This window comes from Alterluteimonas muca, assembly GCF_021191595.1.
Taxonomy (GTDB): domain Bacteria; phylum Pseudomonadota; class Gammaproteobacteria; order Xanthomonadales; family Xanthomonadaceae; genus Luteimonas; species Luteimonas muca.
This window is the reverse complement of sequence record NZ_JAIWPS010000001.1, coordinates 453,726-509,056: the sequence shown is the minus strand read 5'-3', so window position 1 is coordinate 509,056 and position 55,331 is coordinate 453,726. Positions and strand designations below refer to the sequence as shown.

General features: G+C 68.9%; 57 protein-coding genes (1 of these 57 only partly in view). 19 read left to right on the top strand and 38 right to left on the bottom strand.

Translation table 11 applies throughout. The features are described from left to right. Together LDO11_RS02240 and LDO11_RS02235 are read left to right on the top strand one after the other, a co-directional pair. A protein-coding gene (locus LDO11_RS02240) for a DNA-formamidopyrimidine glycosylase family protein (RefSeq protein ID WP_232140166.1) crosses the window boundary here: on the top strand, nt 1-67 show its 3' end. It extends 737 nt beyond the left edge of the window; the window shows 67 of its 804 coding nt (coding positions 738-804); its start codon lies beyond the left edge, outside the window; its stop codon occupies nt 65-67. Next, nucleotides 64-876: a CHAD domain-containing protein gene (locus LDO11_RS02235; RefSeq protein WP_232140165.1), complete on the top strand. Its 813-nt coding sequence runs from the start codon at nt 64-66 to the stop codon at nt 874-876. Before LDO11_RS02240 ends, LDO11_RS02235 begins: the two co-directional genes overlap by 4 nt. Nucleotides 877-909: 33 nt before the next feature. Here the strand turns inward: LDO11_RS02235 and LDO11_RS02230 are convergent, their stop codons facing one another. Next, nucleotides 910-1,767, bottom strand: a complete 858-nt coding sequence (locus LDO11_RS02230) for a serine hydrolase domain-containing protein (protein WP_255683145.1) — start codon at nt 1,765-1,767, stop codon at nt 910-912. 386 nt (nt 1,768-2,153) lie between these two features. Further along, the gene (locus LDO11_RS02225) at nt 2,154-2,771 is read right to left on the bottom strand and encodes a DUF938 domain-containing protein (protein ID WP_232140163.1); all 618 of its coding nucleotides are present in this window, start codon (nt 2,769-2,771) and stop codon (nt 2,154-2,156) included. Between the two features lie 457 nt (nt 2,772-3,228). Here LDO11_RS02225 and LDO11_RS02220 point away from each other — a divergent pair, with 457 nt between their 5' ends. From LDO11_RS02220 to LDO11_RS02210, 3 genes are all read left to right on the top strand, one after another. Beyond that, nucleotides 3,229-5,829, top strand: a complete 2,601-nt coding sequence (locus LDO11_RS02220) for a TonB-dependent receptor (RefSeq protein WP_232140162.1) — start codon at nt 3,229-3,231, stop codon at nt 5,827-5,829. 52 nt (nt 5,830-5,881) lie between these two features. Further along, entirely contained in the window at nt 5,882-7,519 is a 1,638-nt protein-coding gene (locus tag LDO11_RS02215; protein ID WP_232140161.1) for an alkaline phosphatase D family protein, read from the top strand. 199 nt (nt 7,520-7,718) lie between these two features. Further along, entirely contained in the window at nt 7,719-8,204 is a 486-nt protein-coding gene (locus LDO11_RS02210; RefSeq protein ID WP_232140160.1) for a pyridoxamine 5'-phosphate oxidase family protein, read from the top strand. A 52-nt stretch (nt 8,205-8,256) separates the two neighbouring features. Here the strand turns inward: LDO11_RS02210 and LDO11_RS02205 are convergent, their stop codons facing one another. The 5 genes from LDO11_RS02205 to LDO11_RS02185 form a co-directional block, all read right to left on the bottom strand. Then, nucleotides 8,257-8,868, bottom strand: coding sequence for a DUF6151 family protein (locus tag LDO11_RS02205; RefSeq protein WP_232140159.1), 612 nt, complete (start codon nt 8,866-8,868; stop codon nt 8,257-8,259). Nucleotides 8,869-8,880: 12 nt separating this feature from the next. Next, the gene (locus LDO11_RS02200) at nt 8,881-9,507 is read right to left on the bottom strand and encodes a DUF1989 domain-containing protein (protein ID WP_129135714.1); all 627 of its coding nucleotides are present in this window, start codon (nt 9,505-9,507) and stop codon (nt 8,881-8,883) included. Then, complete coding sequence (gntA, locus tag LDO11_RS02195; protein ID WP_232140158.1) at nt 9,504-10,187, bottom strand: guanitoxin biosynthesis heme-dependent pre-guanitoxin N-hydroxylase GntA; 684 nt, start codon at nt 10,185-10,187, stop codon at nt 9,504-9,506. The genes LDO11_RS02200 and gntA overlap by 4 nt, the downstream gene beginning before the upstream one ends. A 221-nt stretch (nt 10,188-10,408) precedes the next feature. After that, nucleotides 10,409-10,939 carry a hypothetical protein gene (locus LDO11_RS02190; protein ID WP_232140157.1) on the bottom strand — a complete coding sequence of 177 codons (531 nt, stop codon included), beginning with the start codon at nt 10,937-10,939 and terminating at the stop codon, nt 10,409-10,411. Between the two features lie 60 nt (nt 10,940-10,999). Continuing rightward, entirely contained in the window at nt 11,000-11,935 is a 936-nt protein-coding gene (locus LDO11_RS02185; RefSeq protein ID WP_232140156.1) for a pseudouridine synthase, read from the bottom strand. A 95-nt stretch (nt 11,936-12,030) separates the two neighbouring features. Between LDO11_RS02185 and LDO11_RS02180 the strand changes: the two genes are divergently transcribed. The 5 genes from LDO11_RS02180 (at nt 12,031) to rlmF (ending at nt 17,573) form a co-directional block, all read left to right on the top strand. Beyond that, on the top strand, nt 12,031-12,411 hold the full coding sequence (locus LDO11_RS02180; protein ID WP_232140155.1) for a YajD family HNH nuclease: 381 nt from the start codon (nt 12,031-12,033) through the stop codon (nt 12,409-12,411). A gap of 348 nt (nt 12,412-12,759) precedes the next feature. Further along, on the top strand, nt 12,760-14,409 hold the full coding sequence (locus tag LDO11_RS02175; protein ID WP_232140154.1) for a sodium:solute symporter family protein: 1,650 nt from the start codon (nt 12,760-12,762) through the stop codon (nt 14,407-14,409). Further along, on the top strand, nt 14,406-14,537 hold the full coding sequence (locus LDO11_RS02170; RefSeq protein WP_232140152.1) for a putative transporter small subunit: 132 nt from the start codon (nt 14,406-14,408) through the stop codon (nt 14,535-14,537). The genes LDO11_RS02175 and LDO11_RS02170 overlap by 4 nt, the downstream gene beginning before the upstream one ends. 1,208 nt (nt 14,538-15,745) lie before the next feature. Next, nucleotides 15,746-16,600 carry a PA4780 family RIO1-like protein kinase gene (locus LDO11_RS02165; protein WP_232140150.1) on the top strand — a complete coding sequence of 285 codons (855 nt, stop codon included), beginning with the start codon at nt 15,746-15,748 and terminating at the stop codon, nt 16,598-16,600. Nucleotides 16,601-16,607: 7 nt separating this feature from the next. Next, nucleotides 16,608-17,573: a 23S rRNA (adenine(1618)-N(6))-methyltransferase RlmF gene (rlmF, locus tag LDO11_RS02160; protein ID WP_232140148.1), complete on the top strand. Its 966-nt coding sequence runs from the start codon at nt 16,608-16,610 to the stop codon at nt 17,571-17,573. Between the two features lie 9 nt (nt 17,574-17,582). On the opposite strand, the gene LDO11_RS02155 is transcribed toward rlmF, so the two are convergent. Then, nucleotides 17,583-18,020, bottom strand: a complete 438-nt coding sequence (locus LDO11_RS02155) for an HhH-GDP family DNA glycosylase (protein WP_232140146.1) — start codon at nt 18,018-18,020, stop codon at nt 17,583-17,585. A 93-nt stretch (nt 18,021-18,113) separates the two neighbouring features. On the opposite strand from LDO11_RS02155, the gene trmY reads away from it, so the two are divergent. Next, the gene (trmY, locus tag LDO11_RS02150) at nt 18,114-18,707 is read left to right on the top strand and encodes a tRNA (pseudouridine(54)-N(1))-methyltransferase TrmY (RefSeq protein ID WP_129135705.1); all 594 of its coding nucleotides are present in this window, start codon (nt 18,114-18,116) and stop codon (nt 18,705-18,707) included. A 9-nt stretch (nt 18,708-18,716) separates the two neighbouring features. On the opposite strand, the gene LDO11_RS02145 is transcribed toward trmY, so the two are convergent. After that, nucleotides 18,717-19,199: a YehS family protein gene (locus LDO11_RS02145; RefSeq protein ID WP_232140143.1), complete on the bottom strand. Its 483-nt coding sequence runs from the start codon at nt 19,197-19,199 to the stop codon at nt 18,717-18,719. 71 nt (nt 19,200-19,270) lie between these two features. Between LDO11_RS02145 and LDO11_RS02140 the strand changes: the two genes are divergently transcribed. Next, a complete protein-coding gene (locus LDO11_RS02140) occupies nt 19,271-21,154 on the top strand; it encodes a glycerophosphodiester phosphodiesterase (protein ID WP_232140141.1) in 1,884 nt (627 codons plus the stop codon). A 37-nt stretch (nt 21,155-21,191) separates the two neighbouring features. Here the strand turns inward: LDO11_RS02140 and LDO11_RS02135 are convergent, their stop codons facing one another. Beyond that, nucleotides 21,192-21,503 carry an ASCH domain-containing protein gene (locus LDO11_RS02135; RefSeq protein WP_129135702.1) on the bottom strand — a complete coding sequence of 104 codons (312 nt, stop codon included), beginning with the start codon at nt 21,501-21,503 and terminating at the stop codon, nt 21,192-21,194. A gap of 89 nt (nt 21,504-21,592) precedes the next feature. On the opposite strand from LDO11_RS02135, the gene LDO11_RS02130 reads away from it, so the two are divergent. Then, nucleotides 21,593-22,315: an rRNA pseudouridine synthase gene (locus tag LDO11_RS02130; RefSeq protein WP_232140139.1), complete on the top strand. Its 723-nt coding sequence runs from the start codon at nt 21,593-21,595 to the stop codon at nt 22,313-22,315. A gap of 78 nt (nt 22,316-22,393) precedes the next feature. Here the strand turns inward: LDO11_RS02130 and LDO11_RS02125 are convergent, their stop codons facing one another. Further along, nucleotides 22,394-23,497 carry an alkene reductase gene (locus LDO11_RS02125; protein ID WP_232140136.1) on the bottom strand — a complete coding sequence of 368 codons (1,104 nt, stop codon included), beginning with the start codon at nt 23,495-23,497 and terminating at the stop codon, nt 22,394-22,396. A 222-nt stretch (nt 23,498-23,719) separates the two neighbouring features. On the opposite strand from LDO11_RS02125, the gene LDO11_RS02120 reads away from it, so the two are divergent. Continuing rightward, nucleotides 23,720-24,031 carry an HPF/RaiA family ribosome-associated protein gene (locus LDO11_RS02120; protein WP_129135699.1) on the top strand — a complete coding sequence of 104 codons (312 nt, stop codon included), beginning with the start codon at nt 23,720-23,722 and terminating at the stop codon, nt 24,029-24,031. Nucleotides 24,032-24,093: 62 nt separating this feature from the next. Here the strand turns inward: LDO11_RS02120 and LDO11_RS02115 are convergent, their stop codons facing one another. The 9 genes from LDO11_RS02115 to LDO11_RS02075 all read right to left on the bottom strand — a co-directional run bounded on the left by LDO11_RS02115 (nt 24,094) and on the right by LDO11_RS02075 (nt 33,439). Continuing rightward, nucleotides 24,094-24,855, bottom strand: a complete 762-nt coding sequence (locus LDO11_RS02115) for a hypothetical protein (protein ID WP_232140133.1) — start codon at nt 24,853-24,855, stop codon at nt 24,094-24,096. Between the two features lie 45 nt (nt 24,856-24,900). Continuing rightward, on the bottom strand, nt 24,901-25,650 hold the full coding sequence (locus LDO11_RS02110; RefSeq protein ID WP_232140132.1) for a hypothetical protein: 750 nt from the start codon (nt 25,648-25,650) through the stop codon (nt 24,901-24,903). A gap of 154 nt (nt 25,651-25,804) precedes the next feature. Continuing rightward, on the bottom strand, nt 25,805-26,758 hold the full coding sequence (locus tag LDO11_RS02105) for a glutaminase (protein ID WP_232140130.1): 954 nt from the start codon (nt 26,756-26,758) through the stop codon (nt 25,805-25,807). 149 nt (nt 26,759-26,907) lie between these two features. Further along, entirely contained in the window at nt 26,908-27,126 is a 219-nt protein-coding gene (locus tag LDO11_RS02100) for a hypothetical protein (protein WP_129135695.1), read from the bottom strand. Between the two features lies 1 nt (nt 27,127). After that, a complete protein-coding gene (locus tag LDO11_RS02095) occupies nt 27,128-28,768 on the bottom strand; it encodes an L-lactate permease (protein WP_232140128.1) in 1,641 nt (546 codons plus the stop codon). Next, nucleotides 28,765-30,417: a gamma-glutamyltransferase gene (gene ggt / locus LDO11_RS02090; RefSeq protein ID WP_232140126.1), complete on the bottom strand. Its 1,653-nt coding sequence runs from the start codon at nt 30,415-30,417 to the stop codon at nt 28,765-28,767. Before ggt ends, LDO11_RS02095 begins: the two co-directional genes overlap by 4 nt. 30 nt (nt 30,418-30,447) lie before the next feature. After that, nucleotides 30,448-30,669: a hypothetical protein gene (locus LDO11_RS02085; protein ID WP_129135692.1), complete on the bottom strand. Its 222-nt coding sequence runs from the start codon at nt 30,667-30,669 to the stop codon at nt 30,448-30,450. Further along, a complete protein-coding gene (locus tag LDO11_RS02080) occupies nt 30,666-32,315 on the bottom strand; it encodes an L-lactate permease (protein ID WP_129135691.1) in 1,650 nt (549 codons plus the stop codon). The genes LDO11_RS02085 and LDO11_RS02080 overlap by 4 nt, the downstream gene beginning before the upstream one ends. Before the next feature lie 155 nt (nt 32,316-32,470). Next, a complete protein-coding gene (locus tag LDO11_RS02075; RefSeq protein WP_232140124.1) occupies nt 32,471-33,439 on the bottom strand; it encodes a DUF4344 domain-containing metallopeptidase in 969 nt (322 codons plus the stop codon). A 156-nt stretch (nt 33,440-33,595) separates the two neighbouring features. Here LDO11_RS02075 and LDO11_RS02070 point away from each other — a divergent pair, with 156 nt between their 5' ends. Continuing rightward, nucleotides 33,596-34,603 carry an SDR family oxidoreductase gene (locus LDO11_RS02070; RefSeq protein WP_232140122.1) on the top strand — a complete coding sequence of 336 codons (1,008 nt, stop codon included), beginning with the start codon at nt 33,596-33,598 and terminating at the stop codon, nt 34,601-34,603. Between the two features lie 90 nt (nt 34,604-34,693). On the opposite strand, the gene LDO11_RS02065 is transcribed toward LDO11_RS02070, so the two are convergent. From LDO11_RS02065 to LDO11_RS15660, 6 genes are all read right to left on the bottom strand, one after another. Further along, entirely contained in the window at nt 34,694-35,569 is an 876-nt protein-coding gene (locus tag LDO11_RS02065; protein ID WP_232140120.1) for an ABC transporter substrate-binding protein, read from the bottom strand. 126 nt (nt 35,570-35,695) lie between these two features. Then, nucleotides 35,696-37,723: a nitric oxide reductase activation protein NorD gene (locus LDO11_RS02060; protein ID WP_232140118.1), complete on the bottom strand. Its 2,028-nt coding sequence runs from the start codon at nt 37,721-37,723 to the stop codon at nt 35,696-35,698. Nucleotides 37,724-37,735: 12 nt separating this feature from the next. Beyond that, the gene (locus LDO11_RS02055) at nt 37,736-38,536 is read right to left on the bottom strand and encodes a CbbQ/NirQ/NorQ/GpvN family protein (RefSeq protein ID WP_129135687.1); all 801 of its coding nucleotides are present in this window, start codon (nt 38,534-38,536) and stop codon (nt 37,736-37,738) included. A 3-nt stretch (nt 38,537-38,539) separates the two neighbouring features. Then, nucleotides 38,540-39,925 (bottom strand): cbb3-type cytochrome c oxidase subunit I, encoded by a 1,386-nt coding sequence (locus tag LDO11_RS02050; RefSeq protein ID WP_232140116.1) that lies wholly within the window; start codon nt 39,923-39,925, stop codon nt 38,540-38,542. Between the two features lie 39 nt (nt 39,926-39,964). Next, nucleotides 39,965-40,807 (bottom strand): c-type cytochrome, encoded by an 843-nt coding sequence (locus LDO11_RS02045; protein WP_232140114.1) that lies wholly within the window; start codon nt 40,805-40,807, stop codon nt 39,965-39,967. 11 nt (nt 40,808-40,818) lie between these two features. Beyond that, nucleotides 40,819-40,944: a hypothetical protein gene (locus tag LDO11_RS15660; RefSeq protein WP_255683143.1), complete on the bottom strand. Its 126-nt coding sequence runs from the start codon at nt 40,942-40,944 to the stop codon at nt 40,819-40,821. 179 nt (nt 40,945-41,123) lie between these two features. On the opposite strand from LDO11_RS15660, the gene azu reads away from it, so the two are divergent. Beyond that, the gene (gene azu / locus LDO11_RS02040; protein WP_232140113.1) at nt 41,124-41,783 is read left to right on the top strand and encodes an azurin; all 660 of its coding nucleotides are present in this window, start codon (nt 41,124-41,126) and stop codon (nt 41,781-41,783) included. Between the two features lie 100 nt (nt 41,784-41,883). On the opposite strand, the gene LDO11_RS02035 is transcribed toward azu, so the two are convergent. From LDO11_RS02035 to LDO11_RS02005, 7 genes are all read right to left on the bottom strand, one after another. Next, nucleotides 41,884-42,711 carry a VWA domain-containing protein gene (locus LDO11_RS02035; RefSeq protein ID WP_232140111.1) on the bottom strand — a complete coding sequence of 276 codons (828 nt, stop codon included), beginning with the start codon at nt 42,709-42,711 and terminating at the stop codon, nt 41,884-41,886. Between the two features lie 135 nt (nt 42,712-42,846). Next, on the bottom strand, nt 42,847-43,584 hold the full coding sequence (locus tag LDO11_RS02030) for an ABC transporter permease (protein WP_232140108.1): 738 nt from the start codon (nt 43,582-43,584) through the stop codon (nt 42,847-42,849). Beyond that, nucleotides 43,581-44,498, bottom strand: a complete 918-nt coding sequence (locus LDO11_RS02025; protein ID WP_232140106.1) for an ATP-binding cassette domain-containing protein — start codon at nt 44,496-44,498, stop codon at nt 43,581-43,583. Before LDO11_RS02025 ends, LDO11_RS02030 begins: the two co-directional genes overlap by 4 nt. 234 nt (nt 44,499-44,732) lie before the next feature. Next, nucleotides 44,733-45,275, bottom strand: coding sequence for a Spy/CpxP family protein refolding chaperone (locus LDO11_RS02020; protein WP_232140105.1), 543 nt, complete (start codon nt 45,273-45,275; stop codon nt 44,733-44,735). Between the two features lie 48 nt (nt 45,276-45,323). Beyond that, complete coding sequence (locus LDO11_RS02015; protein WP_232140104.1) at nt 45,324-46,097, bottom strand: hypothetical protein; 774 nt, start codon at nt 46,095-46,097, stop codon at nt 45,324-45,326. A gap of 225 nt (nt 46,098-46,322) precedes the next feature. Continuing rightward, entirely contained in the window at nt 46,323-46,577 is a 255-nt protein-coding gene (locus LDO11_RS02010) for a hypothetical protein (RefSeq protein WP_232140103.1), read from the bottom strand. Nucleotides 46,578-46,648: 71 nt separating this feature from the next. After that, a complete protein-coding gene (locus tag LDO11_RS02005) occupies nt 46,649-47,890 on the bottom strand; it encodes a GGDEF domain-containing protein (protein ID WP_232140102.1) in 1,242 nt (413 codons plus the stop codon). 324 nt (nt 47,891-48,214) lie between these two features. On the opposite strand from LDO11_RS02005, the gene LDO11_RS02000 reads away from it, so the two are divergent. Next, nucleotides 48,215-50,038, top strand: coding sequence for a putative bifunctional diguanylate cyclase/phosphodiesterase (locus tag LDO11_RS02000; RefSeq protein WP_232140101.1), 1,824 nt, complete (start codon nt 48,215-48,217; stop codon nt 50,036-50,038). A 128-nt stretch (nt 50,039-50,166) separates the two neighbouring features. Here the strand turns inward: LDO11_RS02000 and LDO11_RS01995 are convergent, their stop codons facing one another. The 4 genes from LDO11_RS01995 to LDO11_RS01980 all read right to left on the bottom strand — a co-directional run bounded on the left by LDO11_RS01995 (nt 50,167) and on the right by LDO11_RS01980 (nt 52,263). Continuing rightward, nucleotides 50,167-50,613, bottom strand: a complete 447-nt coding sequence (locus tag LDO11_RS01995; RefSeq protein ID WP_232140100.1) for a DUF3597 family protein — start codon at nt 50,611-50,613, stop codon at nt 50,167-50,169. Nucleotides 50,614-50,728: 115 nt separating this feature from the next. Further along, the gene (locus LDO11_RS01990; protein WP_232140098.1) at nt 50,729-51,409 is read right to left on the bottom strand and encodes a hypothetical protein; all 681 of its coding nucleotides are present in this window, start codon (nt 51,407-51,409) and stop codon (nt 50,729-50,731) included. Between the two features lie 9 nt (nt 51,410-51,418). Continuing rightward, entirely contained in the window at nt 51,419-51,691 is a 273-nt protein-coding gene (locus LDO11_RS01985; RefSeq protein ID WP_232140096.1) for a hypothetical protein, read from the bottom strand. Nucleotides 51,692-51,792: 101 nt separating this feature from the next. Further along, a complete protein-coding gene (locus LDO11_RS01980; protein WP_232140093.1) occupies nt 51,793-52,263 on the bottom strand; it encodes a hypothetical protein in 471 nt (156 codons plus the stop codon). A gap of 298 nt (nt 52,264-52,561) precedes the next feature. On the opposite strand from LDO11_RS01980, the gene LDO11_RS01975 reads away from it, so the two are divergent. Next, complete coding sequence (locus LDO11_RS01975) at nt 52,562-53,446, top strand: HNH endonuclease (RefSeq protein WP_232140092.1); 885 nt, start codon at nt 52,562-52,564, stop codon at nt 53,444-53,446. A 9-nt stretch (nt 53,447-53,455) separates the two neighbouring features. Here the strand turns inward: LDO11_RS01975 and LDO11_RS01970 are convergent, their stop codons facing one another. After that, complete coding sequence (locus tag LDO11_RS01970; protein ID WP_232140090.1) at nt 53,456-53,824, bottom strand: hypothetical protein; 369 nt, start codon at nt 53,822-53,824, stop codon at nt 53,456-53,458. A 207-nt stretch (nt 53,825-54,031) separates the two neighbouring features. Here LDO11_RS01970 and LDO11_RS01965 point away from each other — a divergent pair, with 207 nt between their 5' ends. Then, nucleotides 54,032-55,300: a serine hydrolase domain-containing protein gene (locus LDO11_RS01965; RefSeq protein WP_435574576.1), complete on the top strand. Its 1,269-nt coding sequence runs from the start codon at nt 54,032-54,034 to the stop codon at nt 55,298-55,300. The last annotated feature ends 31 nt before the right edge of the window (nt 55,301-55,331 follow it).

The following is a 55,331-nucleotide window of genomic DNA, read 5'->3' as shown; positions in this document are numbered from 1 at the left end:
AGCCGTCGCAACCGACGCCGCGCTGCCACCCCCACCTTCCAACCGCCGGGTGCGAAAACAGCCGTGAACGACCTTGCGCCCCCCGCCCCCACCGGCACCGCCGCGCGCGCCCTCGCGCGTGCCCGCGAGGAAGCCGACGCCGTGCTTGCGGCCCTGGTGCCCACCGCGGATGTGCACGGCTCGATCCACGAGGCGCGCAAGGCGATCCGCCGGCTGCGCGCACTGCTGCAGCTGGTGGACCAGCGGCTGGACGTGGGCATCGCCGACCGCATCCTGCAACGCACGGGGGACAGCCTGTCCGCGCTGCGCGATGCCCACGCCACCATCGGCACTGCCGAGCGCTTCGCGCGCCGCGATCACGAGCGCTGGCAGCCGGTCGTGGTGGCGCTGGCGCAGCGCCGCGACGCATTGCTTGCCACGGCACTGGTGCAGGACCCGGGTTTCGAACGGCGACGCAGCTGGGTACGGCGCGCGCTGGCGCGGATCGAGGCGGCGCCCTGGCACAGGCTCAAGGCCGCCGACCTGCGCCGTGCACTGGAACGTGGCCGGCGCCGCGCCGACAAGGCACGCAAGCGCGCGCGCCGCGACGCCGATGCCGATGCGCTGCACCGCTGGCGCCGCCGTGTGCGCAAGTTGCGCATGCAGGTGGAAGCGGTGGCCACGATCAAACCGGCACTGGTCGCCAGCCTGGGTGGCGAGCGGCACGCGGACCAGGCCGAGCGGCTGCACGCGCTGAGCGACCGGCTCGGCCGCCGCCAGGACCTCGACGTATTGCGGACGCTGCTGGAGGGCATGCCCGGCCTGGATGATCGCGACACGCTGCTCGACCAGGTCCGCGAGGCCGAGGACAGGCTGGGCCGCTCACTGGGCGGCTGACCGGTAGGCACCGCACACCGTGCCGCTGCCTCCCTACTCCGCCAATGGCCCGTCGCGCACGGTGGTGATGATCCTGCCCATCAGTTGGTGCAGCGCATCGCGGTGGCCGCTGCGCGCGGATGCTTCGCTGTCGTCGGAGGTCATTGCCACCGTGAGCCGCAGCGACGGCACGATGTAGAGCATCTGCCCGCCGTAGCCCCAGGCGTAGCGCACCGGTTCGCCGGCGATATCGCGCAGGAACCAGCCGTAGCCATAGGCATCACCGGTGAAGCGCGATGCGGTGCGCGGCTGCCACGAGGCCTCGATCCACTCCGGCGGGACCAGTTGCTGCCCGTCCCTGCTGCGGCCGCCATTGCGGTACAGCTCGCCGAAGGCCAGCAGCGAGCGGGTGCTCATCGCCATGTTGTTGCCGCCGAGATGGATGCCCTGCGGGTCACGGTCCCACGCGGTGATCGCGAAGCCGTGCTGTGGGCCCAGCCACTCGCGCGCGAGATCCAGCGTGCTGCGGCCGGTCGCGCCGGCAAGGATCGCCGACAGCAGGTGCGTGGAGCCGGTGGAATACAGCATCGCGCCGCCCGGCTCGTCCACGAACGGCTGCGCCAGCGCCGAACGCACCCAGTTGCGGCTCGATACCCAGCGCCCGTAGTTCGCGCCGGAGGTGCGGCCCAGCCCCGCCTGCATCGACAGCAGGTGCCCGATGGTCACCTGCGCCAGCCGCGGGTCCGGATCGGGCGGCAGGTCGTCGCGCAGCAGGGGCGCGATCGGCTGGTGGGTGCCTTCGAGCACGCCCCTGTCGATGGCGACGCCGACCAGTGCCGACATCACCGACTTCGATGCGGATTTGATGTTGGTCGGCGTGGCCGGTGGAGCCGCGATAACCGCGCTCGGCAATCACGTCGCCCTCGTGCGCGATGGCCACCGCCTTCAGCGGCTCGATCGCGGAGGCCTGGTCCAGCAGCGCATCGAGTGCGGCGCGCACCGCCGCCGGATCCGCTGCGGGCGGGACGGCTGGCATCGCCGCCTGCACAGGCACCTGCGTCCCACCCGCAGGCGACGGCGGATCGGCTCCGTTGCACGCAGCGGATGCACCCGCGGCACACAGCACCGCCACCTGTACGAGCCGCCTCACCAGCGCCGGAACGTGCGACCGCAACCACCCCCTACCGGCCCTGCCTCGCTTCACTGGAACCATGCCGCGTATCCGCCACCCGTTGCCCGCAGGCGGGCCAGCCTAGCGAAACCTGCTGCGTCGGGGCCGTTATCGCGAGCCGCGCCGGTCACACGTGGGCACGTTGCCAGACCAGGCAGCGGTTGTTCGCCGGCATCGCCACGTCAGCCACGAGGTGCAGCCCTTGGCCCGCGGCCAGCGCAGTGCAGTATTCGAAATCGCGGATGCCCGAGCGCGGATCGCGCGTCTTGAGCCACGCGTCGAACTCACGGTTGCTGTCGCTGGTCCAGGTGCCGCCGTAATTGAACGGCCCGTACGCCACCAACGCACCGCCCACCGCGCCCGCGAGCACCCGCCCCGCGCCGCGGAAGAACGCCTCCACGCCATCCGTGCCCATGATGTGCAGCGTGTTGGCGGTGAACACCGCATCGGCACCGGTCGCGGGCCATGGCCATTGCAGTACATCGAGCGCCAGCGGAGGCGGCGTATTGGGCAGGTGCGCGTCGTCGAGCCAGGCGCGGATGCCCGGAAGGTTGTCCGCGACATCCGAAGCCTGCCAGGTCAGCCACGGCATCGCCGCCGCGAAGTGGACGGCGTGCTGGCCGGTACCGCTGCCGATCTCGAGCACGCTCCTGCGGTCCGCGAAGTGTTCTCGCAGGACCGCGAGGATGGGCTCGCTGTTGCGATCGCAGGCGGGCGCATGGGGTTTGGAAGGGTGCTGGTTCATGCGGCTATCGTGCCGCAGCGCGCCCCGCAAGCAAACGACCGTCGCGCCGCGTTTCTCGAGTAAGAGGCACGGCACGCTGTCGTGGAGAACAGGGCACGCAGAACCGTTCGCGAAGATGCATGGCTGTGGCTCGCTTCTCGTCGGGCAACGCGCACTGACGCACCTGTCATCGATGCGCAACCTCATCGACCGATCATTCACCGCATCGCGACACGCCACCCGTCCGACAGCCGGCAATGCGGCTGCGGAGGCTGTCGAGGGTGATGGACCGGAACCCACGGTCCGGCGGTAGGATCCGCACCCTCCGGTCGTCCGTCAGGCACGAGGACCGTGCCTTATGACGTCGACGCATCCGGTGCCCACTGCGCATGCAACGCACCTCACCAGGGCGTGCCATGCGTGCCGTTCCTTCCCGCCAATCCCGTACCTCATCATGCAGAACGTTGTCCGTAGCGGTTTGAGTGTTTCCATTTCGGTGGCCCTGGCCACCGCTTGCCAGTTCGCGGCGGCGGCAGATCCGGCCGTCGACGGCCGCGACAGCGTCTCCACACTGGAGACGGTCCGCGCTGTCGCCACCTACGGCTACCAGCCGGTCGACACCAAGCGCGATATGCCCGTCATCGTCGACTCGGTGTCCAACGACGATATCGAGGCGCCCACCGGCGACAACTCGATCGCCTCGATGCTGGTCCAGGTGCCGGGCGTCGCGTACCAGGGCGACGGCGACGAGCCGCGTTACATCACCATCCGCGGCATCTCTTCCGACCTCAACGTCACCACGCTCGACGGCCTGACGCTGGCCACCACCGGCGAGAACGGCTCGGGCACGCGGCGCGTCAACCTGCAGCTGGTGCCGAGCGACATCGCCGACCGCGTCGACGTGTACAAGGCCTTCACCGCGGAGCAGGATTCGGCCGCCATCGGCGGCGCGATCGACATCGTCACCCGTTCGGCGTTCACCACGCCCAATCCGTATTTCATGGTGGACGGCTACGGCATCTACTCCTCGTTCGAGGGACCGGCCGGCGAGAATTCCGGAGGCGCCACCAAGTCGCACTGGGGCAAGGGCCTGAAGACCGCTTTTGCTCGCCGCTTTGGCGCCGAAGACCAGTTCGGCATGGTGTTCACCGGCCGCTACCAGGACCGCGTGCGCAACTCCAGCAAGAACTGGCCGGACCAGCGCATCTTCTTCAACGAGGACGGCCGCAGCATCGCCGGCCCCGATCCCGAGCTTGGCTGGGACGGCAGGAACGGCCTGGGCAAGTTCGCGTACGGCGACTACAGCAACGTGATCACCAACAAGGGCGCGTCGCTGAAGCTGGAGTGGCAGCCGTCGATGGACGTGTCCACGTTCCTGATGGGCTACGCCTACAACCGTCGCGAATCGTCGACGATGAATTCCTCCGACATCATCGGCGGCGCTGCCGGCATGACCGACCGCACCGACGACACCGGCCGGGTCAAGGTCAACTACGTGCAGTCGGTGGGCCGCTACAACCAGTGGGACCGCACCGCGAGCGGCCTGATCTCGGGCCTGGACTGGGACATCGGCAACCGCTCGGAGCTTTCTCTCCGCGCCGGCTACACCAGGGAGGAGTTCAAGGACGACGAGTACTGGGCGCGGGTGCGGACCGACGGCAACCACGACCTGTACTTCACCTACAGGATGGACGGCCTGCCGCAGATGACCTCGTTCGACGGCGACCCGTTCGCGAGCACCTACCTGCTCAATGGTTCCAACATCAACTACGCGCGCGCCCAGGAGAACGTGCTGGACCTCCGCGCGGACTACGGTTTCAACGTCGCGCCCGGGGCCTTGGGCTTCGGCTTCAAGACCGGACTGAAGTGGACCCGCCTGCGCATCGGCAAGGACGTGGACAGCCTGCGCCACATGACCGGGATGGACTACACGGACTACATGTACGACCCCGAGTACTCGCACCACGGCAGCAACGGCCTGCGCCTGCCCTGGCTCAATTACGCCCGCTACTGGAGCCAGGGTCAGCCGCCGGAGGATGCATCGGCCTCGGCGCACCACAGCCGCATCGCCGACTACGCCTACCGGGAAGAGATCGCCAACGGCTACCTGTCGCTGCATTACACGACCGACTTCACGCACTACATCCTGGGCCTGCGCCGCGACCACGTGTCCTTCGACGGACGCGCGCCACTCATGGTCGACGGCGTGTTGACCGACGACTTCTCGCTGCCGACGGGCGGCTACTCGTACTGGCTGCCGTCGTTGAACGTGGTCCACGACCTCGGCGAGCGCTGGAAGCTGCGCGGCTCCACCAGCCGCACCATCGGCCGGCCCACGCCGGGCAACATCGTGCAGGCAGAGACCCAGACCTGTGGCGAAGGCGTCACCGGTTGCGTGATCTCGCGCGGCAACCCGGACCTGCGCCCGCGGCGCTCGAAGAATTACGACCTCGCGCTGGAGCGCTACTTCGAGGGTGGCGACGCGCTCGCGGCACTGTCGCTGTTCCGCAAGGACATCGAGGACGACATTTTCACCCTGAGCACGGACTGGGAAGAGGACGGGCTGCTCAACCGCATCCGCCAGCCGCTCAACGCCGAGACCTCGAAGATCCAGGGCGTCGAGCTGGCGCTGGTCAACCGCGCCTTCGGTTTCCACCCGAACCTCGCCGCGTCGTTCAACGTCAGCAAGCTCTCCGGTGAGATGCGTTACGCCACCGACAGTGCAACGCGCGAGATCGACCGGATGATCGCGCAGCCGGACTGGATGGCGAACCTCACCCTGACCTACCGCATCCCGGTGATCGACGGCATGGTGCGACTGTCGGCCAACTACCAGGACGACTACCTGACCGGCGTCGGCGCCACGCAGTGGAACGACAAGTTCCAGCGCGCCCGCACCAACGTCGACCTGTCGATGTGGCACAAGGTGGGCGATCGCTGGACCTTCAAGTACGAGATCGACAACCTGCTGGACGAACCACCGGAATGGTTCCACGGCCGCGACGTGGGCGGCACGCTCTCGCAGCGCGATGAGTACGGCCAGGGCGTCTACTTCCACGCCATCTATTCGCTGAACTGATGCCCGGCGCGGCCGACCCGTCGGTTTGGCCGCGCGCATTGAAGGAACCCCGATGACCACTTCCAACAGCCGCCGCCGGCTGCTCCAGCTGCTGGGCGCCGGTACGGTGGCCAGCCTCACCGCACCATTCCTGCGCGCGTTTGCGCAGGACGTACCGCGCAACCTTCTGGCCAACCCGCGCTTCGACGTCGATCCGTTCCAGCTCGGCGTGGCCTCCGGTGAGCCGTCCTCCGACGGCTTCGTCCTCTGGAGCCGTCTGGCGCCCCGCCCCGTGGAGCAGGGCGGCGGCATGGTGATGCGGCCGACCCCGGTACGCTGGGAAATCGCCGACGACGCGGCGTTCCGGCGTGTGCTCCGCAGCGGCGACGTGCTGGCCCGACCCGAGCTTGCCCATTCGGTGCATGTCGAAATCGAAGGCCTCGCCCCCGGCCGGCCGTACTGGTACCGCTTCATGGCCGGCGATGCCGTCAGCCCGATCGGGCGCAGCGCCACGTTGCCGGCCGCAGACGCCCGCGTGGACCGCGTGCGCTTCGCGGTGGCCGGCTGCCAGCATTTCGGCGAAGGTCACTACACGGCCTGGCGCCACATCGCCGAGGAGCCGCTGGACTTCGTCTTCCATTACGGCGACTACATCTATGAGGGCGCCGACAGCGGCCCGGGCGAACGCCGGCTCAACGGACGTCCGTTCACCGACCTGCGACGACATATCGGCGGCGAGATCTATTCGCTGGACGACTACCGCCGCCGCTACGCCCAGTACCGCGGCGATCGCGACCTGCAGGCCGCACACGCGGCGGCACCGTGGTTCGTCAGCTTCGACGACCATGAGATCGACAACAACTGGGCCGCCGATCGCGACCAGGACGGCACGCCGCCGGAGCTGTTCCTGCTGCGTCGCGCGGCCGGCTTCCAGGCCTTCTACGAACACATGCCGCTGCGGCTGCGTTCGCGCCCCGGCGTGGGTGGCCACATGCAGATGTACCGGCGCGCGGCCTGGGGTGACCTGCTGCAGGCCCACTTCCTCGACACGCGCCAGTACCGCAGCGACCAGATCGACGGCGACCGCGACTTCACCCTGGACAGCCCGGGAGCGCTGCAGGCGCGCGATCCGTCGCGGACCATGCTCGGTCCGCAGCAGGAGGCGTGGCTGCACGCCGGGCTGCGGCCGAACGACGGCAAGCGCTGGCATGTACTGGCGCACCAGGTGGGCATGTCAAACCTGGCGATGCGCTTCGGCGACGATCCGGCGATCAAGTACTCCAGCGACCAGTGGTCGGGCTACCTCGCCGCGCGACGCCGCCTGCTCGGCCATATCGACGACGCGGGAATGAAGAACGTCATCAGCGTCTGCGGCGACGCGCACCGGCACTTCACCAGCGACCTGCTGCACGACGGCGATGACCCCCGCGCCAACGGCAGGGTCGTCGCCAGCGAGTTCCTGGCCACGTCGATCACCTCCGGGTCCGACGGCACCGGCCAGGACAACGATTTCCACCGCCATGTCACCGCCCTCAATCCGCACCTGAAGGCGATGACCGACCGCCGCGGGTACGTCTTGTGCGATGTCGACCGCAACCACTGGCGCGGCGAACTCAAAACGCTGGATCGCGTCATGGTGCCGGACCAGCCGGTGCGGACCTTCGCGAGCTTCGTGGTCGAGAACGGGCATCCGGGACTGCAGCCGGCCTGAGCGGCACGGGGTACACGACAGCCCTGCTCCAGGGACTCGAGCGGCCACGGCCGATCGCCATGGTGATGTGCGCTGCGCCGATGCGGACGCTCGCCAGCGGCCAGGCCGGGATCCTCACCCGGGCACCGGCGGCCCCTTGGCGACCCCATCACGGACAGGGCGTGAACCTGCACCTCCACCCTGCCCCATGGAGAGCGCGATGACCGACACCCGGGAGCTCGAAACCAGGTTCTGGAAAGCCCTGGACAAGGACCGCACCGTAATGCTCGGCGCATCCGGCGTCGAGCCGCGGCCGATGACCGCGATGGCCGAGGACCAGCACGCGCCACTGTGGTTCTTCACCTCGATCGATACCGAGCTTGCGCAGTCGCTGGAAGGCACTGGCGCCGGCCACGCAGCCAGCGCTTCGTTCGTGTCGAAGGACCACGACCTGTTCGCCACCATCACCGGCCAGGTGATGATCGACAACGACCGCGCGGTGATCGACCGCCTGTGGAACCCCTTCGTCGCCGCCTGGTACGAGGACGGCAAGGACGATCCCAAGCTGCGCCTGCTGCGCATGGACGCGGCGGAAGCGCACGTATGGCTCAACGAGAACAGCCTGCTGGCGGGCGTGAAAATGCTGCTTGGCGTGGATCCGAAGAAGGACTACGACGACAAGGTCGGCGACGTGCCGCTGCGCTGACGTGTTCGCGGGCGGCCCGGCCGCCCGCGCCCGATCCGGTGGATGACCCGTTTCAGTCCGCCGGGTTCCCCCGGGGTGCCGGCGTGGCCGCCTCGCGCTCGGCTTTGGACACCACCCGCGGCTCGACGACGGGCCGCGGGGTATCCGCGACGAAGAACGGGTTGTCGCGCTGCCGGCCCGGCAGCTTCGCCGCCAGTACGCCGGCCACGATGCGGGCGACGGTCAGCGCCGTGCGCAACCGGCTCCGCGGCACGATACCCGTCGCGGAACCGGTATTCACTGCCGCCTGCGCCGGACCAAGACTGCCGTCCACGACCGATGGATCCGCCGCGACACAGCCCACCAGCACGCCCGTATAGGGCAGGCGCGGATCACGCGGGGTATTGACCAGTGGCGTGTTGCAGCACGCCGAATGCCAGCGCAGCGGCCCGCGCGGGCTGAGCGTCAGGCAGGTGAGCTGCTCACGGCCCGTGGTGACCCGCAGGCCTGCCGGCTGCATCGCCACGATGTCGCTGCCGCCGCGCGCATCCAGCACGTCCTCGCGTGAGAGCAGCCGCGCATAGGCCTGGCAGTCACGGCAGTAGCACACGACACGGGCATAGGCGTCGCGCGGCTCGAGCGTTCCCTGCAACTGCCCGCAGCTGCACTGGAAGGTCATGGTCATTGGGGCTCCTGCTTATCCGCGCGAGCGGCGCTCCAGCACATAGTCGATCGGTTTATAGCTGAAATTGTTGGATTGCCCGGCCGAGCACGCAGTCATCGCAACCACCATCGGCATCTCCGCGCGCAGGCGGATGAAATCGCCCGGCTGGCTCAGGGGCGGCAGCACCGCCACCTCACCGCTCGTACCGTCCACGGTGACGTTCATGAAAATGTTGAACGCCACCGGGATGCGGTCGATGCCGATGCCATACGGCGCGAGCGCGGCCGCCAGGTTTCCTTCGCAACCGGGCCGGCCCTCGGTTTCGCCGTAGATGATCTCGAACATCCGCTTCGAACACGGGGTCAGGGTGAAGTCGTGGCGTCCGCAGGTGTCTTCGAGGATGGTGAACATCGGGCGGCTGCGGTTGGAGTACAGCACGTCGCCGGTGCTGAGCCAGAGCCTGGATGCATAGTCGATCGACCGGCCCGACGAAAGGTACTCCGCGAGGTCCTCGCGTGCGAAGGCGGTGAGGTCGCTGACCTGCTGGCCCATCGGGTCGATGACGATCAGTTCGTCACCGGCGTCCAGCTCCACGGCGTGGCCGGAGCACGGCGGGATCCGCTGCACCTGCGCATCCAGATGCCATCCGGCCGCGGTCATGCCCGGCTCCTCACGCGGAACGGGCAGGTCCAGCCGGCGTCGACGGCGCGTCCGCTGTACTGGCGGGTTTCGGCCGCGGTGCCGAAGTCGGCCAGGTTCGGGTTGATCGACCCCTGAAGCGCGATGTCGCGCGCGCGCGTCGCCGCCTGCATCTTCGGGTAGCGCCCGTCCGCGCGCAGCCGCTCGAACTGGCGGTGCGAATTGAAGACCAGTGCCGGCCAGGCGAAGCGCCGTGCCAGCCGCGAGGCTCCCGGGTGCAGGCCGATCACGAAGAACGGGTGCCCGGCGAGGCTGAGACTGAAACGCGGGTCATTGGGGTCCCGGCTGACATCGGCCGCCCACGGCGTGCCACGGCGGGCGTCGATCTCGTGCAGGCGCTGCAGCTGCGACCACAGCAGTGCCTCGAACCAGCGCTCGTCGGTGTCCGGCGGCCCGTCGAAGAGGGCGACGAAGGAATGGATGGTGCTGTCGCCGGGGTCCATTGCGTCCACGCGCCGGGCGAACGCCGCAAGGCTATGGAGCAGCGCCACATCGTTGCCGCAGTCACCGAGCCGGCCGAACTCGCAGGTCTCGATCGCACCCCGTGCCAGCGCTGCCTTGGAACCGACGCAGGGAAACGTGGGATCGGCCACGAAGTCGAGAAAGCGGGCGGCGATCGTACCCGTCGCTTCGATGGTCACGGGTACCGGAACTGCCGCTGCATGGGCGGTGCCGCGGGTGGCGCGGGGACAGGAGGTCATGCGGGGACTGGCTCTGCTTTCGCCGGAATTGGCATGAGCCCCAGACTAGGCAGGCGGTAGCGACCGCGATGTGTATTCATCAACATGTCCGGGTGCGCAGCGGCGTGGATTCACAGAGATGAGCGCGCCATCACGCCCCTCCCCCGGCGCGGGTCGACGCCTTACAGTGTTCCGGTGACCTCGCCGCCGCGCGCGACTAACAGTTTCCGTGCGCGCTGCTGTTCGTCCTTCGAGCGCGCGTGCACGAGCACGGTGGTCCGATGCGCGTCGATTGCCGACCGCGCGGCGTCGACGTAGCGGTCGTGGTCGGGACGCATCGCGATCAGCCCGCCCAGCATCAGCCCGCCCACGCCACAGAAGGCGATCGTCACCAGCGCTGCGGTCACCGGCGACTGCACGACGAAGGGCACGGCGATCCACATCATGATCGCGAACGCGATGGCGCCGGCGGCAGCGCCGAACAGGCCCATGCGGATGTGGGCCACGACGATGGTGCGCCAGATGCCGCGCCCTTCCGGCTCGAGCTTGATGGCGGCATCGGGCTCGTCCGGGGTGACCACCTTGACCTGCGTGGGATGCAGGGCGAGTGCCTGCACCAGCCCTGCAGCGGCCTCGCGTGCGGCGGCCGCGGTGTCGAACACGGCGGCCAGCTTGCTGTTGGAGACTTCTCCGGTGAGCGGATGATTGGACATGCGGTAGGCCTCTGGTCGCGATGCCGAATCATTTGCGTGCCGACGTCCCGCAGACGTGAATTACCCCATCCACGCGGTGACCGCGTTCATCGTGGCGGCGTGTGCACCGCGCGAAAAGCGCCTGCGCTCACCGCTCAACGGATCGTCGAATTCCAGCGCGTACGCGAACAGCTGCAGCGGCCGCGCATGGTCGTCGCCGCGGTCATCGAGCACGGGATAGAAGCGGTCGCCCACGATCGGTGCGCCAAGTGCGGCCATGTGCACGCGCAGCTGGTGCTTGCGCCCGGTCACCGGCTCCAGGCGATAGCACCACGCATCGCCGCCACGCGCGTGGACGTCGACGCGCGTCTCGCTGTTGGGCACTCCGTCGGCCTCGCGCATGCGGAAGAACGGTTCGCCGCGCTCCAGCCGGCTGCGGTGCACATGCGGAAACCGCAGCGCAGGCAGCGGCGGCGCGAACGCCCGGTACTCCTTGCGGATCCGGCGCTCGCGGAACAGTGCCTGGTAGGCGGCCCGGCTTGCCGGGTCCGCGGAGAACAGCACCAGCCCGGCAGTGTCACGGTCGATACGGTGCAGGGGCACCAACGCGGGATTGCCGAGGCGCAGCACCAGGCGTGTCAGCAGGGTCTCGCGCACGTAGGAACCCGTGGGCGCGACCGGGAGGAAATGTGGCTTGTCCACCACTACCAGGTGCGCATCGGCATGCAGCAGCGTCTCGACGAACGGGATCGCCGGCTCGTCGGGTACCTCGCGGAAGTACTGGACGTCGGCACCGACGCGGTAGGGCGCGGTCACGTCGATACACGCACCATCGGCATCGAGCACGCGGCCGCGCGCGAAACGCTCCCGCCAGGTGTCGCGCCCCACCTGCGGGAACCGCGCGCACAGCGCATCGAGCACGGTCGCCCATGGGCCGGGTGGCAGCTGCAGGCGACTGGCCGGGACTCCGTCGCGGGTCGCCCGGGCGGTCTGGGACCGGATCGATGGTTTCGTCATCCGGCGAGGATATGGCCGGGCTGCCGCATGTGCAGCCTGTGCGGCGTCGCGCCCCCCGGCTTATGCTCGACGCCTGCCCACCACCCGCAACCCCGATGGCCACGCCCCCGCGCCAGCCCGACAACGCCCGCCTCGACCGCATCGTCGCCGAGGCACGCCGTGATGCCGAACAGCGCGCCAGGGGTTACCGCGAACGCGCGCTCGGCATGTATCCGTGGGTCTGCGGCCGCTGCGCGCGCGCGTTCACCCGCGCCAACCTGACCGAGCTCACGGTGCACCACCGCAACAACAACCACGACGACAACCCGCCGGACGGCAGCAACTGGGAACTGCTGTGCGTGTACTGCCACGACAACGAGCACTCGCGCTACAACGACCACACCGGCGTTGCCGCGGGCCGTGCCGAGGATGCAGTGGCCGCCGCGACGACGCAGCCGTTCGCCGCACTGGGTGCCCTGCTCAAGCGCGACGGCTGAGGTCCTGCCGGGCGCCGCGCGCCCGGCCCCGCGCTGCATGAGCCGCAGGAAGCGCCGGGAATTCGGCTGTTCTTCGCTGCGCATGTGTGTTGCTTGCCGCGTTGCCGACATGATGACGGGGTGAAGTCCAGGACCCCGGCTGGTAGACTGCTCCACATCGCCGCGGCCCCATGCGCGAGCGGCCGTCACGGTCGCACCCGGGGTCGCAAGCTTCCGGCGCAGTCGAACTTCGCGGACTTTCCGCCCCGTCGATGCCTTACGAGGACGTGCCGCCTGCACGTCCGGCGTCAGCCGTTCCTGTGCCGTCATCAGCGCCCCCGGGCGCGTGCACGGAGGAACCGCCCGCCTGTGGACGACGTCCCGTTCTACCAATTGCAGACTTCCACCGCCCTGCTGCTGTTGTTCGCGTTCTATGGCGGCACGTTCCTCATGTCCACGCGCATCGGCCGCCGGCACGAGAACGTCGATGGCTACATGAACGCGAACGGCGCCGTGGGCTTCGGCATCTCCGCCGCCAGCATGACCGCGACATGGATCTGGGCGGCCTCGTTCTACGCGGCGGCCACCTCCGGCTACAAGTACGGCATTTCCGGGCCGATCCACTATGGCCTGTGGGGCGCGCTGATGATCCTCTTCATCTATCCCTTCGGGCGCCGCTTCCGCGAAGTCGCCCCGCACGCGCACACCCTTGCCGAGATCATGCATGCGCGCCACGGGCGCGGCAGCCAGATGATCCTGGCCGGCTCCAACATCGTCGGCAGCATCATCAGCCTGATGGCCAACTTCACCGCCGCCGGTGCCCTAGTGGCGATGCTGTCGCCGCTGGACTTCGTGCACGGCGTGCTGATCGCCGGCCTCGGCACGCTCTCCTACTCGCTGTGGTCGGGCTTCCGCGCCTCGGTGATGACCGATGTCGCCCAGGTCGCGGCGATGCTCGGTGCCGCCGCGCTGATCATCCCACTGGTGTTCTTCAATGCCGGCGGCAGCGACGTGATCGCGCAGGGCTGGGAACGGCTGAGCAGCGAGCAGGCGTCGTTCTTCTCGAAGACCGCCTTCCTCGAACAGGGCGCGCCCTACTTCGTGGCAGTGCTGGCCTATGCGATCGGCAACCAGACCATCGCCCAGCGCCTGTTCGCAGTGCGCGAGGACCTGATCAGGCCGACCTTCCTGGCGGCCACCCTCACCTACGGCGCCACCGTGATCGGGCTGGGCATGCTCGGGGTGATCGCGCTGCTGGTGGGCATGGAGCCAAACGGTGGCGACCACAACAACCTGATCCCGCAGATGGCCTCGAGCTATCTCGGCCCGGTGATGATCGGCGTGTTCTTCATCATGGTCATCGGCTCGTTGTCGTCGACCGCGGACTCCGATCTGTCGGCGCTGTCGGCGATCATGATGACCGACGTCTACGGCAAGAACCTCGCGCGCAAGGGGCGCGTCAACCCGGCGACGATGCTGCTGGTCGGGCGCATCACCATGATCGTGGCCACCACCGCGGGGCTGGTCTTCGCCAGCATGCGCGTGGACATCCTCTCTCTGCTGGTATTCGTGGGAGCACTGTGGGGCTCGATCGTGTTCCCGGTGATCGCAAGCTTCTACTGGGGTCGCATCGACAACCGTGCGTTCACCACATCGGTGCTGGTGTCGCTGGTGGTGTTCACCCTGCTGCGCTTCCAGCTGGTGCCATTGGACGGCCTGCTGGTCATCGTGTTCGAGCTGTTCGCCGCCGTCGGTGCCGGCGTGGTGCTCGGGCTCATGGCATTCGGCTTCTGCGGCAGGCGCGTGGGCCTGGCGGTCGGCGCCGTCGCCGCGGTCGGGCTGGCCCCGTTCATGGTCGGCTTCCTGCGCGACTACGTGGTCCTGCTGAGTTCGCTCAATGCCTACGGCATCAGCACCGTGGTGTGCACCCTCATGAGCATGCGCAACCGCGATTCGTTCGACTTCGACCTCATTGGCGAACGCGTGCGTGCGTTCCAGCAACCGGAGACCACCCCATGAACGTGTATCTGATGACCCTCTACGTGCTGCTGTGGCCGCTGCTGGTGGCGATCATGATGGTGGTGATCGGCCGCGGCGTGCTGAAGGACATCCGGCGCGCGCGGCGCACCGGTGAAGACCTGGTCTGAGGGGCCGGTCCGCGCTGGCGTTGTCGTGCCGTTGTGGCACCGCGGGCGCATACTGGGTGGGCCGACTGCGCCGCAGTCCAGCGCCGATGCGCCGAGGAGAGACGAAATGAGCAAGGGCCTCAACCAGAAGAAAGAGCAGAAGAAGAAACCGGCCAAGACCATGAAGGAGAAGAAGGCCGAGAAGCGCGAGAAGACCGCGACCAAGGGCTTCGCCCCGGTCTGACCGCGCTCCAGCGACGCTCGCGAGGCCCGGCATGTCCGGGCCTTTTCTTTGGTCGTCTCCGATCGGGGGATTCCATCCGAGCGTGGAGGCTCGCGTGCGGAAGCTTTGAACCGGACCAGGCCAGAGCCAGAGCCGGAGCCAGGGCTAGAGCCGGAGCCGGAGCCGGAGCCAGGGCGCCGGAGCCGAGCCAGGGCCAGAGCCGGAGCGCGGGCCGGGTGGGGGCGCGGGCGGCCCGCCGCGGCCACAGGGGGATGCCCAGCCGGATATCTCCGCGTCCTGCTCCCACATCCGGCCGCCGGCCATCCGTGGCCGGCTCTGGACATCCCCCTGCGTCCACGGCGGGCCCGAACCGTCGCTGGGTCCGGACGAAGATCGTCAGGACGAGGAACGCACGCGTGGCCGGTTGCAGGCGAGCGCAGCAACCGCTGCTCTTGACCTCGAATGCCAGAGCTGCCGAATGCACGTGCGTGTCAGCGCGCCGGCGACGCCGGCACAACGGCTGTGGATTTTCGTACCGGAGCCGGCGAATGCCCGGGCCCGTCGCGTGCACCGGGGGGTGTGCTCCCAGCCGGCCATGGATGGCCGGCGGCCGGCCGTGGTAGCCGGACGCGGACTCCGGCCGGGGGAGCGCACCCCCCGGTGCGCGCGACGGGCAGCGCCGCCCGGAACGAAGCACCTCACCGCCACCCGCGACCCGGCACCGGAACCCGGCACCCGGGCTTGCGCCGCCGCCGCATGGAGACGAGCGAGGACGAGGCCACGCTGTGCGCCATCGGGCGCACGGCGGGCACGCCGCACTCCAACCGGGTGAATTCCCCTGGTCAGGAGATGAGCCTTTTTCCTGCGCGACTTCTTTGCGCGACGTGCCGTCGGACCGGCGCAACGTGAACTCCCGCCCCACGCACCCGACGCGTTCGAGCGCGCTTTCGGCGACACTGCACGCCCGTCGCGGGGCCCTGCCCGCGCGACCCATCCCCGGGACCCCGTGAAAACTCCTGCAAGCCTGCTGACGCTGATCGAAGAAGGCGTCATCGATGAAGTGGTGCGACCGCTCAAGAGCGGCAAGGAAGCCGCCGTCTACGTTGTCCGCTCCGGCGGCGAGGTGCGTTGCGCCAAGGTCTACAAGGACATGGCGCACCGCAGTTTCCAGAAGCGCGTGCAGTACCAGGAAGGCCGCAAGTCGCGCGGCAGCCGCGAATCGCGTGCCGTCGCCACCGGCAGCCGTTACGGCCGCCGGCAGCAGGAGGCGGAGTGGAAGAACGCCGAGGTCGACGCGCTGTACCAGCTGCGCGCCGCCGGCGTGCGGGTGCCGGAACCGCACGGGTTCTTCCACGGCGTGCTGGTCATGGAGCTCGTCACCGATGCCGCCGGCTTCTCCGCGCCTCGCCTGGGCGAGGTCGAGCTCACCGCGGAGCAGGCGCGCGAGTTCCACGCGGTGCTGGTGCGCCAGGTGGTGCGGATGCTGTGCTGCGGCCTGATCCATGGCGACCTGTCGGCCTACAACGTGCTGGTCGGGCCCGATGGCCCGGTGCTGATCGATTTCCCGCAGGTGGTCAGCGCTGCCGGCAACAACGCCGCGCGCACGATGCTGCTGCGCGACGTCAACAACCTCACCGCCACCCTCGGTCGCTGGGCGCCGGAACTGCTCGATACCTGGTACGGCGAGGAGATGTGGGCGCTGTTCGAGGCCGGCGCGCTGCAGCCCGACACCGTGCTCACCGGCGAGTTCACGTTCGACGAAGACACCATCGACCTCGACGGCGTGCGCGATGCCATCAACGACGCACGCGAGCTGGCACTGATCCGCCAGCAGGGGCGCGAGGCGCAGGACGAGGACTGATCGCGGCATGACGGTGAAGACAGCCGGATCGAAGCGGCCGGCCCGCAGGTTCCACCCGCGCAACCGCCACCAGGGGCGCTACGACTTCGCGCGGCTGGTGCAGGCGCGGCCCGCATTGGCCCAGCACCTGGTGACCACGCCGCGCGGAGACACCAGCCTCGATTTCAGCGATCCGGCCGCCGTGCGCGAACTCAACCGCGCGCTGCTCCACGTCGACTACGGCATCGCCCACTGGGACCTGCCCGACGGTGCGTTGTGCCCACCGATCCCCGGTCGCGCCGATTACCTGCACGGCCTCGCGGACCTGCTTGCCGACACCGGCGACGGCGCGGTTCCGCGCGGCGCCGGGGTCCGCGTACTCGACATCGGCGTCGGCGCCAGCTGCATCTATCCGCTACTGGGCCATGCCGGGTACGGCTGGCGCTTCGTCGGCACCGACATCGATGCCACCTCGCTGCAGGTGGCCGCGGCGATCGTCCATTCCAACCGCCTGGACCGGGCGATCGCGCTGCGCCACCAGCCGCGCCGCGGGCAGGTGTTCCGCGGGGTGATGCACGACGACGACCGCTTCGACCTGACCCTGTGCAATCCGCCGTTCCACGCTTCCGCGAAGGAGGCCGCGCAGGCCAACCAGCGCAAGCGGCACCAGCTGGCCACGCCGGAGCGGCCTTCGACGACAGCGGCACTGAACTTCGGCGGCCATGACCACGAGCTGTGGGTCGAGGGCGGCGAAGCGGAATTCCTGCGCCGGATGGTGCGCGAAAGCCGCGCCTACGGCGCGCAGGTGCTGTGGTTCAGCAGCCTGGTCGCGAAGTCCGCCCACCTGCCCGGCGTGCGCCGGCAGCTGCGCGAGGCGGGCGCGGTCGAGGTGCGCGAGGTGGCAATGGCCCAGGGCAGCAAGCAGAGCCGGTTCGTGGCGTGGACCTTCCTCGAGGCCGACGAACGCGCGCAGTGGCGGGCGACGCGCCGGTAGGCGACACGCTCAGGCATCGAACAGCGCCGGCCCCGCCTCGCGCATGAAGATGCCCAGCGTCACCGGGCCGACGCCCTTGAACGCAAGCACGCGGCGTTCGAAATCCGCGCGGTCCTGGGCCGCGTCGGCGATGCCGAGGATGCGCCCGTCGTACTCGTCTATCAGCGTCCTGCACAGCAGCGTCAGCCGCTCGGCGGTGGATTCGTCGTAGCGCCGGTAACCGCCCTCGCCCAGCATGCGCACCAGTTCGCGGTGGTTGCAGGCGCACAGCCTGCGGGGCGTGTCGAGCCCGTGCGTCACCACCAGCACGCGCCAGGTCTGCGCCGCCACCGCCTGGGAGATGCGGTTGCCGAACAGGAAGCTGGCAAGGAACCAGCGGAACAGCGACGCCTCGTCGCGCGGCTGCACTTCGAAGCCGAGATCACGGGGCAGCAGTTGACGCAGCATGCATGGGCTCCGGTGGGTGCAACGGTCGGGCGGATTTACGGGGACAATGGAGCCGGCGCGCCGCTGTGGTGCGCGAACGGCCACGGGACCCGGATGCGAACCTTCGTACTCAGAGCACGCGCGGCGCCGACCGACAGCCAGGCCCTGCTGGCCTCGGTCGGCCGCGACGCGCACAGCGAGATCCTCGCGCACACGCTGATGAACGCCGTCTTCGTCGCGCAATCGCACCGCGCCGACGTCATCGTCCACCTGGTGCTCGAAAGCACCCGCGACTACTCGCGCAGCATCCGCTTCGAGGCCAATGCCATGCAGGACATCGGCGGCTTCGACGAGCGCACGCTGCTCGGCCGCATCGCCCATGCGCTGGATGTCTCGCGCGGCATGGCCAAGGAGGAGACCCGCCCGGTGGAGCCCGGCGTCACCGTCAGCACCACCAGCTTCGAGCGGCTGGTACAGGCGCTGTCGGTGGACCACCAACTGTTCCTGATGGACCCGAAGGGCACGCCGATCCGCGGGCAGGTGTTCGCCGACAACCCCTGTTTCCTGCTGACCGACCACATCCCGATGCCGAAGAAGGTCATTCCCGGCCTGGAACGCATGGGCGCGCGGAAACTGGCGCTCGGACCGAGGATGCTGTTCGCATCGCAGTGCGTGGTGCTGATCCACTACGAACTGGACCAGCGCTGACGACCGGCCTCAGCCGCTGGCCTGGCCGCCGCGCACGCGCAGGGTCAGGCCCTTGAGGAAGTTGCGCAGCAGCTGGTCGCCACAGGCGCGGAAGTTGCGGTGCCCGGCCTGGCGGAACAGCGCGGAAAGTTCCGGCTTGGTCACCGGGAAGCCGGCAGCGTCGAAGATCGCATGCATGTCGGCATCGGTCAGTTCGAACGCCACCCGCAGCTTCTTCAGCACCAGGTTGTTGCTGATGCGCTTCTCCACCGGCCGGGGCGGCCGGCCTTCCTCGCGCCCGCGCAGGTGCACGATCAGGCCATCGAGCACGTGCGCCAGCACCTCGTCGCTGCAGGCCACATGGCCGGGCTCGTCCTCCCTGAGCAGCATCGCGCGCACGGTGTCGCGGTCGACGTCGAAGGCGGGGTCGGCGAGCCGGGCGATGTCGATGAGCTTCTGGTCGCCCAGGTCGAGCATGTAGCGGATGCTGCGCAGGACGTCGTTGTTGATCATCGGACCGGCAGGGAGGTGGGGCGCGCAGTCTACCCACTCCGGCTTCGCGCGCGGTGACTACACTTCCGGCGATGCGCAACGGCCGGGACATGCAGGGTGGCGGACACGACGGCGGCGGCCGCGCGACCGCCGTCATCACCGACGACCGCCAGCTGCTGCGCGGCATCCTCGTCCACGACATCCGCCGCGACCTGCGCCGCCACCTCCGGCCGATGCTGGCCTGGTACCTGCTGTTCACCGCGTTCGCGACCATCGCCGCGGCACCACTGACCACCTGGTCGCTGGCAGCGCTGCTGCACTGGGTCGAGGGGCCGCTGGCAGGCGAGCTCAACGACCTTGCCCGCGACCTTCTGGCGCTGGCGTGGCTGGCACTGGCCGGTGCGCTGTCGTGGTACGTGGTGATGCTGCAGCAGGCCGGCATGCTGCTGGTCTCCGCCAGCCGCGGCTGCCGCTACCGCACCGCCGCCGCGGCACTGCTCGGCATGCTGCGCCGCGCACTGCCGCTGGCGGTGCTGGCCGCCCTGCAGGTGTCCGCCCACGCGCTGCTTGCCGTGCCCTGGCTGGTGGTTGGCGGCACCCTGTACTGGCTGCTGCTGGGTGGATACGACCCCTACTTCGTGGTGGCCACGCGGCCGCCGGCACTCTGGGGTTTTCTTGCCGGATTCCTGCCGGTCCTGGTCGCCGGGCTGTTGCTGCACGCCACGCTGTACTTCCGCTGGCTGCTGGCCACGCCCGCGCTGGTGCTGGAAGGCCGTTCACCGGTGGCTGCGCTGGTGCGCAGCCGCGACCTCACCCGCGGCCGGCACCTGCGCATCGCGGTGCTGGTGGTGGGCGTGGCGCTCACCGTCGCTGCGCTGCCGCTGCTGGTGACCGCGCTGTACGACCGCGCGGCGACACCGTTGCTGGACTGGATCCCGCCCCATCGCGTGCTCGCCAACATCGGCATGGTGGTCTACCTGACGCTGTACGCCGCTACCGTGCTCGGCGTGCTGCTGCTGGGCACCACCCTCAACACGTTGCTGGTGCGTGCCCTGTTCCACCGCCTCGGCGGTGCCCGGGGCGGCCGCGCCGTCGATGCCACGCCCGCCCACCCCGGGCGTTTCGTATGGGGCGCGGAAGCGGCGTTCCTGGTGGTGGCGCTGGTGCAGGCGTCGCTGGCGGTGGCCAGCATGAACCTGCGCAACGAGGTGACCGTGACCGCGCACCGCGGTGCATCCACCGTGGCGCCGGAGAACACCCTCGCCGCGTTCCAGGCGGCGGTCGATGCCGGCGCCGATGCGATCGAGTTCGATGTGCGCCTGAGTGCGGATGGCGAGGTGGTGGTGTTCCACGACAGCGACTTCCGTCGCGTGGCCGACGACCCGCGTGCGGTGGAGGACCTGCCGTTGGCCGCAATGCGCGACATCGACATCGGCAGCTGGTTCGACCCGGCTTTCCACGGTGAACGCATCGCGACGCTTGGCGAAGCGCTCGCCTTCATCGACGGCCGCGCGCTTGCCCTGGTCGAGCTGAAGCCAGACGCGCACAACGCGCAGGCGCTGCTCGATGCGACCCTGCGGGAAATCGGGCGTGGCGGCCGGGACGACGTGGTCATGCTGGCCTCGCTGTCGCCAGAGCTCGTGCGCGCGGCCCGCGAGACATCTCCGGAAGTGCAGCTCGCGCTGTTCGCCACCGCCGCGCTGCCCGGTGCCGCGCGACGCACCGACTTCGACATGCTCGGCCTCAACCACCTGCAGATCGATACTGCTGCGGTGGCCGATGCCCGCCGCCGCGGCTACCTGCTGCAGGCATGGACGGTGAACGACCCGGAACGCATGGCCCGCTACATGGACCTGGGCGTCAACGACATCAGCACCGACGTCCCGGCCGAAGCGGTGCGCGTGCGTGCCGGGCGCGCAGCCCTGGGCGACGTGGAACTGCTGTTGGCGCGCCTGCACAGCTGGTTCCGGCGTTGAGGCAGGCGGCTACCGCTGCCGGCGCGCCGGTGGCCGGTCAGAGATCGAAGTGGCAGAGCGTGACCGCCTCGTCCTCGCGGATTCCCGGGTAGTGGATCCGCAGCACCGCGAGCAGACCTGCCGGCGTGCGGCAGGCGGGGTCGTGCTCGAACCTCAGCGCGTCCGCATCGATGTCGCGCAACAGCCGCACCGCGGTCTCGAGGCACACCGGCGGCGACAGGCTGCCGTCGCCCAGCCGCAGACGGGCGAACGGCACACCATGCCAGCGGGTGCCGCGCCGCACCGTGGTGTTGCGGCCGGCAAGGAACACCGGATGCGCGAATTCCAGTATCGGAGGTGACCCGGCCATCGACGCAGGATAGCCGGCGCGGGTGCGGCACCACGACCCCGCAAGGTGACGGCCGGTACACTGCGCGGCCCGATCCACGGCAGCCTTCCATGTCCGACCCCGTACGCCTGGCCAGACGCGTCATCGAACTGACCGGGTGTTCCCGCGCCGACGCCGAGCAGTACATCAAGGGCGGCTGGGTCTCGGTCGACGGTGCAGTGGTCGAGGATCCGGCGTTCCGGGTGACCACCGAAGCCATCGAGGTCGACCCCGCCGCGCAACTGGCCGCGGCGGAGCCGGCGACCATCCTGCTGCACAAGCCGGCCGGCTACGACACCATCAGCGGCCCGCAGCCCGCTGCTCCGCTGGTGCAGCCGGACACACGCTGGCCGGAGGATCCATCCGGCGTGCGCATGCTGCAGCGCCACTTCCACCGCCTGACCCCGCTGGTGCCGCTGGATGCCGAAGCCAGCGGGCTGATGGTGCTTACCCAGGACGGCCGCGTGTGGCGCCGCCTCACCGAGGACCGCGACGGGATCGAACAGGAATACATCGTCGAGGTCAGCGGCGAACTGTCGCCATGGGGCCTCGCACGCCTCAACCACGGCCTGGAATACGGCGGCCGCGCGATCCCGCGCTGCAAGGTGAGCTGGCAGAACGAGATCCGCCTGCGTTTCGCGCTCAAGGGCGTGCAGGGCGGGCAGCTGCGCCACATGTGCGCGGAGGTCGGCCTGGAGGTGGTGGCGATCCGCCGCATCCGCATCGGCAGGATCGCGCTGGCGAAGATGCCCGTGGGCACGTGGCGCTACCTGCCGGTGGGCGAGCGCTTCTGAGCAACATCCGGTAACGGCCTGGCCGATGCAGGCACCCCGCTTCGGGAATGCCTGCGCCTGGAACCTGTGCGGGGGCGCTCAGCCCTGTTCCATCGTCGGGTAATCGGTATAACCGCGCTCGGCGCCGCCGTAGAAGGTCGAGGGGTCCGGCTCGTTGAGCGTGGCACCGGCGCGGAAGCGTTCGACCAGGTCCGGATTGGCAATGAATGGCCGCCCGAACGCCACGGCATCGGCGACGCCCGATGCGATCAGCGCATCCGCGGTCCGGGCCGTATAGCCGCCGCAGAAGACCAGCACACCCTGGAAAGCCTCGCGCAATGCGCGGCGGAACGCCTCGTCCAGCTTCGGGCCACCGGCCCAGTCCGGCTCGGCGATATGCAGGTAGGCGAGGCCGCGGCGGCTGAACTCCCGCGCCAGGTACAGCGCGCTTTGCTCCGGCTCCGCGTCGGCGATGCCATGCCCGCTGAAATACGGCGACAGGCGCACGCCCACGCGGCCCGCACCGAGCGCGTCCACCACCGCATCCACCACCTCCAGCACGATCCGCGCACGGTTCTCGAGCGACCCGCCGTAACGATCACTGCGGGTGTTGCTGTTGGTCGACAGGAACTGCTGCAGCAGATAGCCGTTGGCGGCATGCACCTCCACCATGTCGAAACCGGCACGGTCGGCGCGTTGCGCGGCACTCGCATAATCGGCCACCACACCGGCGATCTCGTCGGTTTCCAGCGCACGGGGCACCGCCGTGGGCACGTTGCCCGGGGTGCCGTCCTCCTGCACCACGAAGGCACTCGCGCCTTCCGCGGCGATCGCTGAAGGCGCAACCGGGGTCGCGCCATCCACCTGCGCCAGCGGGTGCGAGATGCGACCGACGTGCCACAGCTGCGCGGCGATGCGTCCGCCCCTGGCATGCACGGCATCCGTCACCTGCTTCCAGCCGGCTTCCTGCGCGTCGCTGTAGATGCCCGGCGTCCACGCATAGCCCTGGCCCTGTGGGGAGATCTGCGTCGCTTCCGAGACGATCAGCCCGGCGCTGGCGCGCTGCGCGTAGTACGTGGCGTTGAGTGGCGTGGGCACGTCGCCGGGCTGGCCCGCGCGCGAACGCGTCAGTGGCGCCATGACCACGCGGTTGGGAAGGGTGAGCGAACCGGCCTGGACCGGCGACAGCAGGTGCGAATGCATGACAACTCCGTGAGCGTGGGGACGGACCCTTGATGGGTGCGGCCGGCAAGGATCGCAACCTGCCCTGTGCGACGGCGACGCCGCGTGAGCCGCGCGTGCCATGCGCATGGGAACCGGGCGATGCACGTTTTTCCGGTGGCGGCGCGCGGTGCACGCTTCACGTAAGGCCCGCGCGGCGGATGCGATGGTGGCGGAAACCTTCGCAACCAGAGGAGCCGCCCAGTGATCATCCAGTTGAACACCGACAACCATATCGACGGCACCGATGCGCTGGAGACGCATATCAACGGCATGCTCGAGCAGCATCTCGGGCGGTTCTTCCCGCGCCTGAGCCGGATCGAGGTGTTCATCTCCGACACCAACTCGATCAAGGGCGGCCAGGACAAGCGCTGTGCGATCGAAGTGCGTATGCAGAATGACGACCCGATAGCGGCCAGCCACGAAGAGCAGGACATCGACCGTGCCGTGCGCGGCGCCTGCGACAAGCTCAAGGGGTTGCTGGATTCGCGCATCGAGAAGGAACGCGGTTACTGAGGCACCGCGCTTGCCGATACCGGCGGGCGCGCCGTGCGCGCGCCTGCCGCGCACCTTGCCGGTTACCCGTGTCGGGCGCGATGGCGCTCCAGCGTGCGGGACACGCGCGCCAGCGCCGCATGCACTTCCTCCCTGAAGCCGCCCGCTGGAAGTGTCCGCACGGCCGAGTGCGCGGCGCACACGATCCGGGTATCGGCCCACTCCACCGCCAGGCGCCGGGCCCACGCCGCGTAGGCATCCGCGGCACCCGCGGTCTGCTTCAGCCCACGCGCAAGCATCGGGTGCATGCGTAGCGACGACTGTGGAAGCACACCGCGCAGGAGTCCCGGCGCTGCCATCACATTGAAGGTGTCGTCGACATGGACGATGCCTTCGCTTCGGTGTCGCACCAGCACCGAGGCCACGTGCACGCGCTCGTCCGGGCAGACGAAGTCGACGCCATCGGGCACTGAAAGATCGAACACGTCCGCCAGCGGGTGGTCGCCACCCCATTCCTCCACCGGCGTGCCGGCCCACGGCAGCGACGGTGCCTTGCGGCGATGCCGCGCGGTGCCATACAGGGTTGCCGCCGGGAACAGCCGGTGCGTGGCTTCCACATGCAGGGTGTGGAACGGGTGCACATGCACCACCGCACCCACCAGCGCGCCGTCGCCGGTCAGTGCCATCAGCGCCCTGCGTTGCGGCTCATCGAGTGCGCAGCCATCGATCACCACGTATCGGCCGTCCGGCCGCCGCACGATCGACATATGCGTGCCGATATCGAGCACGCCGCCCACCCGGTACACCCCGCGGAGATTCCAGAACGTTTCGGCCAGCTGCTTCATCGCGCAAGCATAGGCGCCAGGCGTGAAGCCGCGATGCCGGGCGGGTCAGAACGTCGGCGTCGTGTCTTCGATCACTTTCATGGCCTCGGCCTGCCTGCGGCGAAGTGCATGCAGGTCCGGCTCCGCACTGGCGTTGTTGCGCTTGTGCAGCGCCCGCAACTCCGGCGCGATGACGTCTACCTGGCGGTTGCGCTGGAACATCGCGCGCTCCCCCGGCTCGAGCTGGCAGTTCCGGCTCAGGATCTCCAGTGCGTCGCCGGTGGTGGCCGCGCCACTCTGGAGATTGACCACCACGCCCAGGGTGTCTCCCAACGGATCGAGCGCTACGCAGATCGCATCGATGGTGTCGTGACTGCGCGCGGCATCATGGGACACGATCGCGAGAATGTTTTCGCGATCGATCCATGCCACCGAACGCACACCCGGCACCTCGCGGGCGGCCGCGCGCGCGGCTTCGCGATCCACGGGCCTGGACACATCGGCGAGCCGGATGGACCGTCGGAAGTCGTCGTTGAGCGCCTCCATACCCGCCTGCACACCGTCGCGATCACCGAGCAGGGCCGAGCTGCGGATGCTGGCCACCTGTGCGGCCGTTCGCAGCGGATTCAGTGGTTCGCCGGCACGTGGCGGACGCTCCCCGGTGGTCTCGGCGTCGCGCGGTGCGCACGCCGCAATCATCAGCGAGAGGCCGATCGCCAGCATCCGCCCGGCCAACACGCCCGACGCCGTAATCGCCGCTGCGTACCGGTATCCATCCAGTCCCATCGTCCCTGCCCCTTCCTTCTGTTCGTCCATGTCGGTGTGCGAACGCCAGTTCTCTATCGGCCCGGCCCCCCGATGCTTTACGCCTCCCCCCTCCGCGCGATCCACGCATGGATCAGACCGCCCTGGAAGCGACCACGCGCCCGGCAATGGCGCCAGTCGCAGATGCGGGCAGCACCGGCAGCGCTCAGAACACCGACAAGCCCGTCATCCGCGTGAAACGGTGCAACGCATAGCGGCCGAGCAGCGAGTTGCCCTTGTCGTCCAGCGCCGGCGACCACACGCACAGGCCCATCACGTGCGGCACCACCGCGACGATGCCGCCGCCGACCCCGCTCTTGGCCGGCAGCCCCACGTAGTAGGCGAAATCCCCGGCTGCATCGTAGGTGCCCGCCGTCATCATCACCGAGTTGATGCGGGTGGCCCCTTCGCTGGTGGTCACCTGCGCACCCGACGGTCCGCAACGGCCACCATCGGCCAGGTACTGCACGCTGCGCGCAAGGTCCACGCAGTCCATCCGCAGCGAGCACTGCAGGTAATAGAAATCCAGCACGTCCTGCACGTCGTTGTGCAGGTTGTCGTAGCTGCGGATGAAGTTGGCGAGCGCCACGTTGCGGTAGCCGCTCTCGCGCTCGGACTTCGCCACCACCTCGTCGGTGCCCACGTCGGGGTTGCCCGAGCGTGCACGCATGAAGTCCAGCAGCGTGGCTTCGGCGTCGTCGTAGCTCGACAGCACCACGTCGGCGGTCACCAGGGCGCCGGCATTCATGAAGGGATTCCGGGGGATGCCCTTCTCGTGCTCGAGCTGGATCAGCGAATTGAACGGGTCGCCGGAAGGCTCGCGGTCCACGCGCTCCCACAGCCGGCCGCCGATGGCCTCCAGTGCAAGCGTCAGCGTGTAGACCTTCGACACGCTCTGGATCGAGAACCGCTCGCGCGCGTGCCCCACCTCATGCACCGTGCCGTCCAGCAGCGCCAGCGCCATGCCGAAGCGGTCCTTGGGCACGTCGGCAAGCGAGGGAATGTAATCGGCCACCCTGCCTTCGCCGAAGCGCTTGCGGACCTCGTCATTGATGGTGCCGAGGATATCGTCGAGGTCCACGCGGCTGAGGTCGTAGGGATTGTGCGGTGGTCTGCGCATGCGGCGTCCGAGGCGTACAGGGACGAGCAGCCTACCCGGTGCACCCGCGGAGATTCCAGAACGTTTTTGGCCGGCTCCTTCATGACGCCAGCATAGGCCGCCCAGGGCGTAGAGCTCAGCGGCCGTCCTGCCCCGCGGCATCATCGCGGTCAGATGTCGTCCGTACGGTCCGGACGCAGACGCTGGCGCAGGCCAAGTTGCGCCGCGATGGGCAGGGCGAGGCCGATCGAGAACAGCACCGCGCCCCAGAAGGCGTGGACATCCAGCTTTCCAGACTGGGACGCACCCGACCAGATCAACCCCGCGCCGATAATCACCAGCACCAGCGCGATGCCCTGCTCCCACACCGGGTCCTTCCACCACGCCATGTCAGCCTCCCACCGGATGGAGCATCGTGCCCGCCAGCGCGACCAGGGCCAGCAGCGCCAGGGTCACCGCCACGAACGGAAACATGCGCTTGAGCGCATCGGCCACCTGCCCGTGCGCACCCACCACGCCGAGCCCCATCAGCACCGCCGGCAGCGCCAGCGACGAGCCGATCGCCGCGCCGGCGGTCTGCGCTGCCAGCACGAACGCGGGCTCGACGCCCAGTGCCTGCGCGGCCTGTTCCTGCAAAGGCCCGAACAGGATATTGGCCGACAGGTTGCTGCCCATCAGGAAGCCGCCCAGTGCACCCACCAGCGGTGACAGCAGCACGTACACCGGCGGCGTCGCCACCTCGCCCAAGCCGGCGGCCAGTTGCAGGGTCATGCCCGCGCCTTCCATCACCAGTGCCAGCGGCACGAACGCCGCCAGCGCCATCACCGTGGGGATCGAGGTGCGCAGCGCGTCCACGGTGATGTCGTCGATGCGCCGGCCCGGGATATAGCCGCGGATACGGAAATACGCAAAGGCCAGCACGCTGGTGAGCAGCAGCACCGTGCCCGGATGCACCAGCGGCGAGAACGCCCGGTAGGCCGGGGTGGGCGCCGTTTCGACGTCGTAGCCGGTGGCATAGCCGGGAAACGGCAGCCCGAAACGCAGCGACGCCAGCGGGTCACGGATCGCCGGAACCAGTTCCACCACCATCATCAGCACGGTGAGCAGCAGGTACGGGCCGAATGCCAGCCAGAGCGGCATCGGCGGGTGTCGCGATGGCGTGGGGTGCGCCGTCGCCTCGTGCCGCGCCTGCCCGCCGTCTTCGGCCAGCAGGCCGGAATCGATCCTGGTGGGGCTACGGTAGCGCAGCCGTGCGAACACCAGGATCGCCAGCAGCGCCGCGGCACTCGGTACCAGCGCCGACAGGTTGGGGGCCACGTAGGCGATCGCCAGCTGCCCGCCCGCCATCAGCAGCCCGCACACCACCAGCACCGGCCAGCTTTCGGCAATCGCCCGCCAGCGCCCGAACAGCCACGCGATGGCCACGCCGCCAAGCACCGCGGCCAGCCCCAGCATGATGCCGGTCACCAGCACCAGCAGCGCCGGATCGGCGGTGTCGGCCACCCGCACCAGCGCCTCCCAGGCGATGCCCAGGGTGCCGAAGGTCTTGCCCCAGGCATGGCCGATGATCGGCAGCACCACCGCCCAGACCGGCCGCACGCCGATGGCGAGCAGCAACGGCGCCGCCACCGCGATCGGCGCACTGAAGCCGGTGATGCCCTGCAGGAACGAGGGAAATACCCACGCGAACGCCAGCACGTGCAGCAGGCGGTTCGGCGTGATCACCTCGATCCCGCTGCGGATCGCGCGGAAGGCGCCGGCCTCGTCGCAGATCTCGTAGAGCAGCAGCGCCGGCAGGATCACGTAGGCGATGAACAACGCGTCCCAGACGCCCTTGACCGACTGCAACGCAATGATCGCCGGCGCCGCCTCGAATACCCAAAGCGCCAGCGCCGCTGCGAGAAACCAGCCCACCGCGGCCGCACTGGGCGCCTTCCACCGACGCCAGATCAACAGCACCAGCACCAGGCCCAGCGGGGCGATCGCCGCCAGCCACAGCGGCAGGGTCAGTGGCAGCCCGGACGGGCTCACCATCCCAGAGCCGCGCCGTCTCCACGGGGGTCGGCGCCGCCTTCGAGGAACCCGGTGTCGCGATGGATGCGGATCGCCTGCGCATGCCCCATGGTGCCGCTCCAGCCGGCGACCACCTGCACCGGCTGCCCGCGCAGGGTGAGTTCGCGGATCGCCTGCTCGGGAATGCGCGCCTCCAGCGACAGCGCACTGGTCGCGGTGCCCCAGGTGCGGCCCATCAGCCAGCGTGGCGCCTCGATGGCCTGCTGCACGTCATAACCGAAATCGATCATCCGGGTCAGCATGGCGGCCTGGGTCTGCGGCTGGCCTTCGCCGCCCATGGTGCCGAAGGCAAGCACCGGCGCACCGTCGTCGAGCAGCATCGCCGGCACCAGGGTGTGGAAGGTCTGCTTGCCCGGTGCAAGGCAGTTGGGATGCGCGGCATCGAGCGAGAAGAACGAGCCGCGGTTCTGCAGGATCACGCCGGTATCGCCGCCGGTCACGCATGAGCCGAAGTCGTGGTAGATCGACTGGATCAGCGAAACCACCAGCCCGTCGTCGTCCACGGCGCAGAAATAGCAGGTGTCGCCACCGGGCGCCTCGCGTTGCGCATGGCCGCCGAAGCGGACGCCGGGCTCGACCTTGCCCAGCGCGCGCCGGGGGTCGATCAGCCGGCGGCGCTCGTCGGCGTATTCCTTCGACAGCAGGCGTTCGAGCGGGATGTCCACGTGCGCGGGGTCGGTCAGCCATTCGTCGCGGTCGGCGAAGGCCACCTTCACCACTTCCGCCATGTGGTGGTAATAGTCCGCGGTGCCCTCGCCCCATGCGGCCACGTCGAAGCCTTCCAGCAGGTTGAGGATCTGCAGCGCGGCGAAGCCCTGGGTATTGGGCGGCATCTGCACCACGTCGTAGCCGCGGTAGCTGGAGCGGATCGGGTCCACCCAGCGCGCGTGGTACGCGGCGAAGTCGCCGGCCTCCAGCGGCGAACCCGCCTCGCGCAGGCCGGCGCAGATCCGCGCGGGCAGCTCGCCCTCGTAAAGCGCGCGTGCGCCGCCCTGCGCGATGGTCTCGAGCGTGCGCGCCAACGCCTGCTGCACCAGCCTGGCGCCCTCGCGCTGGGGATCGCCCTCGGGCAGGAAGATGCTGGCGGTCCGCGGGTAGTCGCGCAGCAGCGCCGCATCGGTCACCAGCCAGTCCGCCAGCGAGCGGCTGACCGGCATGCCCTCGCGCGCGTAGTGGATCGCCGCAGTGAACAGGTCCGCCCATGGCAGCCGGCCATGGCGCTCATGTGCCAGCCGCCAGCCGTCGACCGCGCCGGGCACGGTCAGCGCGGCCATCGCGCCGCGCATCGGGATCGCGTCGGTGCAGCCACGCTCGCGGTAGAACTCCGGTGTCGCCGCGCGCGCGGCCGGGCCGCTGGCATGCAGCGCCGCGACGCCGTCGCTTCCGCCACCGCCGATCAGCCAGAAGCCGTCGCCGCCGAGCCCGGCCATGTGCGGATACACCACGCACAGCACCGCATTGGCGGCGATCGCCGCGTCCACCGCGCTGCCGCCGCGTTGCAGCGCCTCCAGCCCGGCCGAGCTGGCCAGCACATGCGGCGTACTCACCATGCCGCGCGAAGCGTAGGTAGGGGGGCGGCCTGTCCGGGGCCCGTCGGGATGGCTCATCGTGATCCTCCTATTTGCAGGAACGCGTTTTCAGGAAACGCGCTCGTCCTCGCACAGGCCCACCGCGGTCGGGGGGTCGGCGCGCAGGCGACCAATGAAGCGCCGCAGCGGCGGCAGCAGGCCCCCGGCGGCAAGCGCCAGCAGGCCCGCCCACCACAGCGCGGGGTTGTCGTTCCAGGTGCCAAGGCTGATCAGCGGAAACGCCACCAGCAGCAGCACCAGCGAAAGCGTCAGCGCGGCGAGATTGCTCATGACTGCCCCCCCATGGCCAGGCCGCCGGTCGCCAGCACCAGCAGTACGGTTGCCGCGCCGGTGACCAGCAGCGCGACGATCGTCCACGGAATCACCTTGCGCAGGATCTCGCCTTCCCTGCCGGCGATGCCCGCGGTACTGGCACCCAGCACCACGTTGGCCGGTGCGATCGCGTTGCCGATCGAACCACCCGCACTCTGCGCGGCGATGATGGCCGCCTCCGGCAGGCCCTTCAGGCGTGCGACCGTGTGCTGCAGGTCGGAGAACAGGACGTTCGACGAGGTGCTGCTCGACGTCATGAACGCGCCCAGTGCGCCGATGCTGGCCGACAGCGCGGCGAACACGTACGCCGGGGCCACTTCGGCGATGCCGAGCGCCAGCATCTCGTTCTGTCCGGAGTGGTCCATCAGCCGCGCCATTACCAGGAACGCGATCACCGGTACCGACGCCGGCACCGCGTCCTTGAAGGTGGCCCTGAGCACCGTTGGTCCTTCGCCCGAAGCCCACGTGCGGTAATAGCCGCGGGCGGAGAACACCAGCCAGGTCACGATCGAGGTCAGCAGCAGGAAGGTGCCCGGATGGGTCAGCGGCGCGAATGGCGAGTACGGCTCGACCGCTGCGTTGTCGATGCCGAAGCCGGTGGTGACCGCCGGGAACGGCATGCCGATGGTGAAGGCTCCCAGTGCGTCCTTCAGCGGGTCGATGGCCAGCGTACCCACCGCCACCGCACTGAGCACGATGTAGGGCACGAACGACATCGCCAGGCCCATCGGCGCTTCGCGCGCGATGTCCTCCTTCTGGCTGTCGTCGCGCATCGCCGGGCGTTCGGTGATGCCTTCGGCCGGCTCGGCATAGCGCTTCCAGCGCGACAGTGGATACAGCGCCAGCACCGACGCGGCCGCCGCGAGGAAGGTACACAGCACCGGATCCCACAGGGCGAACAACGCCTGCCCGCCGCCCTGGATGGCCGCGATCACCAGCACCAGCGGCCAGCCATGGCGCAGCGCCTGCCAGCGCCCGTACATCCACACCACCATGAAGCCGCCGAGCACGCACGGGATGATCAGCAGCAGGCCGGACTGGAACGCCGTGGCCACCGGATCGGCGAGATCCACCACCTGCAGGGTCGCGAACCAGCTCACGCCGAGCGTGCCGAAAAACTTGGCCCAAAGGTGTCCGATCAGCGGGATCACCACGGCATACACCGGCCTCACGCCGAACGCGACCAGCAGCGGCGCCACCACCGCGATCGGCGTGCCGAAGCCCGCGATGCCCTGCAGGAAGGAGGAGAACACCCAGCCGAGCGCCACCACCAGGAACAACTCGTTGCGGCTGAAGCGGGTGATGCCCTGGCGCAGGGCCTCGTAACCACCGGCCTGGTCGGTCACCCGGTACAGCAGCAGCGCCGGCCACACCACGTAGAGGATGAACACCGCGTCCCACACGCCCTTGGCGCCGGCGACGGCAACGGTTTCCCAGGGCGTGGCGAATGCGAACAATGCCACCGCCGCAGCGACGAACATTCCCATCGGCCCGGCCTGCGGCGCGGTCCAGCGCAGCTGCACCATGAGCACCAGCAGCACCACGATCGGCAGCAAAGCCAGAAGCCAGCGGAACAGGTCGACGGTCAGTCCAGAGCCTTCCATTGCACCTTCCAGTAGAAGTGGCGGCCGTTGCAGGCCAGGTCGGCGACGCAGTCTGGACCGACGCGCGGGAGGGGACGTCAAATCCGGACGCCGCTGCCGTGGCGACACGCCACCTGGCGGGGCCGTTCCCGCGCATGCATCACGGACGGCTGCCGTCAGTCGCCCTCGCCCAACCAGCGCTCCGCCTCTTCCCCGTACACCTCGTAGCCCGGCGCCAGGTGCGGCAGCAGCAGGCGCACCCATGCGCGGCTGGCCATGCGCGTCTCGCGCGGGCAGCTGGCGGCACGTGCCGCGGTGAGGTCGCCGGCGTCCACCATGCCGGCGAACTCGTCCGGGTCGGTGCCGTAGATCAGGCACTGCAGGTTGAAGTAGCGCTGCTCGCCCAGCGCATGCTCGGCGGCGTAGGCGAACAGGTTGTAGGCACCGGTGCTGCGCGACAGCAGCCAGTTGGCCGCCATCTGCAGGTTGGCGATCACCTGCGCCGGGGTTTCATCCAGGCCCGCGAACCGCAGCATCAGGATCGCCGCCAGCTGGTCCACCGCATCCTCCTGGCGCCCGGTAACCGGGAGGTCCAGCAGGTGCACCAGTGCGTGCCCGGTCTCGTGCAGCACGATGAAACGCACGTTGGCCAGCACATAGCGCTGCGGATAACCGGCATCCAGCCCGAGGTCGTGCTGCTGCTCCTGGCCACGCTCGTACAGGGTGCGCAGGGTCTCGTAACACAGCACCACCTCGGCCTCGGCCGGGAGGTAGAACGCGCCGAATTCGCCGCACTCGGCGGTGACGTAGCGCAGCCGCTGCGGCAGCGCGAACATGCCGTCGATCGCCTGCAGTTCGGGCAGGCGACGCCACATGTCGGCATCGCGCACGCGCTCGTGGATCTGCTGCAGCGCAGGGCTGCGCGGTGGCATGTACGCGTACTCGAATGCCGGCGCCGCGGGTGCGCCCTGCCCTGCGACGGGCTGGCGTGCGCGCACCACCGTGCGCGGCATGGGGTGGAGCATGCGCTGGTGCACGGTACCGCGCGGCGACATCCCGGCCCCCGGGCCGGACACACCGGCGCAACCGGCTGCGATCGCGGCCACTGCCAGCATCAGCATCAGCGCACGGGCTCTCGATGACATCGGGTTTCGCCGTATCACGCGCGACCCGCGGTCGCCTGGAGCGCACATGGTCGCGGCAGCCGCCGGATGCGACAAGGGCCGCGCCTGTTTTTCACGTTGCGATGCGGGCGCGGCGGCCAGAATGGGCTGCCCTACCGACAGTCCGGGAGGACGACAATGCACAGGCATCGTTACAGAAAGCTCGACGAACAGACGCTGGTGATCACCGGCGCCACCTCGGGCATCGGCCTCGCCACCGCGCGACGCGCAATGAAATCCGGGGCCCGCCTCGTGCTGGCTGCCCGCAACGAGGAGATGCTGCGACAGGTCTGCGACGAAGCGACGGCATGCGGCACCAGGGCCGTCAGTGTCGTGGCCGACGTCGGCGAGGAAGCCGATGTCGAGCGGATCGTCGACACCGCGGTACGCGAGTTCGGCGGCTTCGATACCTGGATCAACAACGCCGGCGTGGTGGTGTTCTCGGAACTCAAGGATCTTCCCACCGAGGATCACCAGCGCCTGTTCCAGACCAATTACTGGGGCGTGGTGTACGGCTCGCATGCGGCCGTGCGCCATTTCCGCCAACGCCCGGATGGCGGCACGCTCATCAACGTGGCATCGATCAATGCGGAGATGCCGGTGCCGATCCTGGGCGCCTATTCGGCGAGCAAGGCCGCCGTCAAGGCGTTCTCCGACGTGCTGCGGATGGAACTCGCCAACGAGGGCGCGCCGGTACGGCTCACGGTGATCAAACCGTCCGGCATCGCCACGCCCATCTCCGAGCACGGCCGTACCCATATGGGCGAACGCGGCAAGGTCATGCCTCCGCTCTACGACCCGGAACTGGTGGCGGCGACCATCCTCAGCGCCGCGCAGCGCTACGTGCGCGCCGTGACCATCGGCGAAACCGGCAAGGCATCCACCCTGGCCTGGAATACGGTGCCGTCGATCATGAGCCGCGTGGTCGGTTGGGCGCTCCCCAAGGCACAGTCCACCGGCAAGCCCCCCATGCCCACCGACAACCTGCATTCGGCCGGCGAGGATGGCCGGGTCTATCTCGACGATGACCACAAGGGCATCCGCACCAGCCTCACCACCAGGGCACGGCTCTACCCGGGCGTCACGCTCGGCCTCGGGATCGCGGCCGCCGCCGGCGTGCTGGCCCTGGCGCGGGCGAAACGCTGATCACCGCAGGGCGATCCGGAGGGAGCCGCGTGGTGTCGACTTTCGGCCCGCCGACCCAGCCATATCGTCTGCGCCTGGCCGCCCGGTGGATCATCGATACAGCGCGTCGTAGCCTGCGCGATCCACCTGGCTCAGGCCGAGGCGGTCGAACTGTTCCCACATGCCGTGCCAGCGCGCAGCATCGCGCTGCACCGGCGCAACCAGGCGCGGGCAGGTGTCGGCGATGATCGCGTCCATCAACGCCGTGGCTTGGGTGCCGCTGTAGCGGTACCAGATCGCTGCGGCCTGCGCCGGATCGTCGCGGCACAGCTGCGCGCCCTGGCCGATCAGCCGGGTCACCGTGGCCACCACGTCGCCGTGCTCGGCGAGGAAGCGTTCGGACGTGAACAGCTCCAGCGCCGAGAAGTTGGGCATGCCGACGTCGTGGGTGGCGATGAAGTGCGCGTCCATCCCCGCCAGCCGCGCTTCCACGCCCTCGAAGTTGGCAAAGCACAGCCACGCGCCGTCGTAACCGGCACGCAGGTTGTCGAGATGGGCGAAGCCCGCCTCTTCGATGTGCACCTGGTCTGCATCGAACGCGACGCCCTGGCGCTGGCACCAGCGCGACAGGATCTCCACCGCGATCGCATCGGTCACCCCGCCGGCCACCGGTGATGCCAGCCGCACCGTGCCGCCTTCGAGCAGCCGCTGGCCGGCAGAACGCTGCAGCAGGATGCCGCCGTCGGTCTCGAAGAAGCAGCCCAGCGCCTTCAGCCCCGGGCGATGCGCATCGATCATGTGCAGCGGCTCGTTGCAGGCAAACGCGATATCGCCGCTTACCGTCGCCGCCAGCCCGTCGTAGTGATCGTCGGGCACCAGCAGTTCGAGCTCCAGCCCGGCATCGCGATACCAGCCGAGATCGATGCCGGCAATCATCGGCAGGTGATCGGGATTGAGGAACCACTCGAGCGACAACTGCAGCTTCATCGACACCACTCGCTGGAAAGGCGCCACAGGGTAATCGACCGCCTGCGGATCGGGGCCATCCGGCGCCATCACGGAGCAGGCACGTCCAGCACCTGTCGCACCCGGATCACCCTCGATCCCGTCCTGCTAGCGCGCCAGCAACCGCCGGGTCCAGTCCAGCAGCACCAGCGGCAGGCGTTCCGGGGTCGACAGCAGCGCGTAATGCCCGGGGCCGAACACCTTGGGCAGGTAACCGGGCGCCTGCAGGTCGACGGTGAGGCAGAACGGAAAGATGCCCTGCAGGCGCGCTTCGGTCACCGACTGGCGCATGTCCTCGACGCCGAACAGGCCGTCGTAGCGGTCGGCGTCGTTGGGCTTGCCGTCGGACAGCATCAGCAGCAGGCGGTGTTCGGCGGGCTGGCGCATCAGCAGCGCGGTGGCATGGCGGATCGCGGCGCCGGCGCGGGTGTAGTTCTCGGGCTCCAGGCCGGCGATGCGCAGGGCGATGTCCTGTCCGTAGACCTCGTCGAAGTCTTTCAGCATGCGCATGGTCACGCCGTGCGGGCCTTCGCCGGAGAAGGCCATCACCGAGAACGGCTCGCCCAGGCCCTGCAGCGCCATGCACACCAGCAGCAGGGCCTCGCGTTCGACGTCGATCACGCGACGGCCGTGGCCGATGAAGCCGTCGGTGGAACCACTGGCATCGACCAGCAGGGTCACCGCGATGCTGCGCCGCCCGGGCCTGCGCGTCTCGTACAGCCCCTCGCGCAGGAAGCCGCCGGCAAGCATGTCGGCGCGCCCCTCCACGCAGGCATCGATGTCGATGTCCTCGCCGTCGCTCTGCCGACGCAGGCGTACGCGCTCGGGGCGCAGCGCCTCGAACTGCCGGCGGATGCCATCGAGATGCGAGCGATGGCGCGCCAGCGTGGCGTCGATCCACGCTTGCCTGCCGTGCAGCGGCGGCAGCATTCGCACGGTGGTGCCATGTTCGATGTATGACGCGTCGGCGTGGTCCCACTCGGGGTAACGGAAGCGGGTTTCGCCCTCGCCCTGCGGGTCGAACTCGAGCTGCGCGCGGCTGGCAGGGGGGTCATCGGACAGCAGCACCTCGCGCGGCGGGTCCGGCGCCGCCACCATCCGCGTGGATGCAAGTTCCGACAGCATGTCGCCGTACTCGTCGGCGCTGGTCTCGTCGTCGCGGTCCACCGGGCGCTGCAGGCCGAAGGGGTCCTCGGCAACTTCGTGCGGGGCGTCCTGCTGGATCATCCACACGCCGGGCTCGCCGGGCCTGTCCTCGTCCTCGTTCGCGTCGCGCTCGTCGGGCCGGCGCTCCATGCGGGCGCTGCGCACCTTGCCTTCGTTGTCATCGGCGGTGGTTGCAGCCGTGCCGTCCACGAGCCGCGCGGTGCCGCCGCCTGCACGCAGTTCGCCTGTCCACCAGTCGCGATACAGCGGCATCGGGCCGAGCCGGCGCACATCGTCGGCATCGATCGCCCACTCCGCCAGCAGCTGCCTTGCACGTGCGAGCGAATCGCCAACGCTGCCGGCATCCACCCCGGCACCGGATCCGATGTCGTGCTCCAGGATCCCGCGCACCAGCCGTTCCAGTGGCTGGCGAGCCGGCGCAAAGGCATCCAGCGGCGGCCGTGCAGCCAGCGCCAGCGCCCGCAACCGGCGCAGGTCCGGCACCAGCCCGGGGAATCCATGCGCGATTTCCAGTTCCGCGGCCCGTGCCTCCAGCACCAGTGCCGTATCGCGCAACAGCGTGTCGGCCTCGCCGAGCAGCCCCTGCGCGGTACCGCGCATCGCCCGGCGCGCCTGCTGCAACGCCATGGCGCGGTAGAGCGCCGAGGCTTCCGCCGTGTCGCAGGTGCCCAGATGCGCCGGCAGCCACAGGGTGTCACCGCTGGTCGCGGGCACCGCCTGGCGGTGTCGCGGATAGGCGCGCGGATGGAACACCCGGTGCAGCAGGGTCGGCCGCGCCGGCGGCAGCGCCGAACGCATGGGCAGGCTGATGCCGCAGGCAGCGGAGATCAGCAGGTCGAGACGGCGCGCCAGCGAGGCGAGCGCGACCGGTGCATCGGGCTCGGTTGCGTAGTGGCGTCGCCAGGTATCACGGATGAAAACGGTCGCGTGCCGCGCGGCATCGACGACCAGGTCTTCGGCTTCGGCCACCCCGGCATCCGCCTATGGAAACATCGCGTCGACGAGTTCGCGCATCGCACCGAGCAGGGTCGGATCGTCGCTCAGCGGCGCGATCACCGCGGCGTTGCAGGCATCACGCACGCCGATGCCGCTGGCCACCAGCCGTCCCGCGGCAATCAGCAGTCGCGTGCTCGGCACTTCCGCCAGCCCGCGGTCGCGCAGCGAGCGCAGCCGCCCCGCCAGTTCCACCAGTGCAACCGCCGTGCCCCGTTCCACCCCGCTTTCGCGCGCGACGATCGCGGCTTCGGCCGCCGGCTCGGGAAAGCCCAGCTCGATGGCGACGAAGCGCTGGCGCGTGCTCGGCTTCAGGTCCTTGAGCATGCGCTGGTAGCCGGGGTTGTACGAGATCACCAGCTGGAAGCCCGGCGCGGCCTCCAGCGTCTCGCCGGTGCGGTCGATCGGCAGGATGCGGCGGTAGTCGGTGAGCGGGTGCAGCACCACGATGGTGTCCTGGCGCGCCTCCACCACCTCGTCGAGATAGCAGATCGCGCCTTCGCGCACGGCCCGGGTGAGCGGGCCGTCCTGCCACACGGTGTCGTCATGACGGATCAGGAAGCGGCCGATGAGGTCGCTGGCGGTCAGGTCGTCATGGCAGGACACGGTGATCAGCGGCCGACCCAGCCGCCAGGCCATGTGTTCGACGAAGCGTGTCTTGCCGCAGCCGGTCGGCCCCTTGAGCATCACCGCCAGCCCGCCGGCATGGCACTGCTCGACGATCCCCACCTCGTTGCCGGTGGGCAGGTAGTAAGGCCCGGCGTCCGCCGGGCCCGTGCGTGCATCCACCGGTCAGCGCCCCGCCTGTGCGCGCAGGTCCGCCTCGACCGCATCGTCGGCGAGCACCGCGTCGTCGGTCACCACGAACTGCGGCCGGTAGCGGAAGAAGTCGTAGATGAACATCGCCACGCCGGTGGCGAACACCGTGGCGGTGAGGATCAGCATCAGGAAGTGCACCTGGATCTTGAGCTGCGCATCCAGGTAGCCCATGCCCATGATGCGCTCCAGGTACACCTGGGCGATGCCGGCAGTACCGAACGACAGGGTCATGCCGAACATACCCGACACCTGCAGCCAGAACGCCCAGTAGCCCAGCGGCGAATAGCGGTTCTGCGGGCGGTTGGTCAGCCCCGGCAGCGCGTAGGTGATCATCGCCATGATGATCATCGCGTAGGCCCCGTAGAACGCCGAGTGCGCATGCATCGCGGTGATCAGGGTGCCGTGGGTCCACTTGTTGACGCTCGGCCAGGTATGGGCCAGGCCCAGCAGGCCGGCGCCGAACAGCGCGAAGATCGCGCTGCCGATGGTCCAGTGCAGCGCCAGCGTATTGGGATGCCTGACGCCGCCGCGGCGCATCGCGGCATAGGCGTAGATCGCCATCGCGGCGAGCGCCAGCGGTTCGAGAGCGCTGAAGAAACCGCCGATCGGCAGCCAGTACTGCGGCACGCCCACCCAGTAGTAGTGGTGCGCGGTGCCGAGGATGCCGGCGAAGAACACCAGGCCGACGATCACGTACAGCCACTTCTCCATCACCTCGCGGTCCACGCCCGACAGGCGGATCAGCAGGTAGGCGAGGAAGCCGGCCATGATCATCATCCACACGCCTTCCACCCACAGGTGGATCGTCCACCAGCGGTAGAAGATCGAGACGGTGTAGTTCTCGTAGTGCAGCAGCGCCGGGATGTAGAGCACCGCCGACAGCGCCAGGCCCAGCAGCAGCACGCCCTCGGTCGTGGTGAGCCGGCCTGATTTCCTGATGGTCATGCCGATGTTGTAGAGGAAGATCAGCATGCAGATCACGATGACGATCTTGTGCGGCAGCGGCTGCTCCAGCAGCTTGTTGCCGGTGCCGTAGCGGAACAGGTAGCCGATCACCGCGGTCACGCCCATCAGCGTCCACAGGATCAGCTGGACGTAGGCGAGTTTCGTGCTGTGCAGCTCGGTGCGCGATTCCTCCGGCACCAGCCAGTAGGTCGCGCCCATGAAGCCGGTCAGCACCCACACGATCAGCAGGTTGGTGTGGATGGTCTTGGTGACGTCGAACGGCAGGATGTAGAGCAGCGGATCCGGCCCGAGGTACTTGGTGGCCGACAGCAGCCCGAACACGATCTGCAGCCCGAACAGCACCATGGCCACCGCGAAATACCACCAGGCCACCGATTGCGACTTGTAACGCATGGAATTCTCCCCGTGCGGCGCAGCGCGCCGTCGTGTTCCTTACTTGAGCGTTCCGAGGAAGGCCACGAGCTGGTCGATCTGCTCGTCGGTCAGGCTTTCCGTATAGGTGGTGGGCATGAACGACACGCCCTCGGCCGAGAACATCGGCCCCGGCACCAGGTGCGCGCTGGGTGCCACGATCGATTCGCGGATGTAGCCCTCCACGTCGGTGGCCGAACCGGTGTACTCCGGCGAGGCCAGCGTGAGTGCCGCGCGTTCCGCCATGCCCGCCATCGACGGGCCGGCCAGGGTCACGCCGGGCTGCAGCGAGTGGCAGGCGGTGCATACCGGCTGGACCGTGCGGAACAGGTGCTCGCCGAGTGCACGCGGGTCGTTGCCCGCGGCTACCGGTCGCACGTCCTGCGAGGTGGCTGCACCCTGTCCGGCGCCCTGCGCGGCCACGTTCATGGTGCCGCCGGCCACCAGGATCGGCCGCGGCGGCCAGCCCTGGTTGTCGACCTTGGATACCCAGTCGAGGAACTTGATGAGGTTGGCGATCTCCTCCTCGCTCAGGTTCTGCGTCGGCATCAGGCGCCGATGGCGCTGCTCGTCGTAGAACTGCGAGGGGTCGCGCATATAGGCCGTCAGATAGGCCTCGCCGCGGTGCTGCGCGATCTTGGTCAGGTCTGGCGCGTAATAGGCGCCTTCGCCGAACAGCGTGTGGCAGTTGATGCAGTTGTACTTGTGCCAGACATCCTTGCCGTGGGTGATCTCGGGCGTGATGTCGGCGGCGTTGGTCAGCTCGTCGAACCGCGTGTGGCTGTGCAGCGTGAGGCCGATGAACGCCAGCGCAGCAATGCCGGTGGCGACGATGGCGAAGATGCGCGATTGCCGTTTGTTCATGGGATGGGTCCTCAGACAGCGATCGCGGGCCAGTAGGAAACCGCCGTGTAACCGGCGTAGATCACCGCCACCGCCATCAGCAGCAACACCACGATCCCGAGCCAGCGCACGGGTGAAATCAGCTTGCTCGCCTGCATTCGACTGCTCCCCGGATGGGTCGAGAGGATTCGCGAGTGGCCGACTCTGACATTCAGCGGGCTTTCATGCAACGCCGGATGTCTTTTTCCTCGGCCGGGACCAGACTTTTCCGGCCGTCTTCACCCGATGCTATCGGCCGCTCGCCATCATGGGCGCGTCATTGACGAAGGAGAACGCGATGCATCTCAAGCTGACCACCCTCAGCCTCACCTGCGCGCTGGCGCTTGCCGCCTGCGGCGGCGACAACAACGGCCAGCAGGACAGGACCGCTGCGACCACGCCCGCCCCCGCCACCGCACCCGCAACGGATACCGGCACCGACGCCAACACCGGCCTCGAGCGCGGCGACGGCATGGGCACCGGCACGGGCATGAGCACCAGTCAGGACCCGGCCGCAACCGCCGGCGCCGACACCGCATCGCCGGCCAGCAACAAGCCGGAGGCCACCGTCTCCAACTGCGCCACCACCATCCAGGGTGACGACGCCATGCAGTTCAGCGTCGGCTCGATCACCGTGCCGTCCTCGTGCAGCGAGTTCACCATCAACCTCGAGCACACCGGCCAGCTGCCGGTGGCCGCGATGGGCCACAACGTCGTGATCTCGCAGGCCTCCGACCGCCAGGGCATCGCCACCGACGGTATGGCCGCGGGCCTCGACGGCGGCTATGTGCCGGAAGGCGACGACCGCGTGATCGCCGCAACCGAACTGATCGGCGGCGGCCAGACCACCTCGGTCACCTTCCCGGTCAGCGCCCTGCAGGGCGGCGGCCCGTACGAGTTCTTCTGCAGCTTCCCCGGCCACTGGGCAGTGATGCGCGGCTCGATCCAGGTCGGCTGAGCACTGCAATCGAAGGGCGGCCCGGCATCACGCCGGGCCGCCCTTTTCGCTGTCGATCAGCTGTCGCCGGTGCACCGGACCGGGACACGCGTTCGACCCCTCAGAACGGCAGCCAGTTGCCTGCGTTGGTCTGGTCGATGTATTCGCCGCCGTTCTCCTGCGCAAGGCGCTGCAGAAACGCGATGTCCTTGTCATCGCCGAAGCCGATGGTGTAGATCGCCACGCGCCGGTTGCTGTTGAGCGCCGCAACCCTCGACAGGATGGCAGCGTTGCCCGCATCGGTGGGCTGCCCGTCGGTCAGCAGAAAGATGGCGGTGGCTTCGGGATACAGGAATCCGCGCTCGAGTGCACCCAGCATCGGGGTACCGCCGCTGGCGGCGACCTGGTTGATGCGCACGATATCGATGTTCTGCTGGGCGGGCGCTGCGGGGACCATCTGTTCATGCCAGGTGTCGACCTGGCCGCCGAACGTCACCACGGCATACCGGCTCGGGGGCTCCAGCCCGCGCACGGCTGGAATGAGCGCGCGCTTGGCCGCCCCCATCTTGCTGCCCTCGCTGCGGATCTGGTTGCCGAGGAAGTTGCCGACCACGCCGCCCATCTTCCGCTGCACAGTGTCGGCCGAGCGGTTCAGCACCTGGGCCTGGACGGCCGCGCTCGCGACGCCTTCGTCCTTGCCCTCCATGCTGCCGGCGCGGTCGAGCAGGAACACGACGTTCTGGTTGGCCGTCCTGACGCCGTAATAGTTGTCGGATTTCTGCACGGCGTAGCAGCCGGACAGGAGCGTGGTGACGACGGCTGCAACCACGACACGGAACGCATGTTCCATTCTGAAGTCACTCCATGGACACGTTGGAAAGCGGTTCGCGTGGGGCTCCACACGCGTGCACAACAGCGCTGACGACGCGCCGAAAGCCGCCATCGCCATGCAGACCCGCGTGTTCCCCGGGGTGGATTGTGCCCCGTGACCGGCGTGGCGGCCATCCTCGCGGACAAGCGCGGTGTATGTGCCTGCGTTATCGATGCGCGGCAGTGCGCGATCCAGCCGTCCACTGACAGGGCGTTACACGATCTCCCGCCGCGGCAGCAGCTGCAGGCTCGCCAGGAACAGCACCACGCCCAGCGCCGGGGCGATCAGCACTGCGAGGACCTGTGTCTCCATGGCCGTCGCGTTGGTGGAGACCAGCGGATAGGCCCAGGGCAGCCATGGCCAGTGCTGCGAGTTGCCCACCTGCAGCCCGACGAAGGTTGCGATCACCGCCACCGACAATGGCAGCACGATCGAGCGGTAATGCCAGGCGAGGCCGTGCTGGATCACCAGCACAGGCAGCGCCGCGACCGGCGCGGCCCACAGCGGTCGCGACGAGCGCAGGTCGAACGCGCCCGCGAGCTCATAGCCCAACAGCCCCAACGTCGCGACGCCGACCGCGGTGGCGGCAAGCAGCACGAGGTGTGCGCACAGCATCAGCCCGGCGGCAGCCAGCGTCTTTGCCAGGTAGAGCTCCTCGACGCTGACTGGCAGGCTGAGCATCAATCGCCACGTGTGGTTGCGGTGCTCGCTGCCATTGATGAGGCTGGTGGCCAGGGCGATGTACAGCGGCAACATGAAGGCTGCCCACATCGCCGAGACCGCCACCCACAGCTGCGACATGCGCGCGCCTGTCATGTCCTGGACCGGCGTCTGGTGCAGCGTCACCACGAAGACCAGCGCCACCACCGCCAGCGGACAGGCCAGTGTCATCCCCAGCACCAGCGAGCGGCGCATCTTCAGCATTTCCACGACCAGCAGCTGCCCGATCATCGTGCGTCACCGTCGCCGAACGCGGTGCGCAGAAACCATTGCTCGAGGCTGGGCTTGCGGTGCACCGACTCGAACAGCGTCACGCCGGCATCCACGAGCAGCTGATGCAGCCGCCCGGCCGCTTCGCGCGTGACATGCGCAATGGTGACGCGCCCCGCCCCGTCCACCTCGGCGGCATGACCGCTTGCCTGCAGCAGGCTGGCGGCCCGGTCGGGCGCATCGACGTCAAGCGACAGCACGCTCGGCAGCGCCTGCATCAGCTCATGCACCGAGGCCTGCAGCCGGGTCGATCCATCGCGCAGCACCGCGAAGTGCGTGGCGGTTTTCTCGACCTCGTCGAGCAGGTGGCTCGCGAAGAAGATCGTGCAGTCCGCACGCTCTGGCAGCGCGGAGAGCAGCTGGCGGACGTCCTGCATGCCGTCGGGATCGAGACCATTGGTGGGTTCGTCGAGCAGCAGCAGCCGCGGCCTGCCGACCAGCGCGAAGGCGAGTGCCAGCCGCTGCTTCATGCCGAGCGAGTAATGCTCGATGCGGCGCCGCCGGTCGCAGCGCAGCCCCACCAGTTCGAGCACGCGCGAGGCTTCGTTATCGGGCAACCGTTTGAGGCGCGTGGCGATTGACAGGAACTCGGGCGCGGTAAGGTTCGGATAAAGGCTCGGGGCCTCGATCAGGCAGCCCGTCCCGGCAAGCACCTGCCGCCGCTCGCGGCGAATGTCGCGGCCCAACACCTGCACGCTGCCCGCGTCGGCGGCAGCAAGCCCGGCGATCACGCGAATGGTCGTCGATTTGCCATGGCCGTTGTTGCCGAGGAACGCGAATACGCTGCGCTCGGGCACCTGCAGATCGAGCTGACGTAACACGGCGTGCCCGCCAAAGGATTTGTCGACCGCACGCAGCTCAATCGCAACACTCATCGCAGGGGCATCCATGACCGGGAGAAGAAACCGCAGGTTACAACCGCGGTCGCCGTACTGGCAGGTGGCCGGGTGTCGCTGACACATCGCCCGGGAATCCAGGCGCGTTCCACGCATGACGGCACGTCACGCCGCGTCCCGGATGCGACCTTCCGCCTTGTCCGGCTTACCGAGCTGCAGGCCCAACGCCACCGCACCAGGCAACAAGGCGATCACCGTACCCGGCGCGCTCGCTCAATGCCCATGGCCGTGCCCATGCGCGCCATGCCCATCGCCGCCGTAGCCACGCAGCTGCACGTAGCGCTCCACCTGTTCCGGTGTCAGCACCTCGCGCTGTTCGATATGGGCGTTGAGATGCACGCCGCGCAGCTGCGCCTGCAGCTGGCCGATGGCTTCCAGTGCGGCCGCCACGTTGTCCGTATCCGCAGCGCCGGACTGGAAGAGCACGTCGAGTTCCGACTCCGCCGCCACGAGCTGTGCGCCCAGCGCCGTGGCGCGTGCTTCCACACGGGCACGGATCGCGCGGGTGGATTCAAGCTGCGCATCGGTGAGCGCCAGCGGCTGTGCCAGCTCGAGCACGTGCATCGGACCCGGATAGCGGTTGAGTTCGGCGGCCTTCGCATAGCCCGGGCCGCGCCCGGCCAGCAGGCCGGCGACCTGCTCCGCGTCGAGCGCCTTGATCGGCCGTGTCTGTTGGCCGGCATAGGAATGTTGCGGCTCCGCTGCGGTGGAGGCAGCGGACGCCAGGAGGAGGAACAGCAGGGTCGTGGTTTTCATCGCGCCATCGTAATCGCGTCCGACGTGCAGGTGATGCGCGCGTCCGCCTCAGGGCCCGCACTGCCACCAGCCGGTCCAGCTGCGCTGCGCGCCGTCGGCGCGGTGGTAGGTGAGCGTCGCGGGATGCGCGGGCGATTCGCCGCCACCGGTTGCCGCGCCGGTGACTTCGATATCAATGGTCTTGCCGGCACCGGTGAACCGCGCGCCGCGCAGCATCGCGTCGAAGCCGCCGGGCGCGGCCACGGGCTCGACGTCGTCGCCCACTTTGACCACGCCGCGCGCCGGTTCCTTCGATGCCACCTGGCCCATCGCAAGCAGCAGCGGTGCGTGCCCCGCTTCAGCCGAGAAACTGCAGCCGAGTTCGCCCGCAAGCGCGGCGGCCTCGATCTCCTGCCTGGACAGCGGCCCAAGCTCGATGGCCGAGCCATCTCCGCCACGGGTGGCATCGCCGTCGGTTGCAAGCGGCGCCAACCGGTGCCCGGCGTCGCTGCAGACCGTCAACCGGCCGTCGCCCTCCGCCGCAGCAACCGCCTGCACGCGCATGCCCACCGCCAGCGCGTCCACGTCCACCGGCGCGGCCTGGCAGAGGTTCCAGCGCGCCGGCAGCTGCACCGCCATGCGGCCCTGTCCGTCGACGTCGACCTGCACCACCGCATGGCCGTCATACATCCACGGCCGGGTGTCGATGGAGACGATGGTGCCCGCGATGGTGACGTTCCCGCCGACCGCAGCGCCTTCCACGGCGACCTCGCCGTTCGGCGCAGGGGCGACGTCGCGTTGCGCGGCGCACGACGCGGTGCCGAGCGCGACAGCGAAGACCATGACAGCGGGAAGTACGGCAGACGATCGAAAGACGCGCATGGCAACTCCACTCGGGCGCGATGGCGGGAGGCTATCCCGCGTGTGTGCAGGAACATGTGGAGGCCGAGCTGATATCGCCCCGAGCGTGGACCGTCGTCGAATCGACCTCGGAATTCCGCGCTTGCGCCCGTTCCTCCAAGACGCGCCCAGTAACTTGCGAATCGTTGCCGATGAAGCCAGCCTAATTCAGTCGGGCTCCATCCCATCGCTCGGTAGCAACAGCAGCGGCTCGCAGCCCTTGGCAGAACATCCGAAATGGCGAACGGTGTCGCCGTCCTGCCAGGTCGCGATGCCGCCACCGTTGATGACGAAGCGCCATTCGTTTCCGTCCGCCTGCAACTCACCACTGATGCTGCAATCGACCTGGTAGAAGTGCCCGTACGGCCGATCTTCATACGCTTCGGCCAAGCGGAAGAACGTCTGCACCTGCAAAGGCGACAACGTCCAATTGCCGCAGGCCGCCTCAAGCGGGTCATCGCCCGGAGCGTGGATGGGCGGATGCAGCGCCCCGATCAGGGCCCGGAACCTGGCAAGTGGCTCTCTTCGCCTGCCGTTGCATGTCGCCGCGTTGCGATCGCCGCAACCGTCCTGTCCACCCCCGCCACCCGCGCCTGGTCGCGACCTTCGCGCTTGGCGCTGTACAGCGCGGCATCGGCTTCGGCCACCGCGCGGGCGAACACGCCGCCGGCGGGCCATGCCGACACGCCGATGCTGATCGTGACCGGCAGTCGCTCCTCGCCGAAGGCGAATGGTGTTGCGCCCACCGCCGTACGCATGCGCTCGGCGGTGGCGCCCGCCTCGTCGAGGTTGGCCGCGTCCAGCAGCACCAGGAATTCCTCGCCGCCCCAGCGTGCCAGCGGCGTGCCCGCACGCAGCGCCCCACGCAGGCGGCCGGACACTGCCCGCAGCACGTGGTCGCCGCGCTCGTGGCCGTGAGTGTCGTTGATCGGCTTGAAGTGGTCGACGTCCAGCAGCAGCACCGCCGGCAGGCGTTCGCGTTCGAGCACGTCGGCATGCCACGCCATAGCGCGCTCGTTGAGGGCACGGCGCGTCAGCAGGCCGGTGAGTTCGTCGGTGCTGGCCTGCTGGCGCAGGCGCCGGTCCAGGCGCGCATTGGCGAGGTTGAGCACATGCGCCCCCACCAGCAGCGGCAGCAGGGCGTAGATCACCCCGTAGGCGGCCAGCAGCGGTGGCTCGACATACAGAAGGTGACGGTGCTCGGGCCCGTCATGCTGGAGCGTCGCGTACAGGGCGAACACCCAGGTGCCGGCATAGAACAGCAGCGTGGCCGCCATTGCAGTCTCGGCCGCATTGCGCGGCGCCAGCAGCGCCCGGCGCACCGCCCAGGTGAGGCCCAGCGACAGGGCCAGGCACACGATATGGAATGCGAGCGCGAAGCTGCGCGGTCCGCCGAGCCAGGCCAGCAGCAGCAACAGGCACAGCGCGGCAATCTCGGACCACCGCCGCAAGCGCGGGATCACGGGCACGCCCACAAGTTGCCGCAGTGCGCGATAGATCACCAGCGTCGCCACCACCGCAGACAGTGCGAGGGTGAGCGTGGGCCATCGCGCAGCGCGGTCGACCAGGCCGCTGAGCACCATGCCCGCGCCCAGCAGTGTGAAACCCAGTGCGCAGCGCAGCAGCACGCCGCGATGCAGGCGATCGCCCTGTACCGCGATCAGCATCATCAGGGCAGCCGCCCACGCCCCGAAGCCGCCGATCACGTACGCAAAGAGGATGTCGATGGAATCCATGGTGGCGGTCGGTAGCGCGCAGGGCGCGGGATCGGAACGATATCGGCCGGACCCGGGCGCACTTGAGCGCAGCTGCAGTCGGCGTGCCGCGCGGCGTATCGGGCGCGGCATCGGGCAAGGCGGTGCGGGCCACGGGTCCGTGGGTGATCGGCCGCGCGCCCGAGTGCGGCATCAGCCTGCCTGCGCAGATCTCCCGACGGCATGCCCCAAGAACGCAGATCGTTCGTCCACGCGCACCTGCCTGACCGCAGTCAAGCCGGTCGCGCGCCGGCCGATAAGGGAGATGCCTCCCGCTTCCCGCTCGCTCCGGCGCACATGCCCATCATGGATGCTTCCCTCGTGCCCTTCGCCGCCGATGCCCTGCCCGACGGCGATGCTCCGCGCCGCATGACAGGCGCCGCCGCCGAAGCGGCGGAAGCGGCGCGCCTGGCTGCCCTGCGCGATCTGGCCCTGCTGGACACGGTCGAAAGCGAGAGCTTCGACCGCATCACCCGCATGGCCAGCCGGCTGTTCGGCGTCCCGATTGCCGCGGTCTCGCTGACAGACGAAAACCGCCAGTGGTTCAAATCGCACGTCGGCACCGCCGGGCGCGAGATCCCGCGCGAGAAAGCGCCGTGCGCGGAGGTCACCGCGCAGGCCGGCACGGTGGTGGTGTCAGACCTGCGACAGGACCCGCGCTTCCGCGACAGCGTGCTGGCCCGCTCGGGCATCCGCTTCTATGCCGGCGCGCCGCTGGTCACCCGCGACGGCCATACCCTCGGCGCGATGTGCGTGCTCGACCAGCAACCGCGCGAGGTCAGCGAGGAGGAACGCGCGTCGCTGCGCGACTTCGCCGCCATGGTGATGGCGCAGGTCGAGCTCGAGCACGACTACGGCCGCCGCGATCCCCTGAGCGGCCTGCCCAACCGCAACCAGTTCGCCAACGACCTCGCCGACCTCGCGCGTGCAAAGGCCGGCGTGCCGCGGGTGCTGCTGCTGGTCAGCCTGTTCGATCCCTCGCGCCTGCAGGAGCTGGTCAGCGTGATGGGCACGCGCTGCATCGACGACCTGGTGCGGGCCGGCAGCCGCATCCTCAAAGACCGGCTGGGCCCCGGCTGCAGCGCCTACCACGTCGATGTCGTGTCCTACGCGGTGCTGCTCGACGAGGCCGAGGCGGGCCCGTGGACCACGGTGATGGCGGAACTCTCCACCGCACTGGCCGCGCCGGTGACCAGCAACGGCATCCCGGTGCAGATGATGCCGGCGTTCGGCGTCTCGCCCTTCGTGGTCGGTGACGACGCCGCCGTCGACGCGCTGCGCACCGGCATCAGCGCGGCCAACGACGCGCGCACCGCCGGTCTCGACTCCGCGGTCTACAGCCCCGCCAGCGACGCCGCCAACCGCCGCAGGCTCACCCTGCTCTCCGATTTCGCCGACGCGCTGGCACAGCCCGGCGACCTCTCGCTGCTGTACCAGCCACGCATCGACCTGCGCACCGGCCGCCAGACCGGCGCCGAAGCGCTGCTGCGCTGGCGCCATCCCACGCTGGGCGACATCTCCCCGGCGGAATTCGTGCCGCTGCTCGAACAGACCGCACTCGCACGGCCGATGACCGAATGGGTGCTGGGCGCGGCGCTGGACCAGCAGGCGGCGTGGCGGGCGCTGGGCGCGTCGATCGCGGTGTCGGTGAACGTGTCGGCGCGCAACCTCGACGAGGCCGATTTCCTGCCGCGGCTTGCCGCGCATCTCCAACGGCGCGGGCTGCCGGCGGAAGGCCTCGAACTCGAACTCACCGAGACCGCGCTGATCCGCAACGCCGAACAGGTGCTGGTGCAGCTCGAAGGCCTGCGCGACATGGGCGTGACCATCGCCATCGACGATTTCGGCACCGGCTACAGCAACTTCGACTACCTGCGCAAACTGCCGGCGCGCGCGGTGAAGCTGGACCGCAGCTTCGTCAGCGACCTCGGCCCCGACCCCGACGCCCGCCCGCTGGCGCGCGCGATGATCGGCATCGCCCACGACCTCGGCCTGCGCGTGGTGGCCGAAGGCGTGGAGAACCAGGGCACGCTCGACGTGCTGCGCACCTGGGGCTGCGACGAGGTGCAGGGCTATTTCACCGGGCGGCCGATGGCCGCGGACGCGCTGCTGCAGGCGTTTACGGACTGACGCACGGCGGGATCGTCGCTGCAGGGCGACAGTGCGATGGGCCCGCGGATATCGCCGGCATCCCGAAGCTGGCCCGGGACGCCACGGCGGATCGCGGCGACTGAGCGTCGCCGCGGCCGGCGCAGACGTCAGTCCTTCAGTTCGTCCGGCACCTTGCCGCCGTTCTCGGCCAGCTTGCGCATCACCGCCCTGTGCAGCGCGATGTTCTGCTCGGCGCTGCCGTGGGCGCCGGCGTTGACGCCGAGTTCGGCGGCGAGTTCCTTGCGCGCGTCGAGGCTGGAATCGAGGTCGAGCAGCTTCAGCAGGTCGACGATGGAATTGCGCCAGTCGCTCCTGCCGCCCTTTTCTTCGGCGATGCCGCCGAGCACGGCCTCGACGTCGACCGGCTCAGCGGGCTGCGCGGGTGCCGGCGTGGCGGCCGGCGCGGGATTGCGTGCAGGCGGCGAGACTTTGGGGTCGTTCTTGCTGCCGGTGAAGATGACCGGCGCCGGCGTGCCGGAGGCGGGCGCGGCGGCCGGTGCGGACGCCTTTCTGCGGTTGAAGATGCGGTCGGAGATTTTGGAGAACAGGCCCATGGATGACGCTCCTAAACAAGGGAGCCCCATCCTGGAGGCCGGGCCGCGACGATCGAATGAAGCGGCTCCCGTCATCCCGGCACGGCAGCAGGACCGGGCGACGCCACCGGTCGCCTTACCGCCCGTCGAGCAGCGTGTTGCGGATGTCGCTGATCCGTGCGGAGACCTCCAGTGCATCGCCCGGAGGCAGCCGCTGCGTGGCTTCCGTGATGAGCGGGCCGGCATAAAGGTCGAATGTCGACAGGGCGTCGTTCCGGTCAAGCGCCCCTTCGGCAATCATTCCGCGCATGCCGGACAGGCGATCGACGCGCTGGTCGATATCGGCACGGCGGTACGTCGTCGAGATGGCATCCGAACGCAGCAGGCTGCCCATTTCCCGCATCAGCCGCAGCGTCACCTCGGAGGTCACCGTCGGCGCGGTGTCGAACTGGCACAGCGTGCCGAACTTCGCGCCCTCTTCGTCCAGCAGGGACACGCTGCAATACGCCCGCACGACATCACGGTACTTGTGGGTGGTGAGCCTGGGGTCGGATGACGCATCCTCGATCACCAGCGCCGCGAGGCATTCGACCTTGTGGCAATACGTCTCGTCGAGCGGGATGTCGGCGGTGAACGGGGTTGCCGGCTCGCGGTCACGGTCCACCAGCATGAAGTTCTCGGCGTGCGTGGCGCCCAGCCGGTAGATGGCCGTGAAGCGGTACCCGGACTGGATGTTGAGCAGCTCGAGCGCACCCCGGAGATGGCCTTCCATCACCAGCCGGCGCAGCTGGTCCACATAGATCGTTGATTCTTCCATCGGCCAAGCCTAGCACCCGGCTCGCCGGGCCCCGCCAATTGTTCCATTGATTGGGTCAATGACCTCATGCATGACGTCATTGACGTCATCGTTCAAGTCGCGGACCTCATGCGTGACGTCCGGGACCTCATCGATGACGTCCAGGACCTCATCAATGGAGTCCGCGACCTGACGCGTGAGGTCCGCGACGTCATCCATGAGGTCGGCGATATCAACGATGAGGTCCGCGACCTCGTTGATGACGTCGGCGATATCAACCATGACGTCTGCGACCTCATTCATGACGTCCGCGACCTCACGGGTGAGGTCCCGGACTTGGCTGACAGGATCGCGGGCGAAAAAAGGCCGCCCGGAGGCGGCCTTTTCCTACACGCCGGCGGGGCTTATGCCGGTTCCGGCTCCCGGCGCGCGGCGGTGCGCTTCTTGAAGCGGCCGCCCAGCTCGCGGCGCAGCTCGTCCAGGCCGTGCGCGCCGCCGGACAGCTTGATGTGGCTGTAGCCGTCGAGCGCGGCATCCATCACGTCGCTGCCCAGCGCGGCCACGCTGTCCTCCAGCCTGCGCGACAGGCGCGACACCCGCTCCATCAGCGGCTGCAGGCGCTCGAACGCGGCCAGGTCCGCCTGCGCGGCGGCGAGGTCGAAACTCGGCGGCACGATCTGCGGGTTCTGCTCCAGCACCCGCAGCGTCTGCCGCGCGAACACCTCCGACTTCGGGCCCATCAGCATCAGCCCGCGGCGGTCGCCGGTTTCCATCGACAACAGGTCCGGCAACGCCGCCTCGATCTGCTCGAGCGCGGCCAGCACGCCCTGCACCTGCTCGTCCGTGACATCCAGTGAAATCAGGTTCTGCGACACATCCATCTCCCTATGCTTCCGTGTGGTCGTTACGCGGGCGCCCGCCCGCGCATCCCTGCCCCGCCAGTCCGTGGCGTACATCCGTGCCAAGGGCGACGGAGCGGGAGCGAGTATCGCAGAGGGTCAAGCGGGATTTCGGCGACGGGGGGCACTGAAATGCCGGGATGGGGTGTCGGATTTTTCTGAAAGATGGGTAGGTCTTTGCTGCTCGATCCGCCGATACCGCGGAGTCTGCAAGGACGGAGGATCAATCCGCCACCAGGCCACTGGTACCCTGGCGCCCGAACCAGGGGGCACCATGACCAACGCCGTCTTCATCGCGTCCGAAAGCTCGGCCTACGACGATCTGATCGAGGAGCGCTACCACTTCCCGCGCACATATCTGCGGCAGGTCGAAGCCGCAGTGGGGGACTGGATCGTTTACTACGAGCCGCGACGCACGAGCGGACCTAGTAGCGCAACGGGTCGCCAGGCCTATTTCGCGATTGCGCAGGTGGCGGGAGTCATCAAGGACAACCGGCTTGCCGACCACTACTACGCGCTGATGCGCGGGTTCATCGCGTTCGACTCGGTAGTGCCCTTCCGTGATGCCACCGGTTATCGGGAGAGCAAGTTGCTCCGCGAGGATGGCAAGACCAACAAGGGCGCGTTCGGTCGCGCGGTGCGTGAGCTGCCGCGCGACGAGTTTGACGAGATCGTGAGGCGAGGATTCCAGCTGCAAGCCGAGCCATGGGAGCAAGTGGCCGCCGTGGCCGAAGAAGTGCCGGACTACGTGAGCCGACCGATCGTCGAAGTGGTCACCGCCCGCAAGGTGCGCGACGTCGCCTTTCGACGCCAAGTGCGCGCGGCCTACGCCAACACATGCGCTGTGACCGGCCTTCGCCTGATCAATGGCGGCGGCCGGCCCGAGGTCCAGGCGGCGCATATCCGCTCGGTCGAAGCCGACGGCCCCGACGCCGTTCGGAACGGCATCGCCCTGACTGGCACCGCCCACTGGCTCTTCGACCGTGGGCTTATGACGTTCGGCGACGACTACCAGATCATCCTGTCGCCGCACGGCGTGCCGCAGGACTTGGACAAGCTGATTCGACCGGAGCGAAAGCTGGTCGTACCGGACATGCCTGAGCTGCGGCCCCATCCGAAGTACCTGCAGTGGCACCGCGACAATTGCTTCAAGGCCTAGCCAAGACGCCTATAAATCGCAGTTGGGCGACAGGGTGACATCCCACCTGCGGGCGGCTGCTTGCATCTTCGCGACCATGACTGCCAGCGGGCCCCACTCGTGCAACTTCATGTCCGCTTTCGTCGCCGGCCTCAACCCGATGAATTCGTGGTACGCGTGGTCGAGATCGGAAGGGTCCTCACCCACGGACTCCCAGTGCTCTTCGCACAACGCCGGCACGCCGATCTGCTCGGCCACGAATTGATCCGATGACTCCAAGCAAGCGCGTATGGCCCGTTCGGCCTCTGCATCCTGTCCGGAGAGCAGTAGGCGCCTAGTCGTCTTGAAGTTGCCTGCGTCCCTGTACATGTACTCGAATACGGTGAACTTCGATTCCATGGTGTCCTCCTAATGGTTGGCAGTGGAGAGGCTAGGAGGCAGGGGTCTCATGGTCTGCGAGCAGTTTGGCGTTAGCTGACACCAGCATGTTGCCGTGGCCCCGGCGTATCCCCCCGTCTCCATAGCCCCCAGAGTGACGGTCGGCACGTGCGGCCGACCCTCCCGCGGCCCAGATTGGGCCCTGTCGTCCACCGAGATTCCAAGCACATGAAACTGCTGCCAATCGCGCTGTTGCTGTGCCTGATGGGTGGCTGCGCCACTACACCGCCGCGATCGATAGCGGCCTCGCCACCGCTGCCTGCATCGGGCGCGGTGGACGCCGAAGTGGCGCGCGCGATGCGGGCGACCGGTACGCGCGGGTTGGCGATCGCGATCATCGACGATGGCCGCGTCGTCTCCACCGCGGCCTACGGCGAACGCAATGCACGTGGCGAGCCCCTGCAGACCGACACGGTGATGTACGGCGCATCGATCACCAAGACCGTGTTCGCGCACCTCGTGCAGCAGCTCGCGGACGACGGACTGGTGGACCTCGACAGCCCGATCGACCGGCTCCTCGACCGGCCACTGCCCGAGTACCCCACCGAACGGCGCTATGCCGACTGGTCAGGCCTGGCCGGCGACCCCCGCTGGCGCGCAATCACGCCGCGGATCCTGCTCACGCACAGCGCCGGCTTCGCCAACTTCGGCTTTCTCGAGCCGGACCGCCGCCTGCGCATCCACTTTGCGCCCGGCAGCCGCTACGCCTATTCCGGCGACGGCCTGATCCTGCTGCAGTTCGTGCTGGAGCGCGGGCTTGGCCTCGATGTAGGCAAGGAGCTGCAGCAGCGTGTGTTCGACCCGCTACACATGCGCACGACCAGCCTGCAGTGGCGTGACGACTTCGCGCACAACCTGGCTGACGGCTGGAAGGCCGATGGAACGCCTGAGCCACACGACGAACGCAGCACGGTGCGCGTCGCCGGCTCGATGGATACCACCGTGGACGATCTGGCGCGCTTTGCGGCCGCGTTGATCGGCGGCGAACTGCTGTCACCCGCCGCGTTCCACGAGCTCACGCGGCCGCAGCTGCCGATCACTACCCGTACGCAGTTCCCCACCCTCCAGCCGGAACTGCCGCCCGAGCACCGACGCCATGACCTCGCGGCCGGCCTCGGCCTCGTCGTCTTCGATGGACCGCAGGGCCGCGGCTTCTTCAAGGGCGGTCACAACGACAGCACCGGCAACACCCTGGTCTGCATACACCAAAGCCGCCGCTGCATGCTGATCCTGTCCAACGACGTGCGCGCGGAAGCTGCCTTCCCCCACCTCGTGCGCTTCGTGCTCGGCGAGACCGGCGTGCCCTGGGACTGGGAGTACGGTGACCTTCCGCTGTGGGACGGGGTCGGGTTCACTTCGCCGACGCGACCGGACGCGGAACCCTGCCGCGACTCGGCGGAGCTCAAGGCCCACTGTGCGACGCTGGATGAGCGGTAGCGAGGTGGCGAAAGGCAGCTCAGGCCCAGAG

What these genes read in the sequence shown, in the direction of transcription:
- LDO11_RS02225 (WP_232140163.1), bottom strand. Translation starts at nt 2,771, where the DNA reads ATGAACCAGCACCCTTCCAAACCCCATGCGCCCGCCTGCGATCGCAAC.
- LDO11_RS02215 (WP_232140161.1), top strand. Translation starts at nt 5,882, where the DNA reads ATGACCACTTCCAACAGCCGCCGCCGGCTGCTCCAGCTGCTGGGCGCC.
- LDO11_RS02210 (WP_232140160.1), top strand. Translation starts at nt 7,719, where the DNA reads ATGACCGACACCCGGGAGCTCGAAACCAGGTTCTGGAAAGCCCTGGAC.
- LDO11_RS02205 (WP_232140159.1), bottom strand. Translation starts at nt 8,868, where the DNA reads ATGACCATGACCTTCCAGTGCAGCTGCGGGCAGTTGCAGGGAACGCTC.
- LDO11_RS02200 (WP_129135714.1), bottom strand. Translation starts at nt 9,507, where the DNA reads ATGACCGCGGCCGGATGGCATCTGGATGCGCAGGTGCAGCGGATCCCG.
- LDO11_RS02190 (WP_232140157.1), bottom strand. Translation starts at nt 10,939, where the DNA reads ATGTCCAATCATCCGCTCACCGGAGAAGTCTCCAACAGCAAGCTGGCC.
- LDO11_RS02185 (WP_232140156.1), bottom strand. Translation starts at nt 11,935, where the DNA reads ATGACGAAACCATCGATCCGGTCCCAGACCGCCCGGGCGACCCGCGAC.
- LDO11_RS02180 (WP_232140155.1), top strand. Translation starts at nt 12,031, where the DNA reads ATGGCCACGCCCCCGCGCCAGCCCGACAACGCCCGCCTCGACCGCATC.
- LDO11_RS02170 (WP_232140152.1), top strand. Translation starts at nt 14,406, where the DNA reads ATGAACGTGTATCTGATGACCCTCTACGTGCTGCTGTGGCCGCTGCTG.
- rlmF (WP_232140148.1), top strand. Translation starts at nt 16,608, where the DNA reads ATGACGGTGAAGACAGCCGGATCGAAGCGGCCGGCCCGCAGGTTCCAC.
- LDO11_RS02155 (WP_232140146.1), bottom strand. Translation starts at nt 18,020, where the DNA reads ATGCTGCGTCAACTGCTGCCCCGTGATCTCGGCTTCGAAGTGCAGCCG.
- trmY (WP_129135705.1), top strand. Translation starts at nt 18,114, where the DNA reads ATGCGAACCTTCGTACTCAGAGCACGCGCGGCGCCGACCGACAGCCAG.
- LDO11_RS02145 (WP_232140143.1), bottom strand. Translation starts at nt 19,199, where the DNA reads ATGATCAACAACGACGTCCTGCGCAGCATCCGCTACATGCTCGACCTG.
- LDO11_RS02140 (WP_232140141.1), top strand. Translation starts at nt 19,271, where the DNA reads ATGCGCAACGGCCGGGACATGCAGGGTGGCGGACACGACGGCGGCGGC.
- LDO11_RS02135 (WP_129135702.1), bottom strand. Translation starts at nt 21,503, where the DNA reads ATGGCCGGGTCACCTCCGATACTGGAATTCGCGCATCCGGTGTTCCTT.
- LDO11_RS02130 (WP_232140139.1), top strand. Translation starts at nt 21,593, where the DNA reads ATGTCCGACCCCGTACGCCTGGCCAGACGCGTCATCGAACTGACCGGG.
- LDO11_RS02125 (WP_232140136.1), bottom strand. Translation starts at nt 23,497, where the DNA reads ATGCATTCGCACCTGCTGTCGCCGGTCCAGGCCGGTTCGCTCACCCTT.
- LDO11_RS02115 (WP_232140133.1), bottom strand. Translation starts at nt 24,855, where the DNA reads ATGAAGCAGCTGGCCGAAACGTTCTGGAATCTCCGCGGGGTGTACCGG.
- LDO11_RS02110 (WP_232140132.1), bottom strand. Translation starts at nt 25,650, where the DNA reads ATGGACGAACAGAAGGAAGGGGCAGGGACGATGGGACTGGATGGATAC.
- LDO11_RS02105 (WP_232140130.1), bottom strand. Translation starts at nt 26,758, where the DNA reads ATGCGCAGACCACCGCACAATCCCTACGACCTCAGCCGCGTGGACCTC.
- LDO11_RS02100 (WP_129135695.1), bottom strand. Translation starts at nt 27,126, where the DNA reads ATGGCGTGGTGGAAGGACCCGGTGTGGGAGCAGGGCATCGCGCTGGTG.
- ggt (WP_232140126.1), bottom strand. Translation starts at nt 30,417, where the DNA reads ATGAGCCATCCCGACGGGCCCCGGACAGGCCGCCCCCCTACCTACGCT.
- LDO11_RS02085 (WP_129135692.1), bottom strand. Translation starts at nt 30,669, where the DNA reads ATGAGCAATCTCGCCGCGCTGACGCTTTCGCTGGTGCTGCTGCTGGTG.
- LDO11_RS02080 (WP_129135691.1), bottom strand. Translation starts at nt 32,315, where the DNA reads ATGGAAGGCTCTGGACTGACCGTCGACCTGTTCCGCTGGCTTCTGGCT.
- LDO11_RS02075 (WP_232140124.1), bottom strand. Translation starts at nt 33,439, where the DNA reads ATGTCATCGAGAGCCCGTGCGCTGATGCTGATGCTGGCAGTGGCCGCG.
- LDO11_RS02070 (WP_232140122.1), top strand. Translation starts at nt 33,596, where the DNA reads ATGCACAGGCATCGTTACAGAAAGCTCGACGAACAGACGCTGGTGATC.
- LDO11_RS02065 (WP_232140120.1), bottom strand. Translation starts at nt 35,569, where the DNA reads ATGAAGCTGCAGTTGTCGCTCGAGTGGTTCCTCAATCCCGATCACCTG.
- LDO11_RS02050 (WP_232140116.1), bottom strand. Translation starts at nt 39,925, where the DNA reads ATGCGTTACAAGTCGCAATCGGTGGCCTGGTGGTATTTCGCGGTGGCC.
- LDO11_RS02045 (WP_232140114.1), bottom strand. Translation starts at nt 40,807, where the DNA reads ATGAACAAACGGCAATCGCGCATCTTCGCCATCGTCGCCACCGGCATT.
- LDO11_RS15660 (WP_255683143.1), bottom strand. Translation starts at nt 40,944, where the DNA reads ATGCAGGCGAGCAAGCTGATTTCACCCGTGCGCTGGCTCGGGATCGTG.
- azu (WP_232140113.1), top strand. Translation starts at nt 41,124, where the DNA reads ATGCATCTCAAGCTGACCACCCTCAGCCTCACCTGCGCGCTGGCGCTT.
- LDO11_RS02035 (WP_232140111.1), bottom strand. Translation starts at nt 42,711, where the DNA reads ATGGCGATGGCGGCTTTCGGCGCGTCGTCAGCGCTGTTGTGCACGCGT.
- LDO11_RS02030 (WP_232140108.1), bottom strand. Translation starts at nt 43,584, where the DNA reads ATGATCGGGCAGCTGCTGGTCGTGGAAATGCTGAAGATGCGCCGCTCG.
- LDO11_RS02025 (WP_232140106.1), bottom strand. Translation starts at nt 44,498, where the DNA reads ATGAGTGTTGCGATTGAGCTGCGTGCGGTCGACAAATCCTTTGGCGGG.
- LDO11_RS02020 (WP_232140105.1), bottom strand. Translation starts at nt 45,275, where the DNA reads ATGAAAACCACGACCCTGCTGTTCCTCCTCCTGGCGTCCGCTGCCTCC.
- LDO11_RS02015 (WP_232140104.1), bottom strand. Translation starts at nt 46,097, where the DNA reads ATGGTCTTCGCTGTCGCGCTCGGCACCGCGTCGTGCGCCGCGCAACGC.
- LDO11_RS02005 (WP_232140102.1), bottom strand. Translation starts at nt 47,890, where the DNA reads ATGGATTCCATCGACATCCTCTTTGCGTACGTGATCGGCGGCTTCGGG.
- LDO11_RS02000 (WP_232140101.1), top strand. Translation starts at nt 48,215, where the DNA reads ATGGATGCTTCCCTCGTGCCCTTCGCCGCCGATGCCCTGCCCGACGGC.
- LDO11_RS01995 (WP_232140100.1), bottom strand. Translation starts at nt 50,613, where the DNA reads ATGGGCCTGTTCTCCAAAATCTCCGACCGCATCTTCAACCGCAGAAAG.
- LDO11_RS01990 (WP_232140098.1), bottom strand. Translation starts at nt 51,409, where the DNA reads ATGGAAGAATCAACGATCTATGTGGACCAGCTGCGCCGGCTGGTGATG.
- LDO11_RS01985 (WP_232140096.1), bottom strand. Translation starts at nt 51,691, where the DNA reads ATGAATGAGGTCGCAGACGTCATGGTTGATATCGCCGACGTCATCAAC.
- LDO11_RS01975 (WP_232140092.1), top strand. Translation starts at nt 52,562, where the DNA reads ATGACCAACGCCGTCTTCATCGCGTCCGAAAGCTCGGCCTACGACGAT.
- LDO11_RS01970 (WP_232140090.1), bottom strand. Translation starts at nt 53,824, where the DNA reads ATGGAATCGAAGTTCACCGTATTCGAGTACATGTACAGGGACGCAGGC.
- LDO11_RS01965 (WP_435574576.1), top strand. Translation starts at nt 54,032, where the DNA reads ATGAAACTGCTGCCAATCGCGCTGTTGCTGTGCCTGATGGGTGGCTGC.